We start from the raw sequence: 55,383 nt of genomic DNA on the forward strand, positions 1-55,383 counted from the left end.
ACGAGACCAAGACGCTCTCCTTCCACCACACCCATTCCGGCGAAGACCTCACCGTCACCTTCAAGCGCGACGGCCGCTACGACGACGCGTCGCTGAAGCAGCTCAACCACTTCCTCCGCGACTGGCGCACCCAGGACGAGACGGTCATGGACCGTCACCTGTTCGACATCCTCTGGGAAGTCTATCGCGACGTCGACGGCAAGCAGCCGATCCAGATCATCTCCTCCTACCGCTCCCCCGCCACCAACGCGATGCTCCGCCGCCGTTCGTCCGGTGTGGCGCGCTTCAGCCAGCACATGCTGGGGCATGCGATGGACTTCTACATTCCGGGCGTGCCGCTGGAGCAGATCCGTTTCGCCGGCCTGCGCCTCCAGCGCGGCGGTGTCGGCTTCTATCCGACCTCCGGCTCGCCCTTCGTGCATCTGGACACCGGCAGCATCCGGCACTGGCCGCGCATGACGCATGACCAACTCGCCCGCGTCTTCCCGGACGGAAAGACGGTGCATCTGCCGACCGACGGCACGCCGCTGAAGGGCTATGAGCTCGCCAAGGCCGAGATCGAGCGCCGCGGCAACGGTGACGACGGTGCCAGCAAGCCGAACTTCTTTGCCGCCCTGTTCAAGAGCAAGTCGGCGCCGGCAGCCAGCAGCAACGACGAGGATGACGAGGGCGCACCAGCCCCGGCCGCCAAGCCCGTGGCGCCCACCGTGGTCGCCGCTGCGGCCAAGCCGGCCGATCCGGTGCCGACGCCGCGCGCCAAGCCGCAGGTCGCCGCCACGCTGCAGCTCGCCTCGGCCGATGCGCAGATCGTTGCGCCGCCCAAGCCGAAGCCGGCGCCCGTGGCTGACAAGCCGGCGGCCGGCAAGCCTGAAACCCCGGCCGACATCATCAATGCCCGCGGCTTCTGGGACACTCCGGCGACGCCGCAGCAGGCGACACCGGCGCAGATCGCCGCGCTGAAGGCCCGCCAGGCGCTTGCCGCCGCGACCGATCCGCAGCCCACCGCCAGCGTCTCCAACGCAACTCTTCAGGCGCTGGCTTACGCACCGGCCGCCTCCCCGGTCGATCGCGCCAACGTCGTTGCCGCTTCCGCGCCGATCCCGCGCTCGGCCCGTCCCGCCGCCGCGTCCCGCAGCGGCGCCCAGGCAACCGAGATCAACACGGTGGTCGGCAAGAGCGTCGACGGCATGGTCGCAACCGCGACCCGGCTCTCCGCGGCCAAGGGCGAGAGCATCTGGCTCAAGATCGTGATGCTGTCGCCGAGCGCCAGCCGCGCGATGTCGGTGACGCTGATGGGCGAGCTCGATATGACCGCGCTGCGCGGCTATTTCGTCAAGCCGCAGGCCGTGATCGCCATGGGCTTCACCGACGATCCGATGCAGGGCCTGTCCTGCGACAGCTTCTCGGGCAGCGCCACCGCGAAGCTCGATACGACCTCCTTCGTCGTTCGCACCGCCGCGTTGCGCTGAGGCGGTATTTCCACGAACACAATGTCGTGGCCCGGATGGTGCGCGCGCACTGGGTTTACTTGTCCGTGACGACAGATGAACGGATTCTGCCCAAGCCTGGTGCGCATATGCACTAAGGAGGATTCCCCCACTTCCAACGGGTAATCACCCGGTATCGCTGCGCATTCCAAACGCGCATTATGGCAGTGCGCGAAAAACCCGGAAGGGAGCGTGCGATGTCAGTTCCATGCAAGTCTGAGCTCAGCCTTCTGAACCAGGACGAGCGCGAAGTCATATTGAATACGCACCATCCCGTGGTTGGAGAGATGGGGCGCGATGGACTTGAGGGCCTTCGCGACCGGCTACGGGATCTGCGCGACAGGGAGCGTACATTGTCGCGGCATCGACGCCGCGAAACAAAGGGGACGACCGACCCGCGCGGCAAGAGTTTCTCCGGAACGGCAGAGCACGCAAACCGGCGCCAATCGGTCTTCGCTGCCGCCATCAAGCGCGTCAAGAACGAGCTGAGGCGCATCCGAAAGTTTGAGGCACGACGAGAGCTCGGGGAAGCGGCGCGACGGGCGCTGGCACTTCGTCGGACACGTCAGTTTTCCCGACCGCAGACGACCCCAACTTCGCATGACGGCATGCGGCCCATCCCAAGCCGTCGCCGGATCAAGAAACTTCCACCGGAAAAAATCGGAAGGGTCTCGCAGGCCAACAAGCGGGCGCAGGCGGGACGAGACTCCAAACGCGGACGCGGCAATTGAGACGAGACCGACAATCCTGCCGATAGAGGCTGCGCGCCGGACCGGCGCAACGGCGTGCTCGCCATTTCCAAGACTGTAGTGTCGAAACCCGCAGCTTCTATCTCGCTTTCCTGACCCGCCGATCCAGATGATACGTCAGCGCCAGCGAGAGACAGACGGTGAGCTGCTGCTTCGGAAGCGCGCCGGATACCGGCAACAGCAACGCCCTCGTCTGCCGATACTCGAACTGATCGGGAAAGCGCTCGCGGAACGTATCGACCAGCGTCGTCCTGCAGTTGACGAGAATGGCGGCGCGATCGGAGTCCTTCACGCGCCCGAGCCGGATCGTAGAGCCGCTGCCGGTCTCATCGGTCAGATAAGCGGGTTCGCCCCATTTCAGCGTTTCGGTGAGCGGGCCGACGTCGTCATGCGCCGCAGCGGTCGCAAAGATCAGCGCACGCACCTGAAGCAGCCGCTTGCCGATCGGCGCCGGAAGAGCGTCGAAGGCACGGCTCACCTCGCGCGGTAGCGGCGGCGCAGTCACGGCGTTTCCCTCGATGGACCCACGACACTGGTGTCGTCCTGGCGAAAGCCAGGACCCATACCGCGGAATCTATCGATGAAGCGCGGTACCAATCCCGCACGACGATAATGCAACTGCCGGCCTTCGCAATAACCACGGCCTGTGGCTATGGGTCCTGGCTCTCGCCAGGACGACAGTACAGACCTCAGATCATTCCCAGCGCCTGCATGTAGGTCTCGAGAATGGTCTCGGCCTCGGCGCGCTCGTTGGGATCCTGCTTGCGCATCCGCACGATGGTGCGCAGCGCCTTGACGTCGTAGCCGTTGCCCTTGCTCTCGGCATAGACGTCACGAATGTCGTCGGAGATCGCCTTCTTCTCTTCCTCCAGCCGCTCGATGCGCTCGATGATGGATTTGAGCTGGTCCTTGGCAAATTTCGTCGCGGGCTCGTCGTCGCGAACGGCGGCGGAGGTGGCCATCTTGGTACTCCCAATGAAACTGGCAAAACGAGGTGACGCCGGCATCCGTCACCGCGCGTGCTGCCTGAACCCTTAGGGTTCGTGCCCCCCGCGTTCAAGCAAGCATCGCGCTCGTCCACAGCGCGCCCACACCTTCCTTCAGTGAGACGAAGAAAGCTGTTGTGTGGTGCGACTCAGCGCGCGCCGCGGACTGTCCGCTCAGTGCCCGTGGGGATGGACCTTCTTCATCGCCTCGATCTGCTCGGGCGTGGCCGTGCCCTGGTGCTTCGCCTTCCAGGTCTCATAGGGCATGCCGTAGACGGCCTCCCGGCTCTCGTCCTTGCTCAAGGCGACGCCCTGGGCGTCGGCTGCGTCCTTGAGCCAGTTGGACAGGCAGTTGCGGCAGAAGCCCGCCAGATTCATCAGGTCGATATTCTGGACGTCCGTCCGTTCCCGCAAATGGTCGACCAGGCGCCGGAAAGCGGCCGCTTCGAGTTCCGTTCTGGTTTTGTCGTCGATTGCCATCACTGAATCCCTTGGCTACCCCTGATGTCGTCACCCTTACGGGATCAGGTGGGGTCCTGTCACAGATTTTGCCATATCGCGGCGCAAACGGGCCCCGGGCCGCCTCTCGCGGCAGTTCCCCGGCCCTACGCCAAATCGTCAATCATCTGGTATACGTTCCGCGACAATGATCGCCGAATCTCCCCGTTCCCCGTTTCGCCTGCTCGCCCGGTTGGTCCCGGTGCTGGTGGTTGGCCTGCTGTGCCTCTGGGCCAGCCCGGCCGCCGCCGATTTCCGGCTCTGCAACAACACCTCGAGCCGGGTCGGCATTGCGCTCGGCTACAAGGACGCCGAGGGCTGGACCACAGAGGGTTGGTGGAACATCTCCTCCCGCTCCTGCGAGACCCTGCTGCGGGGAACGCTGGTCGCCCGCTACTATTACATCTACGCGATCGACTATGACCGCGGCGGCGAATGGTCGGGCCAGGCCTTCATGTGCTCGCGCGACAAGGAATTCACCATCCGCGGCACCGAGGATTGCCTGGCGCGCGGCTATGACCGCACCGGCTATTTCGAGGTCGATACCGGCGAGCAGCGCGCCTGGACGGTGCAGCTCACCGATGCCAACGAGCAGCCGTCACAGCCGCGCGTGCCTGGCATGCCCGGCCCGGTTGGCCCGGGTGGCGGCGTTCCGGGTTTGCCCAATGGCCCGCCCGGTGCTACGCCCCCGGGCTCGCCCGGCCTGCCACCGGCCGCAGCTCCCCCTCCGCCTGGGAATAAGCCATGAGGCGTCTTCGCCGTATCAAGATTCTCGCGACCCTTGGACCTGCCTCTTCGGACCTCGCGATGATCCGCCGCCTGTTCGAGGCCGGCGCCGACCTGTTCCGCATCAACATGAGCCACACCCCGCATGACAAGATGCGGGAGCTGGTGGCGACGATCCGCAATGTCGAGAGCAGCTACGGCCGGCCGATCGGCATCCTGGTCGACCTTCAGGGACCGAAGCTCAGGCTCGGCGCCTTCGCCGAAGGCTCGGTCCAGCTCCAGAACGGCCAGACCTTCACGCTCGATTCCGACAAGGCGCCGGGCGATGCCACGCGCGTCAATCTCCCTCATCCGGAGATCCTCGCCGCGCTGCGGCCCGGCCATGCGCTGCTGCTGGATGACGGCAAGGTCCGGCTGATCGCGGAGGAGACCTCGAAAGAGCACGCGGTGACGCGCGTCGTGGTCGGCGGACGGATGTCCGACCGCAAGGGCGTCAGCCTGCCCGACACCGACCTGCCGGTCTCGGCGATGACACCGAAGGACCGCGCCGACCTCGAGGCGGCGCTGGTCACCGGCGTCGACTGGATCGCGCTGTCCTTCGTGCAGCGCGCCGACGACGTGATCGAGGCCAAGAAGATGATCCGCGGCCGCGCCGCGGTCATGGCCAAGATCGAGAAGCCGCAGGCGATCGACCGCCTCGCCGACATCATCGAGGCCTCCGACGCGCTGATGGTGGCGCGCGGCGATCTCGGTGTCGAGCTGCCGCTGGAGCGCGTGCCGAGCCTCCAGAAGCAGATGACGCGCATGGCGCGCCGCGCCGGCAAGCCGGTGGTGATCGCGACCCAGATGCTGGAATCGATGATCCAGTCGCCGGTGCCGACCCGCGCCGAGGTCTCCGACGTCGCCACCGCCGTCTATGAAGGCGCCGACGCCATCATGCTGTCGGCGGAATCGGCGGCCGGCAAATTCCCGGTCGAGGCGGTCTCGACCATGAACCGCATCGGCGAAGAGGTCGAGCGCGACCCGATTTACCGGTCCGTGCTCACCGCGCAGCGCCCCGCGCCGGAATCCACCGCAGGCGACGCCATCGCGGACGCCGCCCGCCAGATCGCCGAGACGCTCGACCTGCCGGCCCTGATCTGCTGGACCAGCTCGGGCTCGACCGCGGTGCGCGTCGCGCGCGAGCGGCCGAAGCCGCCGATCGTGGCGATCACGCCGAACATCGCGGCCGGACGCCGGCTGGCGGTGGTCTGGGGCGTGCATTGCGTGGTGGCGGAAGATGCGCGCGACCAGGACGACATGGTGAGCCGCGCCGGCCAGATCGCGTTCCGCGACGGCTTCGTCCGCGCCGGCCAGCGCGTGATCATCGTCGCCGGCGTGCCGCTCGGCATTCCCGGCACCACCAACATGGTGCGCATCGCCTCCGTCGGCCCCGAGGGCGGCGCGGATATCTAGGTCCGCGGGCGCCCGGCAAGCAAAAACGTCGAAAACAACCCCATGCACAGTAGCCGGCCTGTCCGGCATGCCTGCTCGGTTTTTTCGAAAAGGCGCGCCCGGACAACGGCCTGAGCGCGATCAGGCCCTCCGTCCCGGCCGCGCCGACGATTCAGGCTCCCACCAGCGCTTTCGTGGTCGGGAGCAGCGTCTGCTGCACCACCAGGCCGCGGGCGCGGGCGTCCATGACGCCGACGGCGCGCAGCGCCAGCAGCGTCACGGTCTGCACCGCATCGCGCATCTTGACGGGATCTTCGAGATTGTCAGGCGCGAGCGGCCCGACCAGGGCCTCATGCAGCGCACCGAGCAGCGCGGTGGCGGCCAGCGCGGTGTCCTGCGCCGGCAGGTGACCGGCGCGCACGGCCGCATCGATCCGGCCTGCGATCTCGCCCGCGATCTCGCGCCGGCTGGCAAGCCGGGAGGCGCTGACATCGACATCGACCGGCTCGGCCAGGATGCCCCAGGCCAGCCTGCGCTGCGACAGGGTATGGACCGCCACCGTGGTGACGGCAGCAGCCAGCGCCGAGGACGGACCCGGCGCGGCATCGGCCGCCCGGCGGATCGCCGCGAGCTCGTCGCGGGAGACCTCGGCGATCAATTCGGAGATCAACTCGGCCTTGGAGGGGAAGTAGCGGTAGACCGTGCCGGCCGCGACATTTGCCCGGACCGCGACCGGCGCGATCTGCACCGCCGCCATCCCGCCTTCCGCCGCAGCCTCGCGCGCCGCCGCCAAGATCGCACTGCGCCGGGCCGCAAGGCGCTTAACCACTTGATGCGTCCGCCGATAAACCATGGCGCGCTTCCTGTCCCACACGCCTGCCGCACGCCCTGCGGCCGAACGCTTCGTCACTCAATCGCTGCAAATCGCCCCGCAAGGACTGAACAACTATTCAGGACGAATGACAAGGAGCAAATGAGGATACGGGCGCCACGTAACTCCGAGGCGCACGCGAGCAGGTAGTAAACGCATCCTTGCACCGCGTGGCGGCGGCGAACCGGCCCGGTTTACCCCAACTTAAAAGCGATCATGCTCAGGTGCGGATCTGCTGTTGTGCGTGGTCGTTCAACCCCGAGAGTCCAATGTCGGTTTCCGTTACAAGCAGCGTTCCCGTCCGCGGCGTTGCGCGCTGGCTCGTGCCGCTCTGCATCGGCGCCGGTGTGTACCTGTTCTTCCTCGGCGTCGGCGACATCATGCTGCGGGATTCCGATACGCTGTGGCAGATCAAGATCGGACAGTGGATTCTCGAACATCGTGCGCTGCCCACCACCGACATCTATTCGTTCACGCGCGCCGGTGAGCCCTGGATCTCCAGCTCCTGGCTGTCGCAAGTCCTGTTCGCGCTGGTTTACGAGCCGTCAAACTGGTCGGGCGTGGTTATCCTGACATCGCTCGCAATCGGAGCGACCGCGGCGATCTTCGTTCACCTGCTTGAGCCTTATCTGGAGCCGGCGCGCGCCTTTCTGCTCGTCACCCCGCTCCTCTTCATGTCGATGGGGCATTTCCTCGCGCGCCCGCACATGCTGGCCCTGCCGGTCATGGTGGCCTTTGTCGGCGGGCTGCTGGCGGCCGCCGACCGGCGCACCGCGCCCTCCTGGCTATTGCTGCCCTTGATGGCGCTATGGGCCAATCTTCACGGCGGCTTCGTCATGGGGCTGGCGCTGATCGGGGCCATCGGCCTCGATGCGCTCGCATCCGCCGATCGCAAGGATCGATTTGCGCTGGCGGCGCGCTGGGCCGTGTTCGGGCTTGCTGCGCTGGCCGCAGCCTGCTGCACGCCCTATGGCTGGAACACGCTTCTCGCATCGACGAAGATCCTCAGCCTCGGCAAGCTGCTCTCGATGATCTGGGAATGGATGCCCGCCGACTTCAGCTCGCTCGATCTTTTTGGAGCCAGCCTGCTCGGATTGATCGCCATCGGCTACTACAGCGGGCTGGTGCTGTCCTGGACCCGTATTCTTCTACTGCTCGGCCTGGTCTGGGCGGCCCTCAACCACGTCAGAAATATCGAGGCCTTTGCGTTGTTGACACCGCTGGTGCTGGCGAAGCCGTTCGCCGAGCAATTGGGCGTGACGCGAGCGGTCGCGCTGAGGGCGGCAGACGCCCGGTCCTCCTTTGCAGTGAGCGCAATCGCTGCGCTCGCGATCGTCGCGGCCGGCTGGAGCATCACGCGGTCCTATGCCCCGCCGTACCGGTATGCCTTTATCGGCAATCAGTCCCCCGCGGCCGCGGTCGACGTGCTCGAACGGCGGCACGCGCAGCGGATCTTCAGCACCGCTCCGATCGGCGGCTATCTGATCACCCGCAACATCAAGACCTTCATCGATGGCCGCGCCGAGCTGTATGGCGAGCAGTTCGTGCTCGACTACTTCGACGCTGTCGAGGGCAAGAACGTCGAGACGCTCCTGCGTCTGCTCGATACCTACCGGATCGACGCGACGCTGCTGAACCCCACGGTGCCCGCCTCGAGGATCATGGACCATCTGCCGGGCTGGAAGCGGCTCTATGCGGATGACGTCGCCGTGGTCCACGTCCGCGTCGACACACCGCTCCCCTCCCCGTCACGGTGAGCCACGAACCAAAGCGCGACGAGATTGGAGTGAATCGTCATCGCGTCTTGGCGTGTTGCTAGAGCATGAACTCTCGGGAATACCGCCGCACATTTTAGGCAAACGCGGCCCTGCGGGTCCGGATCACGCTCCAGGCCGCCAGCTCTCGCGGCCTTGCGCGGACGCTTCGCCGCGTTCTTGTGGTGGCTGGCCCCGCACCATGAGGGCCAGACACCCCGCAGCAAGACCTAAACGCGACCACGTCCGTTAACCCTCGGTCCCCGGCTGCAAAGCTCCCCGCACAAAAGAAAAGAGCCTCGTCTCGGACGAGGCTCTTTCAACTCTCAACTTGTCCGGCCTTACTTGAGGCTGGTCGAGATCGAGGTGAACTTGGTGTTCAGCGTGCTGCCGAGGTTGTTGACGACGGTGATGATCGCCAGCGCGATGCCGGCAGCGATCAGGCCGTATTCAATGGCGGTGGCGCCGGATTCATCCTTCACAAAGCGCGCAACGAGGTTCTTCATAGAGTGCTCCCAAAAAGTACACGAGGCTACAACTGGTCTGGTCTCTTCGGCTTCCCAGCGCCGCCCGACCATGGAACCGAACGTAGAGGCAAAGAATTGCGCCGCAGTTAATTCGACTGCGTAAACACTGAGCGGTTTGCGTGTATTCGTCGATGGTAAACCGAAATCTAAAACAACCCGTTAAATCATCCGGACGTGACGCCGACCCGGCCCCGATTTACCCGAAGTTATGACCGCCGTGGTCCACTGCCGCCGAACCGACAAGAACAACAGGACGACGAGGCGGAATGTCCCTTTCCTTTGCCAACAGCATCGCGATGCAGGGCCGCGCGCGAGCCCTGGTGCCGCTGTGCGTCGGTGCCGGCGCCTATCTGTTCTTCCTCTATGTCGGCGACACGCTGCTTCAGGACTCCGACTCGTTCTGGCAGATCAAGGTCGGGCAATGGATCCTCGATCACGGCGCCGTGCCCACCACGGATTTCTATTCCTTCACGCGGACCGGCGCGCCGTGGATTTCGACGTCGTGGCTGTCGCAAGTGCTGCTCGCCTTCTCCCATGCGCAATGGGACTGGGCGGGTCCCGTGATCCTCACCGCGATGGCGACCGCACTCACGGCCGCAATCTTCGTCTATCTGCTCGACGCGCAGATCGAGGCACCGCGGGCAGTGCTGTTTGCGATGCTGGCGCTGCTGCTGTCGTTGCACCACGTCCTGGCGCGCCCGCATATTCTGGCGCTGCCGGTTATGGTGGCGTGGGTCGGCCTGCTGATGGCGGCCGCCGACCGCAGGCGTGCGCCGTCCTGGTATTGGCTGCCGCTGATGGCGCTCTGGGCGAACCTGCATGGCGGCTTCGTGCTCGGCCTGGCGCTGATCGGTCCGATCTCGCTCGAGGCCGTCGAGCATGCCGAGAAGGGACAACGGCTCCGACTGTTCATGCGCTGGGTGCTGTTCGGCATCGGCGCAGTGATCGCGAGCTGCTGCACGCCGTACGGCTGGAAGACGCTGCTGGGCGCGACCAACATCCTCAGCCTCGGCGAGCTGCTGTCGCTGATCTTCGAATGGATGCCGGCGAACTTTGCCACGTTCACCTCGTTCGAAGGCGCGCTGCTCGGCCTGATCGCCTTCGGCTACTATCGCGGCCTGGTGCTCTCGGCGCCGAGGATCTTTTTGATCCTGTTCCTGACCTGGAGCGCGCTGACCCATGTCAGGAGCATCGAGGCCTTTGCCTTCCTGGTGCCGCTGGTGCTGGCGAAGCCGCTCGGCGAGTTGGTCCCGCGCCCGCAGCCGGACGCCACCGGCACCGACCGCTGGCCGGCCCACTATGTCACCGCGCTTGGCGCGCTGATGATCGTGGCCGCAGGCTGGACCTCGACCTCGCTCTACATGGGGCACCACCGCTTCACCTTCACGATGACGCAGACGCCGGTTGCCGCCGTCGACCTGCTCGAGCAGCGCAAGGTCCAGCGCATCTTCAACGCCTATCAGTTCGGCGGCTATCTGATCTCGCGCGATATCCCCGTCTACGTCGACGGCCGCGCCGAGCTCTATGGCGAGAAATTCGTGATGGACTTCTTCAAGGCGACCGAGGGCAAGAAGCCCGAGCTGCTTCCGCGCCTGCTGGATGAGTACAAGATCGACGCGACGCTATTGGTCGCCGATGCGCCCGGCCCCCAGATCCTCGATCAGCTCAAGGGCTGGAAGCGAATCTATGCCGACGACATCGCGGTGATCCATGTGCGGGACGACAGCGCGGCCGCGAAATCGTCGAAGTGAGGACGCGACTCCAGCTTCATCCCGGCAGAATCTTGCATGGAGTCCTCCGGCCATGCGGCCGGAGGTCCAATTGATCCGGTGATTTGCCGCTTTGCCTTACCTGCAGGGATGGCGGTTGCCGTCCAGACCGAGATAGGTGCCCGTCGCCGGATCGAAGGACCGGTAACGCTCGGAGCAAGAACGGGAAGCGGCGCCGTCCGCGCGAGCCATGGCGCTGTCGGCGCCTTGCGCGGGAGCCGCGCCGTCCGGCAACTCGAGGCCCAGCCGGCCCGCCGGCGTCAGCGTGCCATTCAGGTTGCGATTGGGGTTCTCCGCTTCGTACGTGTCCGGATGACTGCTCGCAAAACCGGATTGCGCGTAGGCGGTGGTTGCAGTCAGGGCCGACAACACAGCCACGGCAGCGAGGATTTTAAGTCCAGTCATAGTCGATCTCCATCATTGGCCGGTGCATCGTGCGGCCGGTGCGGCAGGAGGTGGGCCGACATGGTGTGCTGGACAAGCTCGCCGTGATGGCGGACTCGCCACTAGGCGCGATCTGGTCGTTCAAATACGGAAAGCGTCGTTTGTTCGTGGAACGCGAGGGAGGGACGAAAGCCCGCGCCCTGGTTTTTGTCTTGGAACGTGACGCCGCCACTTTGTCATGCGCTAGTGTCCGGTGGACGAACAGGAAGACGTGTCATGATGTTTCGCAAACTCCTCACCGCCCTTCTCGTCATGGTCTCGATCAATGCTGCGCATGCGGCGCCGCAATGGCTGAGCCTGCCGCCGACGCCGACCTTGCCCAAGGCGGCGCAGAGCGGCTTCGCGCCCGTCAACGGCATCAAGGTCTGGTACGCCGTGTTCGGCCGCGGGGAGCCCGTGCTGTTGCTGCATGGCGGCCTCGCCAACGCCAACTACTGGGGTCACCAGGTCCGTGCGCTGCAACGGCGCTATCAGGTCATCGTCATGGAGAGCCGCGGGCACGGGCGCAGCAGCCGCAACCAGGAGCCCTATGGCTACGATGTGATGGCCTCGGACGTGGTCGGGCTGCTCGACCATCTCAAGATCAGGAAGGCCGCGATCGTCGGCTGGAGCGACGGCGCGATCATCGGCCTCGACATCGCGATGAAGCACCCGGAGCGGGTCACCAAGCTGTTCGCTTTCGCGGCCAACTCGGATCCGTCGGGCGTTGCCGATATCGCGTCAAGCGACGTCTTCAACGCCTACATCGCCAGGGCCGGCGAGGAGTACAAGCGTCTCTCGCCGACTCCGACGGAGTACAAGAGCTTCGTCGCGGAGATTACCAAGATGTGGGAGAGCCAGCCGAAATGGACGGCGCCGGATCTCGCGGCGATCAAGGTCCCGACCTGGATCGTGGATGGCGATCACGACGAGGCGATCAAGCGCGAGAACACCGAGTTCATGGCGGCGAACATCCCGGGCGCCGGCCTGCTGATCCAGCCGGAGGTCAGTCACTTCTCGTTTCTGCAGGATCCGGAGCAGTTCAACGACGATGTGCTGCGCTTTCTCGAGCGGCGCGGCGAGAGGGCGGGAGCCGCGGCGAAGTGAAATATCGTAGGGTGGGCAAAGCGAAGCGTGCCCACGACTTCTGTCTCGCTTGCCGATAGGTGGTGGGCACGGCGCGTGCGCGCCTTTGCCCAGCCTACTTCTTCGCCGGGCGGTCCTTCACGGGGATCACGAGCTTGAGGCCGGACCAGACGTCGTCGACGGCGCAGACCTTGATGTCGACGAGGCCGTTCGCGAGCGCGGTCTCGCGCACCAGCGTTTCCGTCACGTCAGTCGCGACGCCCGAGGCCTTCTTCGGCCATGACGCCCAGATCATCCCATCAGGCGCGATCGCCTTGCGGTAGCTGCGCAGCTTGACCGCAAAGCCTTTGGCTTCGGTCGCGAAGACATGCACCATGTCGAGCGGCGCCTTGGCGGTCTTTGCGATCTTCACATCATCGGGCAATTCACCGACGACATCGCGATAGGCCGACGAAAGGCCGTCCACGAAAATACAAAAGCCCGGCTTGATGCCGAGCTTTTGCACTAACGGTTTGCCGGAATAGCCGGCCACGACGCGAGAGGCGTTACGCCTGCGGTTGCGGCTCCAGGCCCGGATCCGGATCGGGCCGCGGGCGCGACTTGCCGGCCGGGGGCACGGCGGAGGCGCGCGGCGTGGTCGGCTCGAGCACGGACTCGCGGTTCGGCTTCTTGCCCTTGAGCAGATCGACGATCTCGTCTCCGGAGAGCGTCTCGAACTCGAGCAGGCCCTTGGCCAGCGCCTCAAGATCACCGTGCTTCTCGGTGAGGATGCGGGTGGCTTCCTTGTAGCCTTCCTCGACCAGGCGCCGGATCTCGGAGTCGATCTTCTGGACGGTCGCCTCAGAAGCGTTCTGCGTGCGCGACACCGACATGCCCAGGAACACCTCGTCCTGGTTCTCGCCGTAGGAGACCGTGCCGAGCTCTTCCGAGAGGCCCCAGCGCGTCACCATCATGCGGGCGAGGCGCGTGGCCTGCTCGATGTCGGAGGCAGCACCCGAGGTCACCTTCTCGCGGCCGAAGATCAGCTCTTCGGCGACGCGGCCGCCCATCATGATGGCGAGGCGCGAGGTCATCTGCTCCAGCGACATCGACAGCTTGTCGCGCTCGGGCAGCTGCATGACCATACCCAGCGCACGGCCGCGCGGGATGATCGTCGCCTTGTGGATCGGATCGGTCGCGGGCACGTTGAGGCCGACGATGGCGTGGCCGCCCTCGTGATAGGCCGTCAAGAGCTTCTCTTCCTCGGTCATGACGAGCGACTTGCGCTCGGCGCCCATCATCACCTTGTCCTTGGCCTCCTCGAACTCGGCCTGAGTCACCATCCGCTTGTTGCGGCGGGCGGCGGTGAGCGCAGCTTCGTTGACGAGGTTCATCAGGTCGGCGCCGGAGAAGCCCGGGGTGCCGCGCGCGATGGTCTTGAGGTTGATATCCGGCGCCAGCGGCACCTTGCGAACGTGAACCTTGAGGATCTGCTCGCGGCCGACGACGTCCGGATTCGGCACCACGACCTGACGGTCGAAGCGGCCGGGACGCAGCAGCGCGGGATCGAGCACATCAGGGCGGTTGGTCGCCGCGATCAGGATCACGCCCTCGTTCGCCTCGAAGCCGTCCATCTCGACCAGCAGCTGGTTCAGCGTCTGCTCGCGCTCGTCATTGCCGCCGCCGAGACCGGCGCCACGGTGACGACCGACGGCGTCGATTTCGTCGATGAAGATGATGCAGGGGGCGTTCTTCTTGGCCTGCTCGAACATGTCGCGGACGCGGCTCGCGCCGACGCCGACGAACATCTCGACGAAGTCAGAACCCGAAATGGTGAAGAACGGCACGTTGGCTTCGCCCGCGACCGCACGCGCGATCAGGGTCTTACCGGTGCCGGGAGGGCCAACCAGCAGCACGCCGCGCGGAATGCGGCCGCCGAGGCGCTGGAACTTGCCGGGGTCGCGCAGGAATTCGACGATCTCCTGCAGGTCCTGCTTGGCTTCGTCCACGCCGGCGACGTCCTCGAAGGTGACGCGGCCATGCGCTTCAGTGAGCATCTTCGCACGCGACTTGCCGAAGCCCATCGCCTTGCCGGCGCCGCCCTGCATCTGCCGCGACAGGAAGATCCACACGCCGATCAGCGCGATGAAGGGCAGCCAGGAGACCAGCAGCGAGACGAACCAGGGCACGTTGTCGCCCGGCGGCTTCGCGGTGATCTGGACCTTGCTGTCATAGAGGCGCTTGACCAGCGTCGGGTCGTTCGGCGCATAGGTCTGGAAGCTGGAGCCGTTGGTGAAGGTGCCGTGGATATCCGGCCCCTGGATCACCACGTCGCGCACATTGCCGCGGTCAACCTCGCTCAGGAGCTGGGAGAAGGCGATGTCCTGCGAGGAGGCGCGCTGACCCGGATTTTGGAAGAGCGTGAACAACGCCAACAGCAGCAAGACAATGATGACCCAGAGGGCGAAATTGCGCAGATTGGCGTTCATCGATCTTCCTTCGTGGTCGCGCGGATCGCGGCCTGAATCCTTGGGCAGTACGAGGAAATCCCCAAGGAATCCTCTCGGTTAGACGCATACAATTTAGGTGCCGCCCCGGTCGCTGCCAAGGGAACGAGATGGGACTATTTATCCCATCTTAGGGCGATTCCCGCTGAAATAATGGCGACCTACCCGGGGTTTTTCCTGCCTGGTTAAGGTGACCTGACGGCGCTGCCTCGAAACAGCCGGTGTCATGATCCGCCTCTATCGCCCTTGCGCCGCCGGGCCGGCGCCGGCGCGATCTGGATACGCCCGCCGGCAAGGCTGATCAAGGCTCCCGCAAGGGTCTGCTTCAGGACCGGCCGGCCATTTGCGGCTGCGCGGGGAGCTGCGGCCATACCAGCAGCGATCGCCTGATCGAGCGCAGCCAGGAGGGTTTCGACCTTGCCGAGTTCCGCCGGCCCCTCGTGCCCGAGCGCGTTGATGGCCCGAAGCAGCATCCGCAGCCGGACCTCCTCCGGTAGGGTGGCGAACGCGCCGGCCTCAAAGCTTCGCATATCCGGCCCATGCGGCGCATCGTCGCGATCCCTCAAGCGAAGGAAGCGCTCGGCCCCGTCCGTCAGCACCTCCACCGCCGCATTGGCGCGCGCCAGCCTGGCTGCGAGCCGCGCCAGACTGCGGGCGTCGCCGCCCTCGGCCGCGAGCTGCGGCAACAGCGCGCGCAGCCGCGGCCGGGTGAAGGCGGTGTCGCGGTTGGTGGGATCATCGGCAAAGCCGATCTTCGCGCGCTTCAGGGTCGCGATCAGCTGCGCCTTCGGGACGTCGAGCAGCGGACGCGCCAGCACGATGCCGTCGCGCTCCGTGAGGCGCGCCATCGCCGACAGCCCGGCAAGTCCGCTGCCGCGGACGAGGCGCATCAACAGCGTCTCGGCCTGGTCGTCGCGGGTGTGGGCGGTCAGCACATGGCTCGCACCGGCGCTGCGCGCGGCCTGCACGAGCAGGCGGTAGCGGGCTTCGCGCGCGGCCGCGGGCAGTCCCGTCTTCGGCTTGGCGCCGCGCCAGCGCAGGGTCCGGTGTGGCAGGCCGAGCTCGGTAGCGAGCCGCTTCACCTCGCGCGCCTCGCGCGCCGCCTCGGCCCGCAGGCCATGATCGACGGTGACGACGGTGAGACGCGGGCCGCGCGCAAGGCTGCGCTGCCAGCGCGCGGCGAGCCACATCAGCGCGATCGAGTCGGGCCCGCCGGACACCGCGAGCACCAGTGCGGGCGCACTTTTCAACTCGGCGAAGAGCTGCTTCGCCTCGCGCGCGGAGATCGGAGAATTGTCGTCGTCTGACATGACACTGCCCAGCAATCGCCAGCGGATGGACCGACTGTTTAGCGCAGCACCATCCGCGTTGTCAGCGATCAACGCTGCGCGGTCAGCACTTCACCCGCTTCTGCTCGCGGTCGACGGCGGCTTTGACGCCGGCGGAGGCGCGCGGGTATTTGCGGCCGACCTCGCCGAAGGCGGCGCAGGCGGCCTCCTTCTCCTTCAGCGCGGCCAGCGACTGGCCGAGCCGCAGCAGCGCATCCGGCGCCTTGGCCGACTTCTCGTATTTGGTGGTGACGGCGAGGAAGGCTTCCGCGGAGTCGCGATATTGCTGGCGCTGGAAGTAGCTCTCGCCGAGCCAGTATTGCGCGTCGCCGAGCAGCGGGTCGCTCGGATATTTCTGCGCGAAGTTCTTCATGGTCTGCTCGGCGAGCGCATAGTCCTTGCGCTGCATGTAGCCGATGCCGAGATCGAACTCGTCGCGCGGCGTCGCCGACGGCGGCAGGGTGGTCAGGCCGGTGCCGGCGGCTGGCGCAGGAGAGCCCTGTTGGACCGGCGGATAGCCGGGCTGGGCTGCCGGCGGCACGCCCTGCTGATAGCGCGGGCTGGTGTTGGCGAGATCGAGCGGCTCGCCGGCGTTGCGCCCTCCGGGCGCTCCGCCAGGGACTCCCGCCGACATCGGCTGCTGGCCGCCGCCGAGCGCGCGCGGCGCGCCGGGCGCGCTCGGATTCTGGCTGGGGTCAAAGGCATCGCCACGGCGGCGCGTGCCGGGGGCACCGGGCGCCGGCTGCTCCTGAACGATCGGCGGGGGAGACGCGATCTGCGGCTGCTCGTAATTCGGCTGGGCGGGTTGCGGCTGCTGCTGGCGATAGGCCGGCGCAGCCTGCGCGGGTGGCACGGCGGCGACACTGGGCTGCACCGGCGCCTGTCCGGGCGCAGCTTGCGCACCGCCTTCGAGAGCCCGCAGGCGCTCTTCGAGCTGGCGGTTGCGGTATTGCAATTCTTCGTTCTGGCCGGTGAGCTGGCGCAGCTGGTTCTCCAGCCGCTCGATCCGCATCTCGGGGTCATCGTCCGACTGCGCGAGGACAGGCGAACACAAGGAGAGCAGCGCGGCGGTCGCCACGGTGCCGGTAAAGACCTTAAATCTGGATGACATCTTGCCCTGACGACGAAAGCGAAATGGCCTGCGACGGAACATTCGACGCGCCACACATTGAAGGGGAGTACGCCAAAAATGTGACTGGCACCACGGGGTTTCTGTCACAGATCGCTGAAACGAAACCGGCGCCCGTGAGGGCGCCGGCATAATCGAATTCTGAAGATGAACGGCGCCTGACTTGAAGCGTCAGGAGCTCGCGTTCAGCACGGTGACGGCGCGGCGGTTCTGCGACCAGCAGGAGATGTCGTTACAGACGGCCACCGGCCGCTCCTTGCCGTAGGAGATCGTGCGCATGCGGTTCGCATCGATGCCGCGCGAGGCGAGGAACGAACGCACCGATTGGGCTCTGCGGGCACCGAGCGCGATGTTGTATTCGCGGGTGCCGCGCTCGTCGGCATGACCTTCGATGGTGAAGGAGTAGCGCGGATAGGTCTGCAGCCACTGCGCCTGCTTCTCCAGGGTCACGATCGCCTGCGGGGTCAGATCGGTCTGGTCGCTTTCGAAGAACACGCGGTCACCCACGTTGACGACGAAGTCCTGCTGGCTGCCCGGCGTCGCCGCGTTGGCCATCGCATCCGCAGCAGAGTTCTTGTTGGCGCAGGCGCCCATCGACAGCGCGACGGCAAGCACCGCGGCCAGCTTCAATCCCTGGAGGATACGCATAGGATGTTTCATTCCGGAGCCTCCACGCTCGCGTTAGTCCACTGCTGTCCGGTCTACAGGGGGTTGGTTAAGCGAACGTTCCGTCAACCTTGATGGGATGTTGCCAGAGCCGGTCAAATGCCCCCCACCGGCGAAAAGCACCCGTCATGGTTAATGGGTTGTAAATGTGGCGCGAGGGTGAAAGCAAGCCGCGTTCACCGGCAAAATCGCTGGCTTTGCTTGAATTTTGGGCCTGAGCCCGGGAAATCCCGGAGCGCCTTCGTCAGGCGGCCCGCCGGGAATCAGGCGTGAGCGGCATCCGGCACCCGCAGCGCCTGCTGCGGCGCCTGGCGCTGCGCGCTACGCCCGAACAGCATCCGCCGCTCGAAGGCGGTGGACCGCATGATCGGATAACGCTCGAACACCTTCTTGCGGAAGGTCGGGAAATCCGCCGCCATCAGTCCGAACGGCTTGGTGAGACCGGGAACCAGCCTCGGCTCGGCAATGGTCTCGTGCAGAAACACCCGCCGGTAGAAGGCCTGATGCTCGGGACGCACGATCGCAAGGCCAAGATCGGCATTGAAATGCTCGCAGGCCATGTAGGCGAGCCGGGTCGTCAGATAGGGCAATTCCGGAACCCGCTTCACCTGGTCGGGATCGGCGACAAACCGGGTGGGATCGATCATGACCTCGCCGCGATCGAGTCGCGGCAGCAGGATCTCGGGAAAGACATCGGCCGAGGTCGACTGCCGCCACTCCGATGTCAGCACGCTGATGCGCACGGAGCTGCAAAGCTCGCCGTGCAGATAGACGCCGAAGGTCCACGCGTTCGGCAATTCGTCATACTGGTCGGTGACGCGCGCGTCCGCGGATTCCTTGACGGCACCTTCGCGCAGATAGGCGCGGTAGCGGAGATTGTAGATCTTCTCCTTCTCCGCGACCGTGTCGGCGAGATGATAATCGACGTCAGTCAGGAGCTCGGCGCCCCGTCCTACAGCCGAAATGATCGCTCTGGCTGAGGACTGCATTCCAACTCCTTACCCACCACCGCTCACCGCATGCGCGCGGGAACAACCTCCACGCGCGTGATGATTTATTAACAGCTTCTTAACAACGAAGCAAAGCAATCGAAGTGTTAGGGTTAATCCCCCCGTAGCACTACGGTGCCGGGCAACAGACTGAAACGACGGGAAATTCTCGGACGCGGACTTAAGCGAAGGAGCGCGAGCCGACGACCTGGAGCAGGGCTTCGTCGCGCCGTCCATGCGAGGCGTTGAGGAGCTGGCGCATCCGCACGGCGGGCACCGGGCGGCTGAACAGATAGCCCTGCGCCTCGGAGACGGTGCCGTCGGCGCTGATCAGCTCGAGCTGCTCGTTGGTCTCGATGCCCTCCACCACGACCGCCATGCCGAGGTCGGCGGACAGCCGCGCCACGCCGCGCAACAGCGTCAGCGGCCGGTCGGTGTCGATGCCTTCGAGGAAGGAGCGGTCGATCTTCACCTTCTGCATCGGGAAATTATGCAGGTAGCTGAGGCTCGAATAGCCGGTGCCGAAATCGTCGAGCGAGATGCGCACGCCGAGCGCATGCAGCTGCGAGAGGATGTCGTGGGTGAGCTGGGTGTTGCGCAGCAGCGAGGACTCGGTGATCTCGATCTCCAGCCGATGCGCCGGCAGGCCCGAGACCTCCAGCGCGTAGCGAATCTCGCTCAGCACGTCGCGCTGGTGGAATTGCTGCGGCGAGAAGTTGACGGCGACGCTGACGCCCTCGGGCCACTTCATGCATTCCATGCAGGCGCGGCGCAGGATCCAGCGGCCGAGATCGACGATCAGGCCCATGTCCTCGGCGACCGGGATGATGTCGACCGGCGAGACCGTGCCGCGCACCGGATGATTCCAGCGCAGCAGCGCCTCGCATGTGGTGATCTTGCCGGACTTGAGATTGACCAGCGGCTGGTAGAACAGCTCGAACTCCTCGTTGGCGAGCGCCTTGCGCAGGTCGAGCTCGAGGATGCGGCGGGCCTCGACGGTCGCCGCCATCTCGTCGCGGAAGAAGCAGAAGGTGCCGCGGCCGTCGGCCTTGGCGCGGTACAGCGCCATGTCGGCGTTCTTGAGCAGCGTATCGGCGCTGATGCCGTCCGGCGAGGTCAGCGCGATGCCGACGCTGGCGCCGATCTCGACCAGATGATTGTCGATGCGGTAGCGCTCGCTCAGCCGCTCGACGATGCGGCGGGCGAGGCTCGCGGCATCCTCGGGCGAGCTGATGTCCTGCTGGAACACGACGAACTCGTCGCCGCCGAAGCGGGCGACGAAATCCTCCGGCCGCAGCATCTCGCGCAGGCGGTTGGCGACCGCACATAGCAGCTGGTCGCCGCAGGGATGACCCAGCGTGTCATTGACCTGCTTGAACTGGTCGAGGTCGACGAACAGCAGCGCCGAGAGCCGTTCGGCATGGTGCGAAATCGCCAGCAGCCGCTCGATTTCGTCGCGGAAGGAGACCCGGTTGGGCAGCGCCGTGAGCTCGTCATAGCGGGCGAGATGGCTGATCCGGGCTTCCGCGTTGGTGCGTTCGGTGATGTCTTCCAGCAGCAGCACGGTGCCGCCGCCGGTCATCGGCTGGAACGTCCAGGCGAGCGAGCGGCCCCGCGCGGGATTGGGATCCGCGGTGGCGATCTCGCGGATTCGCGCGTGCTCGATCTCGGCCAGGATCTGGTTGCCGCTCTCCGCCGAGATGGAGCCTGCGGCGACGCAGGCCGACACGATATCGACGGCGGTGGCGCCGCGCTTGACCAGATCCTCGGGCAAGCTCATCAGCTCGCCGAAACGATGGTTCATCACCGCAAGGCGCCCATCGGCGCGAAACATGCACAGCCCGTGCGGCATGTTGTTGAGCGCGGTATCGAACTGGCTCGCCAGCGCGGATTCGCGGAAGCTAGAGGTCAGCGCCTTGACGAAGATCGCGTGCAGGCTGAGGTTGATGTTCTTCAGGCCGATGAAGAAGAACACGAGCAGGATCGCAAGACCGATGTGGTAGAATCCGCCATGCAGCAGCAGGGCGAGCGACATCGGACCGCAGGCGAGCGCGACGTGCCACTGGATCACCCGGGGCTGGCCGTAATTGCGGGCGGCGCCGCCGGCGGTGTAGCCGATGCCGATGGCGACACAGAGCATGTCGGCGACCGGATCCTCGTTGTTGTAGATGACGACGAAGGCCCATATGCCGAGCACCGCCGCATAGCTGAGCGCGCCGATCCAGTAACGCGGCTCCAGATGCTTGGCCTCTTCGAATGACAGTCCCTGCGTCCGGTTTTCGTATCCGCGCATCTGGAATGCGCGCGCGGTGCCGATGGCGATCAGGAGAAACGCGATCGGCCACAGCCAGACGTCGCCGGTCTTCAGCGCAGTCATCACCGCGGCCACGGCCGCGGAGGCCGAGCCCAGGAAAATCGCCCAGAAATTCTGCACCATAGAGTTGATGAGAGCGGCGTAGAGTATCGGCTCCAGCTCGTCTCGATCGCTCTGCTTCTGGTCGGCCAGTTGCATCGGCTTGTTACGCGTCCTGTTTGGAGCGTACTTTTACTCAGCCCAGGTGAAGCTTTCCTGAGGGAACATCGTTAAAGTCGGGTTGTTTTTCGGCAATAGCGAACCGATTTTCGCTGAAATATCAAGCAACTAGGCAAGCGTTGCCGAGCGCAAGGTGAAGGAAAGCTTGCCGCGCGCGCAGAACCCGAAAAAATCGGCGTGATTTTTCGAAAAGATCGCGCGTCCAAACGCGCGATCTATTGACCAGCCGTCGACGACAACAGCGGCGACCATGCCGGGTCGGAGGCGAAGCCCGGCGTCGGCACCTTCAGCTCGTTGCGGCCGGAAATGTCGACGCTGTACAGCGACGGTCCGCCGCTGCCGCCGGGATCGCGGAAGAACATCAGCACGCGGCCGTTCGGCGAGAAGGTCGGGCCCTCGTTGTGGAAGCCGGAGGTGAGCAACCGCTCGCCGCTGCCGTCCGGCTTCATGACGCCGATCGAGAACTGTCCACCGCCCTGCCTGGTGAAGGCGATGTAGTCGCCGCGCGGCGACCACACCGGCGTCGAATAGGTGGCGTTGGTGTCGTCCTTGGAGAAGGAGATGCGCTGCGCAGCTCCCCCGCCCGCGGCCATGACGTAGATCTGCGACCGGCCACCGCGATCGGACTCGAAGCAGATGCGGGTGCCGTCGGGCGAGTAAGACGGAGACGTGTCGATCGCCGGCGTGTCGGTGAGACGCGTGGTCGAGCGCGAACGCAGATCCATCACGAACAGGTTGGAGTTGCCGCCCTGCTGCAGGCTCATGATGACGCGCTGGCCGTCCGGCGAGAAGCGCGGCGCAAAGGTCATGCCGGGGAAGTTGCCGACGATCTCGCGCTGGCCGGTCTCGATGTTGAAGAGATAGACCTTCGGATCGCCCTGGCCGAACTCCATGTAGGTGATCTCTTGCGAATTCGGCGAGAAGCGCGGCGTCAGCACGAGGTCGGAGCCGCGGGTCAGATAGCGCACATTGGCGCCGTCCTGGTCCATCATGGCGAGCCGCTTGACGCGGCGCTCCTTCGGCCCGGTCTCGTCCACGAAAACCACGCGGCTGTCGAAATAGCCCTTCTCGCCGGTCATCCGCTCGTAGATCTGGTCGGAGATGATATGGGCGATGCGGCGCCAGTATTCCGGCGAGGTGAAGTATTGCTGGCCGGCAAGCTGCTGGCCGGAGACCACGTCCCAGAGGCGGAATTCGGCCTTCAGCCTTCCGTCCGGCTGCCGCGTCATGCGGCCGGTGACCAGCGCCTGGGCGTTGATGGTCTTCCAGTTCTGGAATTGCGGCGCGACGTCGATGTTGCTGATGCGCTCGATGAACGCGGCCTGGTCGATCGGCGCGAACAGGCCAGAGCGCTTCAGATTGTTGGTGATGACCTGGGTGACACCGTTGCCGACGTCGCCGTCCGACGGTGAGCCCGGCAGGAAGTTGGTGATCGCGATCGGGACCGGCTGGAATTCGGTGGGATCGATGCGGAGCCGCGGCTGGCCCTGAGCGAACGCATGTCCGCCCCCAAGCATCGCAAGTCCCGACCCGGTCAGGGTCATGAAGCGGCGGCGGGTGATCGATCGAGCGTCATTCATTGCAAAATTCTTTTGTTCGGATGTCACAACATGTCTTTCAGGCCGAAAGTCATCGGGATGAGCTTCCAGCTCTCGTACTGCTGTTTCGGCATGAACGAATAGACCTGACATTGCACGATGGCGCGCTTGGCGCTCTCGGCCACCGCCTGGGCAATCGACCGCGACGGTCCTCTCACCGCAACCACGATGGGCTCGGACGCCAGCGATCCGTCGATTTTCATGGGAATGTCGATGTCGGCTTCGTATTGATCGGCGTCCTGCCCGTTATAGGTGGGCGTGAAGCAGCGCTTGACCGCGCCCTGGAACGCACCTCGCCAGGTCGCAACGTTGTTGGCGGCAGTCCCGGTCGTCGATCCCAGCGACGCCGACGCATTCAGCGCCGTTCCAGCGAGTTCATGCCGGGTCGCAGCGCGCTTGTCGAGGTCGCGCTGGATCTGCGCGGGATCGAAGCTGCGCTCCTTCGGCTTCGGCTGCTGCTGCGGCTGCACCGCCGCGACCTTCTGCTCCACGGGCTTGGGCGGCGGCTTCTTCGTTTCCAGCTTCTTCTGCAGCTCGGCGATCGGATCTTCCTTGGCCGGATCGGGCTTCTTTTCCTGCGGCTTCGGTTCTTCCTTCGGCTTCGCCTCGGCGACGGGCTTGGGCGGCTCGGGCTTCTTCTCGACCGGTTTCTCGACGGGCTTCGGCGGCGGCTCGGGCGTCGCGTTGGTCTTGATCAGCTCTTTCTTCTCGGTGACCTTCCCGACGGCGTCCTCTTCGGGCTTGGGCTCGGCGATCTTCTCGACCTTGGGCTTCGGCTTGTCCTTCTCGCCGGTCTTCTGCCCCGACATCATCTTCGCGAGCTGATCGGAGGAGATGATGTCGATCGGGAGCGACTCTTCCGGCGCGACGTAGGCCCTGCTGCTAAAGGTGACCAGCCCCCATCCAAGCACGAGGACATGGAGGGCAATCGACGCAACGAGTGTCTTGTCGACGTTCACCTTCACGGCTTACCCCTGGTCCGCTTCCGTGACGAGCGCCAGCTTCTTGAACCCCGCGCCGGACAACAGGCCCATCACCCTGGCCACCGTGCCGTAATCCGCCTTCTTGTCGGCGCGCAGATAGATGCGTTCCTCGAGACCGCCGCGCGCATCCGTGATCGCCTTCAGCTTCGGCACCAGCTCGTTGATCGCGATCTCGGCGTCGTTGATGAACACCTTGCCCTTGATGTCGACCGACATCTGGATCGGCTTCTGATCGTTCTGCTCGAGGCTCTTGGCCTGGGTCTGCGGCAGGTCGAGGGGAACGCCGACGGTGAGCAGCGGCGCCGACACCATGAAGATGATGAGCAGCACCAGCATCACGTCGACCATCGGCGTGACGTTGATCTCGGCCATGACCGGCTTGCGCCGGCTGCGGCGGCCGCCGCCTCCGGACGAACTCGCGACGTTCATGCCCATGGTCTGGTGCCCAAATTGCCCTTCACACTATACATGCCGTCCGTCAGCCCCGCTCGTCGATCTGACGCGACAGAATGGCTGAAAATTCATCGGCGAAGCCTTCGAGCCGCTGGGCCTGCCGGTTCACCTCGGAGGTGAACTTATTGTAGAAAATAGTGGCAGGAATGGCGGCGATAAGGCCGACGGCGGTCGCAAACAGCGCCTCGGCGATACCGGGGGCGACCACCGCCAGGGAGGTATTTTTCGACGCCGCGATCGACTGGAAGCTCGACATGATGCCCCAGACCGTGCCGAACAGGCCGACGAAGGGGCCGGCGGAGCCGACGGTGGCGAGCACCAGCAGCCGGCGCTCCAGGCGCTCGACCTCGCGTGCGATCGAGACGTTCATCACCTTGTCGATGCGCATCTGAAGGCCCGCCACCGAGCGGGCGTGGCTCTCGAACGAGCGCTTCCACTCGCGCATCGCCGCCACGAAGCAGGCCGCCATCGAATGCGTCGGCTTGGCCGAGAGGGTGCGATAGAGCTCCTCGATCGACTCGCCGGACCAGAAGGCCTGCTCGAAACGGTCCATCGAGCGGCGGGTACGGGCAAACAGGAAGATCTTGTCGATGGCGATCGCCCAGACCCAGACCGAGCAGGACAAAAGTCCCAGCATCACCGCTTTCACGATCCAGTGAGCCTGCCAGAACAGCGCGATCAGCGACACGTCCGCGGAAGCGGCAACCGGAAGGGCTGACTGAGCCACGTCGGCCGGATTCATAAGCTGTATCCTCTCAAGGCGATCGTTACCCGATGTTCCGTGGCAGCAAATGACCGCCGGTTCCCCAACTGCCGCGCTAGAACCGGCGCGGCCGGCAAGCCCGCTCAAAGCCTTGTCTTTCTGGGGTGCAGGGGGCTCGTCCAAAGCCGGCCGCCTGCATTCCCTGCCAAGATGTCAAAACTATGGGCCTCGACGACGGCTATGGGCGCGATTGTCCACCCTTACCAGAGCCCGGCGATAGTTAATGCGGGGTTACCGGAGCTGAATTTGGCTGCCGGAAAGGCAGGCGGCACAGACGGTTGGCTGTTTTGCTGCGGGACATGGCGGTACATGGCGGCCGACGGACCGGAGCCAGGTGCCACTGGCGAGGCCGGTTCCCTCCCCCCCAGGCGACCCCAAGGCGGGAGGGAACGCAATGGGACTCGTGGCGCTACGACACTGCGCCAGCGGTCGCCCCTTCTGGAACCTCCTCCCCTGCCCAGCCCGAAATCGCAGAAGGCGTAGCGTGCGCCACAGCTACACCACGTCCACATGCTCCATCTCGCATCTCACGGCGGGCACGAGCTGACAGGCTGAGTTCGCTGACAATAATATGCCGGCATCACCGGCCAGCCCGAGGAGCGTCCCTTGCCAAAACCACAATCCAATGTGCGGTGGATGGCCGCAGCGATCGTATCGGTCAGCCTCGTCACGTTCGGCGCCGTTCGTGCGGCGTCGGTCGCGCCGGTCGCCGCGCAAAACGGCATGGTGGTGTCCGCGCAGCATCTGGCGACCCAGGTAGGTGTCGATGTGCTCAGGCGCGGCGGCAATGCCGTCGATGCCGCCGTGGCCGTCGGTTATGCCCTGGCCGTCGTCTATCCGGCCGCCGGCAATCTCGGTGGTGGCGGCTTCATGACGATCCAGCTCGCCGACGGCCGCAAGACCTTCCTCGATTTCCGCGAGACGGCGCCCAAGGGCGCGACTGCGAACATGTATCTCGACAAGGACGGCAACGTCATCAAGGGCCTTTCGACCAAGGGGCATCTGGCTGTCGGCGTGCCAGGATCCGTCTCGGGGATGGAATATGCGCGCGAAAAGTACGGCACCATGAAGCGCGCCGACCTGCTCGCCCCCGCGATCCAGCTCGCCGAGCAGGGCTTTGCGCTGGACCAGGGCGATATCGACCTGTTGCGTACCGCCACCGCGGATTTTCGAGACGATCCCGCAACGGCCGCCATCTTCCTCAACAACAGTCAGCCGTTCCAGGTGGGTGAGAGGCTGATGCAGCCGGAGCTCGCCAAGACATTGCGCGAGATCAGCAGCAAGGGCACCGACGGTTTCTACAAGGGATGGGTCGGCAGCGCCATCGTGGCATCGAGCCAGGCCGGCAAGGGCCTGCTGACGCAGGACGACCTCGACGGCTACAAGACGCGCGAGCTCGCACCTGTCGAATGCGACTATCGCGGCTATCACGTGATTTCCGCGCCGCCACCGAGTTCGGGCGGCGTCATCATCTGCGAGATCCTGAATATCCTGGAGGGCTATCCTCTGAAGGAGCTGGGCTACCATTCCGCGCAGGCCGTGCACGTGCAGATCGAGGCCATGCGGCATGCTTACGTGGACCGCAACAGCTATCTCGGCGATCCGGATTTCGTGAAGAATCCGCTCGACCGCCTCCTCGACAAGAATTACGCGACCAGGATCCGCGACGTGATCGATCCGAACAAGGCCGGGATATCCAAGGAGATCAAGCCGGGCGTCGCACCGCACGAGGGCAGCAACACAACGCATTATTCAATCGCCGACAAGGACGGCAACGCGGTATCGGTCACGTACACGCTGAACGATTGGTTCGGCGCCAAGGTGACGGCGGCCAAGACCGGCGTGCTGCTGAACGACGAAATGGACGACTTCACCGCCAAGGTCGGGGTGCCGAACCTTTATGGCCTGGTGCAGGGCGAGGCGAATGCCATCGCTCCGGGCAAGCGGCCGCTGTCCTCGATGAGCCCGACCATCGTCACCAAGGACGGCAAGACCGTCATGGTGGTGGGCACGCCCGGCGGCAGCCGCATCATCACGGCCGTGCTGCAGACCATGATCAACGCGATCGATTACGGCATGAACGCACAGGAAGCCGTCGACATGCCGCGCATCCACCAGCAATGGCTGCCGGACCTGACCAATGTCGAGGACTATGCGCTGTCGCCGGACACGCGCAAGATTCTCGAGGTCATGGGCCACAAATTCGGGCCGCCGCAACCAGCGAACCACCTCGCGGTGATCATCGTCGGCGCGCCGTCGCTTAACGGCGAGCAAGTCGGCAACAATCGCTACTACGGGGCGAACGATCCACGCCGCAACAGTGGACTGGCGGACGGGTATTGATCGTCTACGCCACCCCTAAGACGGTCATACGCGGGCACTGACGGGGTAGAAATGGTCGAGGGCCGCCCCCTCACCACTTCTCCTTCGAGGTCCGCACATCGAGCTCGAACGACCAGGCGCGTTCGGGCTGGCGGTAGAGGAACGCGAAGCCATCGACGATGCCTTCGATGTCGATCAGGCTGTCTTCGCGGCTCGCCGCATCGGGAAAGCGCGAAAAGATCTTGTCGCCGGCGATCGCACCGTCGACCACGACATGGCCGACATGGATGCCGTCGCCCGCATATTCCTTGGCCATGGCCTGCGCCAGCGTGCGCAGGCCGGCCTTGGACGCGTTGAAGGCGCCGTAGCCGGCGCGGCCGCGCAGCGAGGCGCTGGCGCCGGTGAAGAGCAGCGTGCCCGCCTTCTTCGGCACCATGCGACGCACCGCCTCGCGGCCGAACAGAAAGCCGCCGAAGCACACGACGCGCCAGGCCTGCTCGAAATAGTCGGCGTCCATCTCGATGATCCTGCCGGGCGTATTGTTGCCGGCGTTGTAGATGGCGAGATCGAGGTCTTCGCCGGCGGCATCAAACAGAGCGACAACGTCGCTCTCGCTGGTCGCGTCCGCGACGATGGGCACGGCCGCTCCGCCCGCCTTGATGATGTCGCCTGCAACCGCCTGCAACGCGGACAGCGTGCGGCCCGCGACGATCACCTTGAGCCCGTCGGCCGCAAAGCGCTTGCAGAGCCGGGCCCCGAGCCCGCGGTCTGGGCCGACACCGATCACGATTGCGGTCTTCATGGGGTGGCTCCGTACAATGATGGGATCAGGCCGCCGAGGCAGGTTCGGGGCAGTTGGTCAGCCGCGCGGGATTGCCGACGGCCGTGCAGCCAGCAGGAACGTCTGACGTCACGAGCGCGTCGGCGCCGATCTTGGCGAAATCGCCGATGCTGATGTCGCCGAGGATGGTCGCACCGCCGCCGATATAGACGCCGCGGCCGATCCGCGGCGAGCGCGTCGGCAGCTCACTGCCGCGGCCGATGCTGACGTTCTGGAGGATGGTGACCTCGTCGCCGATCACGACGTTGGCACCGATCACGATGCCGGTGGCGTGGTCGAGATAGACTGACGATCCGATGCCGGCGGCCGGATGAATGCTGACCTGCAGGGCATTCGACGCCTCGTTCTGGAACAGCAGCGCCGCGTCGCGATGATCGTGGCGCCAGAGCCAGTTCGAGACGCGCCAGGCTTGCAGCGCGACATAGCCCTTGAAATGCAGCAGTGGCGGCAACAGGTCGGCGATGGCGGGATCGTGGATCGCGATCGCCTGCAAGTCACGGCCGGCCACCTCGATCAGATCTGGCGAGCCGCGAAAGGCATCGAAGGAAAAGGCCGAGAAGCGCGCGCGCTCGGCTGCGCTGCCGCCGAGCCGGCGTCCGATCAGATCGGACAAGGCCGCGGCGAAATCATCATGAGCGAGAATGGTGCCGGCAAGCGCCTTGCCGAAGACGGGATCGGCATCCGCCGCGCGCCGCGCCTCGCCGCGGACCCGTTGCCAGAGGCCGTCGCTCGCCATGATCGCAGCTTCCGCCATTGCCGCCTCCGGTGCGCCCTTCGTTTGTGCAGGCGAATATAGGCGGTCCGGATCAAGGCGCCAGTGATGCCGGGGGGACGTAACGCCGCTCGGGGGCGCGGCCCGACCGCGCCCGCTTGCGCAGGCACAGCGCATACAGCCAGCCGCCGCCTGCGACGAGGGCCGGCAGGACGTAAAGCGCGAAATCGCGGAGCAGGATCATGGGGCAAGGTCCGCTGTCGCAAACTTGACGGCGCGCCGCAGCGCGAACGCGGCAAGCTCGTAGAGGGCGCAGCTGAGAAAGATCTTCCAGGCATCGGTGGTCACGAGGTCCTGATAGGACTTGATCTCCGTCGGCCAGTGGTTGAGGAACGCGATCGCGAGCGGCACTGAGACGCCGAATCGATCGAACAGCGCAGACGCGCGCTCGAGAAGCGCGAGCCGCTGTCTGATCTCCTTACGTTCGGCGTTCATCATGGTCGGCCCTGTTGGCGCGCGGCAAGTGCGCTGTCAGGGCTTGGTCGGGCCGGGCGCGAGTCGGGTTCTACCGGTCCTGCACATGTGCGTGATCAACGCCACATAGCGAATGCCGGCCGGGACACAGGCGGAAATGGCAGTCGGGATCGGCCGCGCAGCCGCCATAGACGACGCCGATGTAACCCAGCACCGCGAAGGCGGTCACGCCGAGGAGCAGGCGGGTCCAGAGGTCCATGATGCTGTCGTCCAACATGAGAAGCGCCGCCCGGTGAGACGGGACGCGCAAGTCTTGGTGTCGGATGAGCAGGTCTGGGTTCTGGCGGCTCGTAGCCAAGCAGTGGCTCGGTCTACTCCCTCTCCCCGCAAGCGAGGCGAGGCAAAGCGGCCCCCCAAAAACCAAACCGCCCGCCTGCGGGATGCGCAGGCGGGCGGCTCGGGGCCATCAGGACTTTGGGGGCATGCGCCTGAAGGCTTTGAGAGGTGTCCAGATCAACCCTGCTGCTGGTCGGTCGGCGGCGGGGTCGGACGCGTCTTGTGCTGGGCCATGAACTGGTCGAACTCTTCCTTGTCCTTGGCGTGACGCAGACGGTCGAGGAAGTTCTTGAATTCGACCTGCTCCTCTTCGAGCCGCTGCAGCGTCTCGGTGCGGTATTCGTCGAAGGCGCGGTTGCCGCTCGAGGGCGGGCCGAAGCCAAAGCCGAAGCCGCGGCGCTCCATACGGCCGCGCATGCGGTCCATCTTGTACTGCATCCGCTCCATCTTGTTCTGCCAGCGATCCTGGTGGCTCCAGCAACCCATTTTTCTGCTCCCGAGTGTGAAAAAGAGAAGGGCAAGTCCGATCGGCCACCAGATGATGAAGCCGAGGATGGTCACGGCGATCCAGCCGGGATGCCAAGGCGTGTCGAGCATATGGGGGCGCTCATAGTGTTGGTCCGAGGGGCCGCGCCATCGATTGACATCAGCGGTGTAGGCCATTTCCCATCTCCATGACGGCATCTGCGCCGTTGTGAATGTAAATAACATTTACATAGCTAGACCATCCCGCGATTTTGTCAAGCCGGCCACCCGACAGGCCTGGCGAATTATTTGCGCAATTTTATTTCGGCTTGCCCCAGGGGCCGCCCGGCGGCACGCCAGAACCGGAGGATGCCTCCGGAGGCACCGGCGGCGGCTCGGCGCCTTTGGCGGGCGGACGGCGGTCGGTCGGGAAGCCGAGACCGCGCAGATAGATCAGCACCTCGGCCTCTAACAGCTCGTCCGGCGACATCGGCAGTTTTCGTCGCGCAGCATCGCCGCGCGAGAACAGCGAGGCCACGCCATGCGCCATCGACCAGATGTGCAGCGCCATCATCATCGCCGGCGGCCGCGGCGTGCCGGGCGGTGCAAGTGCCGCAAGGCGCTCCGCGGCGGCGCGAATGATGTTGAAAGCACGCTCGCTCGCGGCCTGGAGCGCCGGGTTGGCATCGACCGGCAGGCCGGACTCGAACATCGCGTTGTAGAACGCCGGCTCCTCGCGGGCGAAGGCAAGATAGGCCCTGCCGACCCGCTCGAACGCCGTGACCGTATCGGGCCGCCCGTCGTCCCAGGCCGCGGTCAAGCGCGCCTCGAACTGCTCGAAGCCGCGCTGGGCGATCGAGGACAACAGTTCGTCACGGTCGCGGAAATGCCGGTAGGGCGCCGCTGCGCTGACGCCGGCCATGCGCGCCGCATCGGCGAAGGTGAAGCCGGCCGCGCCCTTCTCGGCAATCAACCCGAGGGCCGCCTGCAACAGGGCTTCCTTCAGATTGCCGTGGTGATAGCCGCGCTCGGCGCGGCGCGTCTCCTTGCGCCAGCTCATGTGAACGAGCTTTACATGAGCCGGGCGTGAAGGTCACTAGCGCAAGCTGGATTTGGTGAACCCGTATTTCCACTCATTCCGGGGCGGCTCGAAAGAGCCGAACCCGGAATCTCGAGATTCCGGGTTCGCGCGCTCGCGCGCGCCCCGGAATGACGGCGGGGCCCTAACCGCCCGGGATCGGCAGCACCGGCATGATCTCGACGCGCTCGCCGGGGAAGATCGCGAAGTGCGGGTGGTTCTCGAACATCTTCGCGGCCGCTTCATGGGACGCGGCGCGGACCACGGTGAAGGCGCCCATCTCGTTGGCGATGTCGGCGATGCCCTTGTCATCGACCCGCTTGGTCTTGCCGAGCGGACCGCCCATCGCCTGGATCGCGCCTTGATGCTTCTCGGCCCAACCCTTCCAGGCCGCGATGCCCTCCAGCTCCTTCGCCTTGCGCTCGGCGTCTGACATCGCGTTCCATGCAGCCCATTTCGGGCTGGTCTTGCTGCCGAGGAATACGGCGAGATAAGTGTCGGTGCTCATTGGTTCTCTCCTTTGTTGATGACTTTGTTGATGACGGCCGCGAATTCCAATCGCGCCCGCTCTGGCTAGTTCTTCAGACCGTCGAAGCCGGCGGCCGCGGCCTGCACGTCCGGCGGAAAGTCGGCCATCTCCTGCACCTGCCGGATCTCAATGACTTCATTGGCCGCGGCCGGGCACTGCTTCGCCCACGCGATCGCCTCGGCACGCGAGGCGACCTCGATCATCCAGTAGCCGCCCAGCACTTCCTTGGCTTCAGTGAAGGGTCCGTCGGTCACAACGGGCTCGCCGGTCGCAAACGACACGCGCGCGCCCATCGCGGGCGGATGCAAACCGTCGAGCGTGATCAGGACGCCGGCGTCATTCAGCGCCTCGTTGTAGCGCATCATCGCGGCGACGCGCTCGGGATCGAGTTGCACGTCCGGCGGCGCGGTCTCGTAGCCGAGCGGGATCATCAGCATCATGAATCGCATGAGCAGTTCCTTGCTTACCTGGTCCTTCCGGGATGCGCCGCGAGGCGCAGGCCCGGAATCTGTTCATCGACAATCTCTGCGGTCCGATGGATTGCGGCCTCAGCCCTGCGGGCTGCCCCGGAATGACGGGCGAGATGAGCGGGCCGAACCAGCCCGCGCTCCCCTGTAAGACGAATGCCCCGCTATGGAATCGACACCGTGGCGGAAAATTATTCCGGAGGTCATGCCTCGGAAGTTCCTGCCTCAGCGCGGCTGCGGCAGGAACCGGCCGTCCTGGAAGGCGGCGCCGAAATAGACCTCGACGCGGCGGATCCGGCCGCCGGCGAAGCTGAGGAACTCGGTGTTGCGAAAGCTCCTGCCATCGGTCGCCAGGCAGCGATAGGTGACGAAAGCCTCGTCGCCGACGACGAAGATGCGCTCGATCTCGTGGCGCGCGATCCAGCCGGTGTCCCGCCAGCAGCGTTCGAAATAGGTCGCCTTGTCGAGGTCGTCGTCGAACGGGCTGGTGAAGCGGAAGTCGTCGGCGAGCGCCTCGCTCACCCGTTGCCGGTCATTCGCGAGATAGGCGGCGAAGAGGTCTCGGATCAGGCGGGCGTGGTCGTCAGGCATCGATCGGTCTCCTCGGCAGACGTCGCTTAGAAGACGATGCAGCGGCGGCCGCGCCGACATCGCGCCAGGCGTTCCGCCGGCACAACGCAAGAATATGTCGAGTGGTTCTCGTCCGGATCGATGGGCATCGCCAGGGCCTTTCTCGTCGGGACCAAAGCGAAGTAAAAGGGACCGGCCCTCGCGTGGGAACAGCCTTTCGAACACAGGACAGATTAGCAAATGCCGCAGGCCCCGCAAAAAGTCGCCCTCGTCACCGGAGCCGCGCGCGGCATCGGGCTTGCGACCGCGAAGAAGTTCCTTGGCGAGGGCTGGCGCGTGGCGCTGCTCGACATCGAGGGGGAGCTGCTCGGCCGCGCCGTCGCCGAGATCGGCCAAAGCGAGGCGACGCTCGCGCTGACCTGCGATGTCTCCGACGCGGCGGCGGTCGGCGCCGCGATGACGACGATCGAGCGGCGGTTCGGCCGGCTCGACGCGCTCGTCAACAATGCCGGGATCGCCGTGTTCGCGCCGTTGATGGAGACGCCGGATGCCGACTGGCGCCGCGTGCTCGAGGTCAACCTCACCGGCCCGTTCCTCTGCACCAAGGCCGCGGTGCCCTTGATGCGCGACAGCGACGGCGGCGCCATCGTCAACATCACCTCGATCTCGGCGGTGCGTGCCTCGACCTTGCGCTCGGCCTACGGCACCAGCAAGGCGGGGCTCGCGCACCTGACCAAGCAGCTCGCGGTCGAGCTCGCCTCGCTCAACATCCGCGTCAACGCGGTCGCGCCGGGGCCGGTCGACACCGCGATGGCCAAGCAGGTGCACACCAAGGAGATCCGCGCCGACTATCACGACGCCATTCCGCTCAACCGCTACGGCCTCGAGGAGGAACTCGCGGAAGCGATCTATTTCCTGTGCTCGGAACGCGCGAGCTACATCACCGGTCAAATTTTGGCCGTCGATGGCGGCTTCGATGCAGCGGGTATCGGCCTGCCGACGTTGCGCGGCCAGCGCCGCAACGGGTAGGCACAGGATTTGTGGGATGGGCAAGGGCGCGACGCGCCGTGCCCATCACCTTCTCCGGATTTGGGTGCCATTGTTGGGCGCGCGACGCTTTGCCCGCCCGACGACGTCGAATGTGCGGAGAGTACGATGCAACGTGCCGTTTTGGTCAAAGCCCTGATGCTCGCGACCGCCCTGCTCGCCTCCGCACCGGTTGCCGCCGAAATCCGCATCATCCAGTCACCCGGCGGACGGGTCGGGCCGTTCCTCGACCTGTTCGAGAAGGTGCGCGAGAGCGGCGAGCGCGTGGTGATCGACGGTCCCTGCCTGTCCGCCTGCACGCTGGTGCTGAGCATCGTGCCGGGCGAGCGCATCTGTGTCACCAAACGCGCCGTGCTCGGCTTCCATGCCGCGCGTTCGGTCGACCGGCGCGGGCGTTTCTATGCCGAGCCGGAAGCCTCCGACGCGGTGCTCCAAGCCTATCCGGGGCCGGTGCGCGACTGGATCAGCCACCGCGGCGGCCTCACCTCACGGTTGCTGCTGTTGAAGGGGCGCGACCTCGCCGCGATCTATCCGCGCTGCCGGTGAGGACTTGGCGGTCACCAGCCGCGTGACCAGGTTGCGTCCGCCGCTGTCCGACGATTGAGCAGTTTTGCAGAATTTCGACTTTCCGGACGCCGAATCCGCTCAACCGCTTCGCAATGCCTGCACAATTTACGCGGTTCCCAGCCTTTCCCTGCAGTCTATGATGGTCGCGGCTCAGACTGAGGCCGCGGCGGCGTCACGATCTCAGCAGTGGTCACGGACGAGGATGGTCCCGTTTTTTTTCAAGATTGCTCATTTTTAAAAGGGGTCGCACGCTATGCAGCCCATCGATTTTCGCTACCGCCTGTCGGACCGGGGACGGATCGTCCTTGGCCAACTGAGCGCCGAGGAAACCGTCGAATTCGAACTGCTGACGCGGCGCGACCGCGAGGGCCTGATGGACCTGCCGTCCGAACTGCGGCTGCTCGAGCTCTACGTGAAGTATATCGGCTCGGGCGCAGAAGCCGCACTCGCGCCGACGGAACCCGCCCGGCACGACATCGCGCCGCTACGACCGAGGAGACCGCCGCCCTCGCGGACGGCGCGGCCGCGCAACTACGTCGTTTCGATGATTGTGATCGCAAGCGTCAGCTTCACGCTCATCGCATTGCTTGTGAGCTAATGGCGCTCGTGAGCTAGCACGCAAGCGCGCCGGCGAAATTACGCCGGTCATGCGGTCGCCGGGTTCTAGAAGAACCTCTGGATCATCTGCGCCAATTCCATGCTCGCGCAGATAAGCATACCCCAAAGTGCAAAATTGATCTGTAGCGCCGCTGCCATCGGTCGCTCCCCTTGTAAGTACGCCCATCCCAGTTTGTAGAATTTATGAAGGAATGATTAGCGATTTTGACAGGCAGTTCACAGCCTATTATTGCGCCAGTTGTTGTGCGATGCGGTCCCGATCATTTCACGAAGCGGCCCCACTGCTCTCGCAAAGTCATGCGAATCGAGACTCCATATTCCTATCCGGCCATGCCGGCCACTTCGTTTCCCTTAGGTTCCATTTAACCGACGCGATGCAAAATCCCTCACGCGGATTTTGTGTGTCGCGTACCGCACTGAGGGTTCGGCATGATGCGACACGGCTTCGTCTTGCTTACTTTTTGCGCAGCGCTCATGGGCTGCGCGGCGGCGCCGGCGCAGGAGCGTCGTCCGATCGCATGGGACGGCCTCGGACAGAACCCGAACCGGCCACCCGTCACAAAGCGGCGCGCAGCGAACCCCGCACCCACGCAGGAAAATCCCAATCAGGAACGGGAAAGAGTGCTCGGCACCTTGCGCCCCTACTCCGAAGCGTGGTGGGCGGTCCATGACGAAATCGAAGCGGAGAATGACAGGCAGCTCGGCACGAAGCTCGTGATCTGCCCTCGCTGCGTCCAGTCGCCGTCCCCCGGCGAGGACGTGACCGGATCGGTCCGTTGAAACAGCAAACGGCCGATCCGGCTATGACGTGACCGCCTTGGGCGCGCCCCTTACCCGCAACGATCGAGGGAGGGGCGCCGCGTGCCAGGCGGTCGCGCCCGTCACATTCCCTCCGCCGGGCAGTTCACCATCCAGGGGATGCCGAACTTGTCGACGCACATGCCAAACCCCTTGGCCCAGAACGTCTTGCTGAACGGCATGGTGACGGTGCCACCGTAGGCGAGCGCGTTGAACTTGCGCTCGGCGTCCGCGACGTCGGCGATCGTCAGCGAGATCGAGAAGCCCTGCGGCTTCTGGACATGCTCGGGCGGCGCGTCGGAGGCCATCAGCACGCTGCCGCCGGGCAACGACATCCGCGCATGCATGATCGTCTTCTCGCGGCCGGGGGCGGCCGGCATGTCCGGCGGCGCGTCCGAGACGCGCATCATCGCGTCGATCTTGCCGCCAAGAACCTTGGCGTAGAAGTTGAACGCCGCTTCGCAAGTGTCCTGATAGAACAGATATGGATTGAGCATCGCTTCTCTCCTTTTCTTTCCCTGGGCTGTGAGGCTCATTGTTTCTCGGTGAGCTTCTTCAGGCTGACGAGGCCGGCCTCGAAATCCTTGCCGATCATGCTGTCCATGTTGATGAAGACCTGCATCACCTTGGACATGAAGGGCGCCGGACCGTACATCGCCCATGTGACCAGTGTAGCATCGCCTTGCGGCACAAAGGTGAACTCGGCGGTGTTGTGGCCTTCGAAGGGACGCTCGAAATCGAGCTTGATGCGGAGCTTCGACGGCGTGCTCGCCTCGAGGATCTCCATGCGGCCGGCGCCGACGTTGTTGTTCCCGTCCCAGGCATAGGTCGCGCCCTTGCCCCGCGCTGTTCCGCCGAACGTCCGCTTCATGGCGGGATCGCGGTTCTCATAGGGCGACCAGCTGGTCCAGAAGTGGAAGTCGGCGACCACCGGATAGATGGCATCGGCCGGCGCCTTCACGGCGAGCGAACGCTCGACGCGAAAGGTGTCAGGCTTGGTGAGGGCGAAGACGAGGACGCCCGCTAGTCCGACCGCGAGCACGATGGCGATGATGGCAATGGCTTTCAGCATGAATGGCTCCCTGGATACGGGCTAAGGACGAAGGGAGGAGGCTGAGGCCGACAATTCGAAATGAGATTTTTTGGATCGTCATTCCGGGGCGGTCCGCAGGACCGAACCCGGAATCTTGAGATCCCGGGTTCGATGCTTCGCATCGCCCCGGAATGACGGCAAGCCGTCATTTCGCCTTCGCACCCTGCCTGGCGCTCCCGTTGCTGCTCTTCGGCTGGCTGTCCCGGATCAGGCGATCGATGTGCATGCGGATATGGGCGGCTTCCGCCGAAGTGTTGGCGAGCGCGATGGCGCGGTCGAAGGCGATGCGGGCTTCGTCATTGCGGCCGAGCTGCATCAGGAAGGCGCCGCGCACGCCGTGGAAATGGAAGTAGTTGCCAAGCTTTGGTGCCAGCGGCTCGATCAGGTCGAGTGCGGCTTGCGGCCCGCGCACCTTGGACACCGCGACCGCGCGATTGAGCGTCACCACCGGCGATGGCTGCGCCAGTTCCAGCGCGCCATACAGCAGGTCGATCTGGGCCCAGTCGGTCTCCTCCGGCGTCGCCGCACGGGCATGCAACGCGGCGATTGCGGCCTGAATCTGGTAGGGCCCGCTGCGGCGATGGCGCATCGCCTTGTCGATCAGCGCCAGCCCTTCCGCGATCATGGAGCCGTTCCACAGGGAGCGATCCTGGTCCTCCAGCAAGATCAGCGAACCGTCGTCCGCAAACCGCGCGGCGCTGCGCGCATGTTGCAACAGCAGCAACGCCGCCAGCCCCATGATCTCCGGCTCGCTCTGGAACAGCCGCAGGAGCAGCCGCGCCAGCCGGATCGCCTCCTCGCAGAGCGGCTTTCTGATCTCGGCGGTGTCGCCGCTCGCCGAATAACCCTCGTTGAAGATCAGGTAGATCATCGCCGCGACGCCCGCGAGCCGCTCGGAGCGTTCGATCGCGCCGGGCGTTTCGAAAGGCGTTCCGGCCTCCGCGACCTTCGCCTTGGCACGCGTGATGCGCTGCTCCATCGCCGCATCCGAGACCAGGAAAGCGCGCGCGATCTGCTTCACCGTGAGGCCGGAGACGATGCGCAAGGCGAGCGCGATCTGCTGCGTCGCCGGCAATTGCGGATGGCAGCAGATGAACATCAGCCGCAAGATGTCGTCGCGATAATGCGAGCCGTCGAGCCGCTCGGCGAGCGCGCCCTCGGCATCGTCGAGATCGGAGATCGCCTGATCGTCCTCGGGCAGCGGCTGCTGCTTGCGGGTGCGCCGCACCTCGTCGATCGCGACATTGCGGCCGACCATGATCAGCCAGGCCGCGGGATCACGCGGCGGGCCGTTCTGCGGCCAGGTCTTGAGCGCGCGCAGGCAGGCGTTCTGGAAAGCCTCCTCGGCGGTGTCGAGATCGCGGAAATAGCGCAGCAGCGCGCCGACCGCCTGGGGTCGCGCCGAAGTCAGCGCGGTCTCGATCCAGGCGGTATCAGTCTCGCTCACGTCAAATTTCCTCCGGGCCTGAACACGCCGACGGGACGCACCTCATAGGCGCCGCCGGGGTTGGCGGCGCCGAGGTCCCGCGCGACGTCGAGCGCATCGTCGAGGTTCTTGCAGTCGACGATGTAGAAGCCGAGCAACTGCTCCTTGGTCTCGGCATAGGGGCCGTCGAGCACCAGCGGCGGGTCCTCTTTACGCAGCGTCGCCGCCGCGGTGGTCGGCAACAGCCGCGCCACCGGACCGAGCCGGCCTTGGCTCGTGAGCTTCTCCTGCACCACGGCGAGCTTCTTCATCACCGCCTCGTCCTGGTCCTTGCTCCAGGAGCCGACGAAGTCCTCGTCATGATAGCAAAGGATCGCATAAAGCATGGGCAGCACCTTCCCTGACCTCTTGTTGTAAAGACGATCCACTATGCCCCGCCCCGACAGGGCTGCGGAAAAAATTTGCAAGAAAAATCCGGCAGATCGTGCCAAGGAGAGCCCTCAAAATCGGAACACGACGAGGCACTTCGAATGACCAAAGGCACACTGGCCGTCCTGATCAACAGCACGCAGCAGAACTGGCTGCCGGAGCGCTGGAAGGCCCGGTTCAATTCGGTCTGCGGAGGCCGCCGCGTGGTGCTGCTGCCGGATACGGCGCTCGATCCGGCCGAGGTGCATTATGCCGCGGTGTGGAAGCCGGTGCCCGGCGATCTCGGCTCGTTCCCCAATCTGCGCGCGATCTTCAATCTCGGCGCCGGCGTCGATGCCCTGATGGCGGACAAGAGTCTGCCCGACGTGCCGCTGGTTCGCGTCGCCGTGCCCGACCTGACCAATCGCATGACCGAATACGTCGTGCTTCACGTGCTGATGCACCACCGCCAGGAGCTGTATTTGCGGCAGTCGCAGCGCGAGAAGCGCTGGGAGCCGAAATATCAGTGGCCGGCAAGCGCAGTCACGGTCGGCGTCATGGGACTGGGCACGCTGGGTGCGGACGCGGCCGACGTGCTGCGGCGGCTCGGCTTCCGCGTCGCCGGCTGGAGCCGCAGCCCGCGCACGATCGAGGGCGTCGAGTGCTTCCATGGCACCGCCGGAATCGATGCGTTCCTGCGCGCGACCGACATCCTGGTCTCGCTGTTGCCGCTGACACCGGACACGCACGGCATCCTCAACCGCGACGTCTTCACAAAGCTCAACCGCAAGAGCCCGCTCGGCGCCCCCGTGCTGATCAATGCCGGCCGCGGCGGCTTGCAGAACGAAGCCGACATCCTGGCCTGTCTCGACGACGGCACGCTGGGCGCCGCCTCGCTCGACGTCTTCGTGCAGGAGCCGCAGCCGAAAGACAGCCGCTTCTGGACCCATCCCAAGGTGCTGCTGACCCCGCACAACGCCGCGGACACCGACGCGGAAGCGATCTCGGCCTATGTCGCCGAGCAGATCGCACGGTTCGAGGCGGGCGGCGCGCTGGAGAACGTGGTGGACCGGACGCGGGGGTATTAGGGCCGCACGCGGCCGCCCCACCCTCGGCGTCGTCCTGGCGAAAGCCAGGAACCCAATACCCCAGGGAGCAGTCGTGGCGCGAAGTGGCAACCACGAATCTTCGTCAAACTACGTCCGGTGGTTATGGTCCTGGCTTTCGCCAGGACGACATCGGAGTTTTTGGCACGCGCCCACCGTTTCACTCGCCCCCCACAACCACCCCGCTCAGCCGGTATTCCGTTCACCCTCTCTTAGCGAGAAGTTGATAAGCGTTGTTAACCAACGCTCAAAGAACGAGTCGGACATGCGGACGAGCCTCGGCCTCAGGATGCGGATCACGGTTGCGCTGGCGGTGACGGCGGCGGCGACCGCGCTGTTTGCCGTGCTGGGCGCGATGTGGATCATCGCCGGCATCATCGACCGAGCCGACCAGCGCGAACTGCGCAGCCATTACGACGCCCTGCAATCGCGCATCGCCGAGGAATCGCACCGCGCCGCCGCGATGAGCGCCGTGGTGGCCGCGATGCCGGCGACGCAGGAGGCGATGGCGAAGCAGGACCGCGAGGCGCTGGTGCGCCTGTTCGGACCGGTGTTCACTGCGATCAAATCCGACTACGGCGTCGACCAGTTCCAGTTCCACGTGCCGCCGGCGACGTCTTACCTACGCGTGCACCAGCCGGCCAAGTTCGGCGACGACCTCTCCGGCTTCCGCAAGACCGTCGTCGTCGCCAACCAGGACCGCAAGGTCGTGGTCGGGCTCGAAGGCGGCGTGGCCGGGCTCGGCATCCGCGGCGTGGTGCCAATCGCGCAAGGGGCTAAGCATCTCGGCACGGTCGAATTCGGCCTGACCTTCGGCCAGCCTTTCCTCGACGATTTCAAGACCAACCGCCATGTCGACGTCGCCTTCCATCTCGCCGACGGCTCGGGCTTCAAGCTGTTCGGGGGCACGCTGAAGGGCAAGAGCTTCTTCGATACGGCCGATTACGGCCGCGCCGCCGAGGGCGGCTTCACGGTGCGACAAGCCAGGCTCGACACCACGCCGGTCGCCGCGCTGCTCGGACCGATCAGGGACTTTTCCGGCAAGCCGCTCGGCGCGGTCGAGCTTGTGATGGACAATGCCGATTACGAGGCTTCCGCCGATCGCGCCTGGCTGCTGGCGATCGGGATCGCCGCGCTCGGGCTCGTGCTCGCGGCGATCGTCGGCTATCTCATCGCCCGCAGCATCTCGCGCCCGATCCTGTCGATCACGAACGTGATGCGCGAGCTCGCGGACGGACGTCTCGATGTCGCCGTGCCCACCAGCAAGGCGAATGACGAGGTGGGCGCGATGGTGAAGGCGGTCGCGGTGTTCCGCGACAATGCGGTGAATTTTGACAAGCTCCAGGCCGAGCAGCTCGAGGCCAAGGCGCAGTCCGAGGCGGAGAAGCGGCGCGCCTTCGCCGCGCTCGCCGACAATTTCGAGGCCAGCATCCGCGAGGTCGTCACCACGGTGTCCGCGGCCGCGGTCGAGATGGAGCACACCGCGCGCTCGATGTCCGCCATCGTCGAACAGTCGCGCGAGCAGACCCGCACGGTGTCGTCGGCCTCGGCGCTGGCCTCCGAGAACGTGCAGACGGTCGCGGCTGCCGCGGAAGAATTGTCCTCGTCGATGACCGAGATCAGCCGGCGGCTCGCCCACGCGACCGAGGTGGTCGGCAAGGCCGCGAGCGACGGACGGCAATCGAATGCGCGCGTGCAGAGCCTGGCGGATGCCGCGCAGAAAATCGGCGACGTGGTCTCCTTCATCAATGGCATTGCGGGCCAGACCAATCTGCTGGCGCTCAACGCGACGATCGAAGCGGCGCGCGCGGGCGAAGCCGGTCGCGGCTTTGCCGTCGTCGCTTCCGAAGTGAAGGCGCTGGCGACCCAGACCGCGAAGGCAACCGAGGAGATCGGCGCGCAGGTCACCGCGGTACAAGGAGAGACCACCGGCGCGGTCGACGGCATCCAGTCGATCTGCGCGACGATCCAGCAGGTCGACGAAATTTCGGCCGCGATTGCCGCCGCCGTCGGGCAACAGGGCACCGCGACGCAGGAGATCGCGCAGAACGTCCAGCAGGCCGCCGCCCGCACCGGCGAAGTCTCGCAGAACATCTCCGGCGTCACCGCCGGCATCGCAGCGACCGGAACGGCGGCCGAGGAAGTGCTGGGCTCCGCGATCGAGCTGTCGAAGCAGTCGCAACGGCTGCGCGACGAGGTGGATCGGTTCCTGGCGCATATCCGGGCGGCGTAGTCGAGCGCGGGATCGCGCTACATTCTCGCTGTCGTCCCCGCGAAGGCGGGGACCCATAACCCCAGGGAGAAGTTGCAGCGCGAGACTGATAACCCCGAGTCTTCGCCAAACCACTCCCTGTGGCTATGGGTCCCGGATCGGCGCTCCGCTCTAGACAACGCTACGCGTTGTCGGGAGCTGCGCTTGTCCGGGACGACAGCTAGGGTCTGACCCCCACCATCACGTCGATCGCGCCCTTCACGATTGCTTCCAGATCTTTCCGCGAGACACGCGCGCGCGAGCGGATGGCGATCGAGTGTACCGTCGCTGATGCAAGCTGGGCCAGCACGGCCGGGTCGGCGCTCTCCGGCAGTTCGCCCTTCTCCTTGGCGCGGCGGAAGCAATTCGCAAACGCCTTGTCGAGCTCGGCGAGACCGTCGAGCACCATGGCGCGGATGTCGGGATCACCGACCGCTTCGGACGCCGCCGTCACCACCGTGAAGCAGCCGCGCGGGCCCGTTTCGCCGGACAGATAGATGTTCAGCGCGGAGGCGAAGATGCGCTCCAGCCGCTGGCGCAGCGGCATCTCCTCGCGAAAGATCGCGGCCATGGATGCCCGCGCGTCCTCGCGGTAGCGCTGGTAGCTCTTGATATAGAGCTCCCGCTTGTCGCCGAAGGCCCCGTAGAGACTCGGCCGGTTCATGCCTGTGGCCTCGCTGAGATCGTCGAGCGAAGTCGCGGCAAAGCCCTGCCTGCGGAATAGGTCGAGCGCCTTGCCGAGCGCGACATCGGGCTCATAGGCCCGCGGACGGCCGCGGCGCTTAGGTTCGCCGCGGCGCTCGGGCTCATTGGCAGCAGTTGGCGGCTTCGATTTTTGTACCATTTCGCAAATTAATCCTTGACCGCCGATATATTATGCAACACAGTACAAAAATCAATCTGGCCAGGTTGAGCGATACCCGAAAGAGGAACTGCCCAAGGAGGCTACAGATGGATCTCTATTTCTCGCCGCTCGCCTGCTCGATGGCGACCCGCGTCGCGCTGTACGAAGCCGGCGCCGAGGCGAATTACCTCGAAGTCGATCCGCCGACCAAGAGGGTGCTGAAGGACGGCACCGATTTCCGCACCGTCAACCCGATCGGCCTCGTGCCGACGCTGCGCACCGACGAGGGCGTGGTGCTGACCGAGAACGCGGCGATCCTGCAATATGTCGCGGACCGCTTCCCGCAATCCGGCCTCGGCGCGAGCGCGGGCATCGAGCGCACCCGACTGCACCAGTGGCTCTGCTTCATCGGCACCGAACTGCACAAGGGGCTGTTCATTCCCGTGCTCGACCGCAAGGCGCCGCAGGAGACGAAGGCCTACGCGCTGGAGAAGAACCTGTCGCGGCTCGATTATCTCGACAACTACCTTGAGGGACGCGACTTCCTGCTCGACCATTTCAGCGTGGCCGACGCCTATCTCGTCACGGTCATCAACTGGACTATGGCGACGCCGCCGATCGAGCTCGCCAAATGGCCGAACGTGAAGGCCTATTACGAACGCCTGCGCCAGCGGCCGTCGGTGGCGAAGGCGATCGCCGAGGAGTTCGAGTTGTACAAGGCCGAACAGGCGCGGAAGAAGGCGGCGGCGTAAGCTTCGTGAATCAAGACGCCGTCCCGGCTATGTCGCCGGGGCGGCGCAAATCTATCCGTACAGCACCCGCGGCAGGATCGTGACGATCCCGGGCCACAGCGTCAGCAGCAGCACGAAGCCGACCATGATCATGAGATACGGCATCGTGACGCGCGCGATGTAGCCGAGGCCGTCTTCGGTCAGGCCCTGGATCACGAACAGGTTGAAGCCGACCGGCGGGGTGATCTGCGCCATCTCAACGGCGAGCACCAGGAAGATGCCGAACCAGATCTCGTCGAAACCTGCGCCCTTCACGATCGGCAGCACGATCGGCAGCGTCATCACGATCATCGAGAAGCCATCGAGAAAGCAGCCGAGGATCAGGTAGAAGATGATCAGCACCACGATCAGCATGAAGGGCGACAGGCCGAGGCCCTTGACGAAGGCGGCCACCGCCTGAGGAATGCCGAGGAAGGCTGCGGCATTGCCGAGGATCGAGGCGCCGAGCACGATCAGCGCGATCATCGAGCAGGTCACGACCGAGCCGATCAGCACGTCGCGCATCACCTGCTGCGACATCGAGCCTTGCGCCCAGGCCACCAGCCCCGCCCCGAGCACCCCGACGGCGGCGGCCTCCGAGGGCGTGGCGAGCCCGCCATACATCGAGCCGAGCACGCAGGCGATCAGGAACAGCGCCGGCGCGAGATCCTTGAGCGCCGCAAAACGCTCGCCCCACGGCACCTGCGAGAGTTTTGCTTCCGTCTCCGGCACCATCGAGGGCTTGAGGGTCGTGTGCAGCATCACCCAGCCCATGAAGGTCGCCGCCAGCAGCAGGCCGGGCAGCACGCCGGCCGTAAAGAGCTTGAGAATGGAGACGTCGCCGAGCACGCCGTAGATGATCATGATGTTGGACGGCGGGATCAGGAAGCCGAGCGTGCCGGCGCCTGCGAGCGAGCCGATCGCGATGTCGCGCGAATAGCCGCGGCGCAAGAGCTCGTTGAGCGACATGCGGCCGATCACCTGCGTGGTCGCCGCGGACGAGCCGGAGATCGCCGCGAAGATGGTGCAGCCGATCACGTTCACATGCAGCAGCCGGCCCGGCAGCAGACCGGCCCAGGGCGCAAGTCCCTGGAACAGCGAGCGCGACAGGCGGGTGCGGAACAACAATTCGCCCATCAGGATGAACAGCGGCAGCGCCAGCAGCTCCTGCGTGGTCAGAATGTTCCAGGCGTATTGCGGCAGCAGCTTGTCGAGCGGAATCGAGCGGAACATCGCCAGCAGCAGCGTGGCGGTGAGCGCGAGCGTGAGACCGATCCAGACACCGCCTGCCAGCAGCGCGAACAGGATCCCAAACAGGGCGACGACTTCGATGGTCATGCGATCTTGAATCCGGGTGCGGGCAAAACGATCATTCGACGGGCGAGGCCTTCATGCGGTGATCCTCGAGCGGCAGGCCGAGGATGGCCTGGATCGCGCGCGCCAGGAACTGGAGCGTAAGCAGCAGCATGCCGAAGGTGACGACGGCTTCCGGAAACCACAGCGGCGTGTCGCTCGAGGTCGAGACCTGGCCGCGCACATAGGCGCCGTAGGCGAACTTCGCCATCGCGGAGGTCAGGAACGCCATGAAGGCGAAGCCGGCGGCGGCCGAGAGGATTTCGATCGCACGTTGGAACGGTGCGGGGACGTTCTTCAGCAGCAGCACCACGCGGATGTGGCCGCCGACGCGCAGGGTCATGGCGGCGCCGAAGGTGAAGGACGCCGCCATCAGGTAGGAGGAATATTCCCACGCGATCGAGATGGTCGGCGGGAAGAACGGCAGGAAGTTCGAGAGGAAGCGGGTTGCGACCTCGCACAGCATCAACAGCGTCAGCGTCAGCAGACAGCCGCCGCCGATCCAGCCGTCGAGCCGGCCGAGACGGTCGATGCCGTCGAGCAGGATGCGCAGCGGCGCGGGCGCAGCTGCATTGAGACTTTGCGGTGCTGCGGGCGAAACGCTGACCATGGCTTGGCTCAGCGCTTCATTTCAGCGAGATAGGCCCGCACCGGCTTGTCGGCCGCCGGCACACGCTTGAGGAAGGCGTCGAGCTGCGGCGCGGTCTTGGCCCGGATGTCCGTCATCATCGCCTCCGAGACCGGGATCACCTCCATGCCGCCTTCCTTGAGGCGGTTGAGACTGTCGACGTCGGCCTTGAGCGAGTTCGCCCAGAAACCCGGCTCCATCTTGGCGGCGGTATCCGCGACGAGCTTCTGCTGATCCGCGCTGAGCGCCTTCCAAGAGTCGAGATTGACCGTGAGCATCTGCGACGACCAGACGTGGTTGGTCGGGTAGATGTACTTCAGAAACTCCCAGAACTTACCGTCGACGCCCGACACCGCCGAGGTGGAGACGCCCGAGACCGCCCCCGACGCCAGCGCGGGGATCGTCTCGCCCCAGGGGATCATCACCGGCGCCATGCCGACCACCGCCAGCATGTCGACGGCGTTCTTGTCGGGCACGCGGATCTTGATGTTCTTCAGGCCATCGAGGTCGGCGACCTTGACCTTGAGATGCAGGTACTGCGTCGGCCACGGCACGATGTAGAGGATCTTCTGATTGTTGCGCGCGGCGACCTTCTCGTATTCGGGCCGCACATATTTGTGCAGCACCTTGAGCTCGTCCATAGAGCTGCACAGGAAGGGGATGCTCTCGACGCCCATGAAGGGCTCATCGCCGACCTGCTGGATGTTGAGAACGTCGGCGAGCGGCACGAGGCCATCGCGCACGGCGCGCAAGTGCTCGGGGCCCTTGAAGCCGAGCTGGCCGCCGGCCTTCACGGTGATCGCGACCGAGCCGCCGGTCTGCTTCTTCACCTCCTCGGCAAACGCCATCGCGTTCTGGGTGTGGAAATTGCCGTCGGGCCAGACCGTCGACATGTCCCAGCTTGTCGTTGCGGCCCGCGCGCGGGTCGAGATGTGGCCGGCGGCGAGCAGCGTCGCTGCGCCCGCAGTGAAGTTCCGTCGCGTGATCATTGAGCCCCTCCGTTCACGACGCCTGACGCGTCACCGCGTGTACCCATAAACCGCAACCGCGTTGTCCGCAGACACGAGGCCGCTTTCGATGTCGTCGTTGACGGCCGCGCGCGGCCGCTCAGCCGGATCGCCGATGCCGGCGCCGCCGGGCGTCAGCACCACCAGCCGATCGTCCGGCGGCACCTGCTGAAAGCCCTTGCCACGCAGCTTCTTGCCGGATTTCAGGCCGACATAGCCGACCTCGCCGTTCCGGCCGCCGTCGCGGCCGCGCGGCGGATGATCGATACGATCGAACGCTGCCAGAATGTCGAACGGCGCGTCGACGCCGCTGCCGACCTCGATGATCTGGCCGAGGCCGCCGCGGGTGCGCCCTGCTCCGCCGGAATCCGGGCGCAGCTCCTTGCGCCAGAAGATCAGCGGCGTCTGTGTTTCCGCGATCTCGACCGGCGTGCCGCGCACGCCGCTGGGATAGGCGGTGGCCGACAGCCCGTCCTTGCCGAAGCGCGCACCGGTGCCGCCATTACTGGTGACCGCCATCGAGAACCCGTAATTGCCGCCGACGCCCGAACGGGTCTGTCCGCGCACATTGAGATTCCACAGGCATGAGGTGCCTTCCGCCGGTACGCGCTCGGGAATGATCTGGCGCAGGCAGCCGAACACGACGTCGGGCAGCATCTGGCCGATGATGTGGCGCGAGGCGACCGGCGCAGGCTTCGGCGCATTGAGGATCGCGCCAGGGGGAGCCGACACCGTCAACGGCGAGAGCGAGCCGGCATTGTTCGGGATCTGCGAGGCGACGACGCAGCCGAGGCCGAACACGGTGTAGGCCGTGGTGTAGGACAGAGGCACATTGATGCCGAACTTCGAGGCGGCCGAGGTGCCGTCGAAATCGACGTGAATGCCCGCGTCCGAGATCGTCAGCGTTGCGGCCAGCGTCACCGACGCGTCATAGCCGTCGACGACCATGGTGTTGCGCCAGCTTCCCTTCGGCAGCTTGGCGATCTCGGCCAGCACGGCCTCGCGCGAGCGGTCGCAGATGTAGTCGCCGAGCTCGTCCAGCGTGTCGATGCCGAACTCGGTCATCATCTCGACCAGGCGCTCGCAGCCGACGTCGTTGCAGCCGGCGAGCGAATAGGTGTCGCCCTCGGTGTCGATCGGCAGCCGCGTGTTGGTGCGGATCATCGCCATCAGCGTCTCGTTGACGACGCCCTGGTCGATCAGCTTCAGCATGGGGATGTAGAGCCCCTCCATGAACACGTCGGTGGCATCGGGCCCGAAGCCGATGCCGCCGATGTCCATGAGATGGCTGGTGCAGGAGAACAGCGCGACCGGCTTGCCGTCCTTGAAGCAGGGCGTGGTGACGACGAAGTCGTTGAGGTGGCCGGTGCCCATCCAGGGATCGTTGGTGATGTAGGCGTCGCCCTCCTTCATCGTCTCGATCGGGAAGCGGTCGATGAAGTGCTTGACCGATTCCGCCATCGAGTTGACGTGACCGGGCGTGCCGGTGACCGCCTGCGCCAGCATCCGCCCCTTGAGGTCGAACACGCCGGCGGAGAGATCGCCGCATTCGCGCACGATCGGGCTGAACGCGGTGCGGAGCAGCACCTGCGCCTGCTCCTCGACCACGGCGATCAGCCGGTGCCACATGATCTGAAGGTCGATCAGGCTCGCGCCATTTGCCTTGCTCATGATCAAGCTGCCTTCCGTTCCATGACGATGCTGCCGGCACCGTCGATATGGGCGTCAAAACTGTTGGAGACGAAGGTCGAGGTCTCATCCTCCGCGATCACCGCGGGGCCGGCAATCGTCGCCCCCGGCGCCATGTCCTCGCGGCGATAGAGCGGGATCTCGATCACCTCTCCGGCCCGGCCGTCGAAGAATTTCCGGCTGCCGGACGCCTTGCCCGCAGGCATGCGTGCGACGGAAGCGACGACGGACGGATTGCGCGCATCGGTGGTCGCGAGCACCGACCAGCTCAGGACCTCGATCGCAGCGCCCGGAATCGACCGCTCGAACATGGAGGAATAATCCGCCTCGAACTTCTGGCGCAGGCCGGCGAGATCGGCTGAATTCAGCGGCCGGTTCGGCAGCTCGACGCTGATCTCGTGGCCCTGGCCGACATAGCGCATGAAGGCCGCGCGGCGTTCGCGCACCGGCGCACCGGCAGCACCAGGCTCGACCAGCGCACGCGCCTCGGTCGCCATCTCCTGCAAGAGGTCGGAGACCGCTTTGGTGTCGAAATCGTCGAGCCGGACGTGACGGCTGCGCACCAGTTCGTAAGCGATGGGCGCCGCCAAAAATCCGACCGCCGAGCCGACGCCGGCGTTCGACGGCACGATCACCCGGGAGACACCAATCTTCTCGGCGACACGCGCCGCATGCAGCGGCGCGGCACCGCCGAAGGCGATCAACGTATGCTGGCCGACCACGGCGCCACGCTCGACCGCGTGTACGCGTGCCGCGCTCGCCATGTTCTCGCAGACGACCTCGTGCACGGCATAGGCCGCGGTTTCCGCCGACAGGCCCAGCGGCTCGCCGACGCTGCGGAGCAGCGCTTGCTTCGAGAGCTCCGGGTCGAGCTTGATCGTGCCCCCCGCGAAGGCGTCGGGATCGATCATGCCAAGAGCGACGTCCGCATCGGTTACGGCCGGGCGCTGGCCGCCGCGGCCGTAGCAGGCGGGGCCCGGCTCCGACGACGCGCTCTCGGGGCCAACGGTGACGCGCTTCATCGCGTCGACATGGGCGATCGAGCCGCCGCCGGCGCCGATCTCGACCATCTCGATCACGGGAATGCGAACCGGCAGGCCGGAGCCTTTCAGGAAGCGCGCGGCGCGATCGACCTCGAACACGCGCGAGGTCTCGGGCTGGTATTTCTCGATCAGGCAGATCTTGGCCGTGGTGCCGCCCATGTCGAACGAGAGCACCTTGCTCTCGCCGAGACGCGCCGCGATCTGCGCCGCGAAGATCGCGCCGCCGGCGGGACCGGATTCGACGAGGCGCACCGGATAGCGCCGCGCCGTCTCGATCGAGGTGACGCCGCCGCCGGACGTGACGAGATAGATGGCGCCGCGGAACTGCTCGACCTGCAGGGCATCGGCCATGCGGGCGAGATAGCCGTCGATCAGCGGTTGCACATAGGCGTTCGCGACCGCGGTAGACGTGCGCTCATATTCGCGGATCTCCGGACACACCGCCGATGACACCGTCACGGAAACGCCGGGCATCTCCTCGCTGAGGATCGCGGCTGCGCGGCGCTCATGCTCGGGATTGGCGTAGGAGTGCAGGAAGGCGATTGCGACGCTCTCGACCTTCAATTCACGCAATTTTGGCGCGAGTGCGCGCACCGACGCCTCGTCGAGCGGGAGGCGGATGGCGCCGTGCGCGTCGATGCGCTCGGGCACGGTGAAGCGCAGACTGCGCGGCGCCAGCGGCCTCGGCTTGTCGATGGTGAGGTCGTATTGGTCGTAGCGGCTCTCGGTGCCGATATCGAGCACGTCGCGAAAGCCGTCGGTCGCGATCAGCGCCGTCTTGGCGCCGCGGCGCTCGATGATGGCGTTGGTCGCGAGCGTGGTGCCGTGAATGAAGACGTCGATGTCGCTGATATGCGCGCGGGCATCGGCGAGAATGAGACGCATCCCGTCCAGCACCGCCTGTTCGGGCCGCTGCGGCGTCGTCAGCACCTTGCGCGTCTTGCGCACCTCGCCCATGTCCAGAACGATGTCGGTGAACGTGCCACCGATATCGACGGCAAGCCGCACCTCGGCTCCCTCATGCATTCCAAAATTCTCCGGCTGATCGTCAAGACTGGGGACAAAAACGCAGCAATTTCCGTGCCATCAGGCATGCCGGCAACGCCGCGCCCGGCTATTCTGCTTGGCACCCATGCAATAGGCAAGGCGTGTTCGCCCCGCACGCGATCAGAGCAGGAATGCAAGCGCCGCTTCGCAGCGCTCCTCGACCTTGAGCGTCAGGAGATCGTCGGCGCGGGTGCGCCCGAGATTGACCGCGGCGATCGGGATCTGCCGCTGCGCGGCAGCCTGCACGAAGCGGAAACCGGAATAGACCATCAGCGAGGAGCCGACGATCAGCATCGCGTCAGCCTGCGACAGATGGTCCTGCGCGGTGGCGACGACGTCGCGCGGCACGTTCTCGCCGAAGAACACGACGTCGGGCTTGAGGATGCCGCCGCAGGCTTCGCAGGCGAGCACCTTGAACGACGAAAAATCCGCGTGCTCCAGATCGGCATCGCCATCAGGCGCATCCGCGGCATCGAGCGCGAGCCATTCTGCGTTGGCGCGGCCAAGCGTATCCTGGAATTCGCTCCGCGGCGTCTTCGCCCCGCAACCCATGCAGCGGACCAGATCGAGCCGACCATGCAGGTCGATCACCTGCCGGTGGCCGGCGGATTGATGCAGCCGGTCGACATTCTGGGTCAGCAGCATCCCGCACCGCCCGTTCGCCTCGAGCCGGGCCAGCGCATGGTGCGCATCGTTCGGCCTCGCCTGACCGAACCGCCGCCAGCCGATCAGGCTGCGTGCCCAATAGCGCCGGCGCGTGTGCTCCTCCGACATGAAGGCCTGGAAATTGACCGGCTGGGTCCGCTTCCAGTTGCCATGGCTGTCGCGATAATCGGGAATGCCCGAATTGGTGCTGCAGCCGGCGCCGGTCAGCACGAACAGACGTTGGTGCCGGGCGACGAAATCCTGGAGCGGTTGGTTTGCCAGCGGAGCATTTGACATGGCGCAGATGTAGTCCGCGCCGCGACATTTTGCCAGATCACTCCCGGACCGGCGGATCGAAGCCGGCGACGGGTTGATCCGCGCCGGAGAAATGCCGGCGGCGAATGCTCGCGCACCCGTTTGTTCTGCCCCGAACACATCACCCGTCAGATCCTGCTGGGATCGGTGTCATGCCTGTGCTTGTGAAGAAACCGGGCTATCTGCCCACGGAGCGCCGCCGTGTCCAACAATGTTCCGACCGATCCGGCGGTGTCGAAGATCTCCCGCTGAAGCGTCGTCGGCAGGGAATTCCATTGCATGATGACGGCCGCGCCGAGACACCGCAAGACACGCTCTTCCTCCGCCGCCAGGGCTGCGCCGCGCAGTCGCTCCGTCCCCCCGGCGTTCACGGCATCCACGTATTGGTCCGCGAGGACCTGCTCGTTGTCCGCGCGCGATGCAAGGCTGTCCTGCAGTTTTTCGAATTTGCGGGTATCATCCTTGCCGGGCGAACTCCTGGCCAGTTCGCCATACGCGGCCGCTCTTGCACGATACTGTAGAAATTTGAACATGCCGCCTCCTTTCGTTGAAAGTCTCGGCGTATTTCAGCCTGCCGGCTAGGCCGGCATCGGGACACTCAGAGAAGCCAATGGAGCGTCGAACGTGTACGCGAAGCCCCTCTCCGCGTAGGTCAATTGCACGTCGCCCTGGAGTTCGCGACCCAGCGTCTCGATCAATCGCGTTCCGAAGCTGCGCTTTGCGCGTGACTGGATCACCGGACCATTCTTCTCGATCCAGGTCAGGCGCAAGCGTTGCGTCTGCGGATCGATCGTCCAGTGGAGATCGACGCACCCCTTTGGAGCGGAAAAGGCTCCATACTTCGTGGCGTTCGTGCAAAGCTCATTGAGCGTCATCGCGACCGCGACCACGGCACCCGAATTGATCCGGAGATCGGGCCCCGAAATCGAGAACTTCGATTCAGCAGGATCGTCGAAAGCTTCGACGGCGCTGCGGACGACCGCCCCGAGGTCGGCGCTCGACCAGCTCGCCCGCACGAGGAGATCGTGCGCCCGGCCAAGCGCAAGCAGCCGCCCCGCGATAGCCTGCTGTGCGTGCGCCAAGCCTTGCTCGCCGCGCAAGCTCTGGGAGACAATGGCCGAGACGGTCGCGAGCGTGTTCTTGATGCGGTGGTGCAGCTCTTCAAGGATCAGCTTTTGCAGCTTCTCGGACGTCTCTCGCTCCCTGGCGTCGATGCCCGCCCTGGCAAGCAGGCCCCTTGTGTTGATCTCGGCCTGGGCAAGGAGAAGCCGCAGGCTGACATTCTCTGCCGCCAGAGCATCCTCATGCGATTCTCCGCCGCCGAGGTGCTGGCCCGTGCGGAGATCGATCTCGAGCATTGGCGGCTGTGTCACGAGGGTTGCTGCCGGACCTGGTTTCAGTGGAACGCTCCGTCACGAAGGCGGGATTTCAGCGGCGTCGTGATCTTGCTTGGGTGCCTTCGTTGTCGAGAAATACGCGAGGATTTCAGCGGCATTTCCGAGAATCGCGGCCCTGCGCATTGCCGCCGTACGTTTGTCACCCGACGGCATCTCGCGAGCTCGACGGAGGGCGTCGATCGCCCTCGAGTTCAACTCGCAACCCACCGACGGCTGAATTGAATCCGATGAGGTGCTTGCCTGATCCGACGGCGAAGGCGCGCCGAAACCGACTACCATTGAATCAGCATCGAAACGGCGATCACCAGCACGAAGAAGATGGGCAGCAAGACCGGAGGTACGAGCCACTCGCGAAGGGTGAATCCGGGGGAAACCGACATATTGACCGCCTCTTGGTCGCGGCGGGAGCGCAATGCTCTCAGTCACCGATAACGGCCGAGGGGCGAGCGGTGATCGACGGGATATAGTCACCTTTCGCCGAATAGCGAGGTTTGCGACGAACTATTTGTCGCGAGCAGCATCGAACCGGGTTGTATCCTTGTCGCCAGATCATCATTTGAAAGAGGCGCAACCGGTTCGCTCTTGTCAGGTCTCGACGAAACGTCCGTGTACCTGACGTACGCAAGCCGAGCGTCGGCCACCCAGCGTGCCCCCGGCTCAAACGGCGTGAAGGCGCACGGCACCTGCAACCTGATCGGCCCGAACCATGATTGATTTTCCAAATCACAGTCGCTCATATGACCGGACACGCCATGCCGTGCGGTTCTGGGGACACGACAGCGCCATCGAGGCCTCGTTCTTCATCGATGAAGGCGCGTTGATGCGGATTCAACCGGGCGTCCATGCGACCGAATCGGGACTCCTGAACGCGTTCGATTGCAATCGCGACTTGATATGTGCCACCGCGGCCAGGAAGTATGTGCGCGGCAGCAGAGGCTCCTACGACCTGCTCGCAGGAGATTTCTGAAGCGATCGGCACGAGGGTGAAGAGTTCGTGGCTTCGTCCGTGAGCCCACGTTTCTAGCTTGCCCAGTTCTCGCGAAACTCGGGGAACATGGTCAGGCCCCCGCAGGCATAGATCGTCTGCCCGGTGATGTAGCTCGCATCGTCTGAAGCAAGGAAGGCGAACACGGCGGCGATCTCTTCCGGCGTGCCGACGCGGCCGAGCGGAATATGGCTGGTGACGACGCCGCGCTTTTCCGGGTCGCCCGTCCAGGTCGCGTTGATCGGCGTGTCGATCGCGCCCGGACCTACCGCATTGACACGGATGCCGTGCTTCGCGAATTCGAGCGCCAGCGTGCGCGTGAGGTTGGCCAGGCCGCCCTTGCTGATCGAATAAGCGAGATAGCCGGGCTTCGGAATGATCTGGTGGACGCTGGAGCAATTGATGATGCTGCCGCCTCCGCCGCGCGCGACGAAATGCGCCAGCGCCTTCTGCGCGCAGAGCACGGCACCGTTGAGATTGACGTCGATGATGCGGCGATAGATTTCGACGTCGAGCGCATCGCTCGGCGATTCCCGCTGGAAGCCGGCATTGTTGACGAGACAGTCGAGGCGCTTCCAGCGCGCCAGGATGGTCTCGAACATCGCGGCGATGTCCTGCTCGCTGCCGATGTCAGCCTGGACGATGACATGATCGAGCCTGCCGTGGCCACGGTCGCCCGATGCCGTCCGCGCGAGCGCGAGCGTCTCTTCGGCCTTCCCAGGGTGATCGAAATAGTTGATGGCGACGGTCGCGCCTTCCTGGGCGAGCCGGACGGCAACGGCACGGCCGATGCCTTGCGAGGCGCCGGTCACCAGCGCGTATTGGCCAACGAGGCGCGAGGGAAAGGGGATCGAGCGGTCGGTCTGTGGCATGAGCTTTCTCCGGAGTGCCTCATCATCGACGGAAACGACGTTTTGTTCCATCACACCAGCGCAGCCCTGGGATTCATTCCGCGTGTTGCGCGAGGGAAGAGGTGAGGATCTGATAGAGGATGATGGCGCCGAAGGTCGCGGTTCCGATCCCGCCGATCGTGAACGCGCCGAATTTGAGCGTGAGGTCGCCCGCGCCCGCGGTCAGCGCCACGGCGACGGTAATCAGGTTCGCGGGATTGGCGAAGTCGACCTTGTTCTCGACCCAGATCCGCCCGGCCATCGCCGCGATCAATCCGAACAGCACGATCGAGAGGCCGCCGATGACGGGACCCGGGATCGACAGGATCAGCGCGCCGAATTTCGGCGAGAAGCCGAGCAGGATCGACACCGTGGCCGCCAAGGCAAACAGCAGCGTCGAATAGACCTTCGTCGCCGCCATGAC

Annotated in this window: 58 protein-coding genes (2 of these 58 cut by a window edge); 16 read left to right on the top strand and 42 right to left on the bottom strand. The window is 65.3% G+C overall.

What is annotated here, in order from left to right:
- Positions 1-1,469: the 3' portion of a DUF882 domain-containing protein gene (locus EI171_RS40635; protein ID WP_161536544.1), read on the top strand. Its footprint begins 148 nt before the window's first position; only the last 1,469 of its 1,617 coding nucleotides appear in the window; its start codon lies off the left edge, out of view; it ends in the stop codon at positions 1,467-1,469.
- 215 nt (positions 1,470-1,684) lie between these two features.
- Positions 1,685-2,218, top strand: coding sequence for a hypothetical protein (locus tag EI171_RS40640; RefSeq protein WP_161536545.1), 534 nt, complete (start codon positions 1,685-1,687; stop codon positions 2,216-2,218).
- Positions 2,219-2,315: 97 nt separating this feature from the next.
- Here the strand turns inward: EI171_RS40640 and EI171_RS40645 are convergent, their stop codons facing one another.
- From EI171_RS40645 to EI171_RS40655, 3 genes are all read right to left on the bottom strand, one after another.
- Positions 2,316-2,741, bottom strand: coding sequence for a hypothetical protein (locus EI171_RS40645; protein WP_011089870.1), 426 nt, complete (start codon positions 2,739-2,741; stop codon positions 2,316-2,318).
- 184 nt (positions 2,742-2,925) lie between these two features.
- Positions 2,926-3,198, bottom strand: a complete 273-nt coding sequence (locus tag EI171_RS40650; RefSeq protein ID WP_008136868.1) for a DUF2312 domain-containing protein — start codon at positions 3,196-3,198, stop codon at positions 2,926-2,928.
- A 198-nt stretch (positions 3,199-3,396) separates the two neighbouring features.
- Positions 3,397-3,702, bottom strand: coding sequence for a DUF1244 domain-containing protein (locus tag EI171_RS40655; RefSeq protein ID WP_028173016.1), 306 nt, complete (start codon positions 3,700-3,702; stop codon positions 3,397-3,399).
- Positions 3,703-3,868: 166 nt separating this feature from the next.
- Between EI171_RS40655 and EI171_RS40660 the strand changes: the two genes are divergently transcribed.
- Both EI171_RS40660 and pyk read left to right on the top strand, forming a co-directional pair.
- A complete protein-coding gene (locus tag EI171_RS40660; protein ID WP_161536546.1) occupies positions 3,869-4,468 on the top strand; it encodes a DUF1036 domain-containing protein in 600 nt (199 codons plus the stop codon).
- The gene (gene pyk / locus EI171_RS40665) at positions 4,465-5,901 is read left to right on the top strand and encodes a pyruvate kinase (RefSeq protein WP_011089873.1); all 1,437 of its coding nucleotides are present in this window, start codon (positions 4,465-4,467) and stop codon (positions 5,899-5,901) included. Before EI171_RS40660 ends, pyk begins: the two co-directional genes overlap by 4 nt.
- Positions 5,902-6,052: 151 nt before the next feature.
- Here pyk and EI171_RS40670 read toward each other — a convergent pair whose 3' ends face one another.
- Complete coding sequence (locus EI171_RS40670; RefSeq protein ID WP_008136878.1) at positions 6,053-6,733, bottom strand: TetR/AcrR family transcriptional regulator; 681 nt, start codon at positions 6,731-6,733, stop codon at positions 6,053-6,055.
- Positions 6,734-7,020: 287 nt separating this feature from the next.
- Here EI171_RS40670 and EI171_RS40675 point away from each other — a divergent pair, with 287 nt between their 5' ends.
- Complete coding sequence (locus EI171_RS40675) at positions 7,021-8,508, top strand: hypothetical protein (RefSeq protein WP_202633072.1); 1,488 nt, start codon at positions 7,021-7,023, stop codon at positions 8,506-8,508.
- 338 nt (positions 8,509-8,846) lie between these two features.
- Here EI171_RS40675 and EI171_RS40680 read toward each other — a convergent pair whose 3' ends face one another.
- Positions 8,847-9,011: a Flp family type IVb pilin gene (locus tag EI171_RS40680; protein ID WP_028173014.1), complete on the bottom strand. Its 165-nt coding sequence runs from the start codon at positions 9,009-9,011 to the stop codon at positions 8,847-8,849.
- 287 nt (positions 9,012-9,298) lie between these two features.
- On the opposite strand from EI171_RS40680, the gene EI171_RS40685 reads away from it, so the two are divergent.
- Positions 9,299-10,783 (top strand): hypothetical protein, encoded by a 1,485-nt coding sequence (locus EI171_RS40685; RefSeq protein ID WP_161536548.1) that lies wholly within the window; start codon positions 9,299-9,301, stop codon positions 10,781-10,783.
- Between the two features lie 96 nt (positions 10,784-10,879).
- Here the strand turns inward: EI171_RS40685 and EI171_RS40690 are convergent, their stop codons facing one another.
- Complete coding sequence (locus tag EI171_RS40690; protein WP_028173012.1) at positions 10,880-11,206, bottom strand: BA14K family protein; 327 nt, start codon at positions 11,204-11,206, stop codon at positions 10,880-10,882.
- 255 nt (positions 11,207-11,461) lie between these two features.
- Here EI171_RS40690 and EI171_RS40695 point away from each other — a divergent pair, with 255 nt between their 5' ends.
- On the top strand, positions 11,462-12,331 hold the full coding sequence (locus EI171_RS40695; protein ID WP_161536549.1) for an alpha/beta fold hydrolase: 870 nt from the start codon (positions 11,462-11,464) through the stop codon (positions 12,329-12,331).
- 94 nt (positions 12,332-12,425) lie between these two features.
- Here the strand turns inward: EI171_RS40695 and EI171_RS40700 are convergent, their stop codons facing one another.
- The 11 genes from EI171_RS40700 to tolQ all read right to left on the bottom strand — a co-directional run bounded on the left by EI171_RS40700 (position 12,426) and on the right by tolQ (position 25,217).
- Positions 12,426-12,815 (bottom strand): DUF3052 domain-containing protein, encoded by a 390-nt coding sequence (locus EI171_RS40700; protein WP_231166636.1) that lies wholly within the window; start codon positions 12,813-12,815, stop codon positions 12,426-12,428.
- A 40-nt stretch (positions 12,816-12,855) separates the two neighbouring features.
- A complete protein-coding gene (gene ftsH, locus EI171_RS40705; protein WP_011089881.1) occupies positions 12,856-14,778 on the bottom strand; it encodes an ATP-dependent zinc metalloprotease FtsH in 1,923 nt (640 codons plus the stop codon).
- A 242-nt stretch (positions 14,779-15,020) separates the two neighbouring features.
- Positions 15,021-16,106 carry a tRNA lysidine(34) synthetase TilS gene (gene tilS, locus EI171_RS40710; protein ID WP_161536550.1) on the bottom strand — a complete coding sequence of 362 codons (1,086 nt, stop codon included), beginning with the start codon at positions 16,104-16,106 and terminating at the stop codon, positions 15,021-15,023.
- Between the two features lie 82 nt (positions 16,107-16,188).
- Positions 16,189-17,235 carry a tol-pal system protein YbgF gene (gene ybgF / locus EI171_RS40715; protein ID WP_028173009.1) on the bottom strand — a complete coding sequence of 349 codons (1,047 nt, stop codon included), beginning with the start codon at positions 17,233-17,235 and terminating at the stop codon, positions 16,189-16,191.
- A 189-nt stretch (positions 17,236-17,424) separates the two neighbouring features.
- Positions 17,425-17,913, bottom strand: a complete 489-nt coding sequence (gene pal, locus EI171_RS40720) for a peptidoglycan-associated lipoprotein Pal (protein WP_011089884.1) — start codon at positions 17,911-17,913, stop codon at positions 17,425-17,427.
- Positions 17,914-18,182: 269 nt separating this feature from the next.
- Positions 18,183-18,908 carry a hypothetical protein gene (locus tag EI171_RS40725; RefSeq protein WP_161536551.1) on the bottom strand — a complete coding sequence of 242 codons (726 nt, stop codon included), beginning with the start codon at positions 18,906-18,908 and terminating at the stop codon, positions 18,183-18,185.
- Positions 18,909-19,089: 181 nt separating this feature from the next.
- Positions 19,090-21,420, bottom strand: a complete 2,331-nt coding sequence (locus EI171_RS40730) for a bifunctional diguanylate cyclase/phosphodiesterase (protein WP_028173007.1) — start codon at positions 21,418-21,420, stop codon at positions 19,090-19,092.
- Between the two features lie 236 nt (positions 21,421-21,656).
- Entirely contained in the window at positions 21,657-23,021 is a 1,365-nt protein-coding gene (tolB, locus tag EI171_RS40735) for a Tol-Pal system beta propeller repeat protein TolB (RefSeq protein WP_028173006.1), read from the bottom strand.
- Positions 23,022-23,044: 23 nt separating this feature from the next.
- Positions 23,045-24,004 carry a cell envelope integrity protein TolA gene (locus EI171_RS40740; RefSeq protein ID WP_011089888.1) on the bottom strand — a complete coding sequence of 320 codons (960 nt, stop codon included), beginning with the start codon at positions 24,002-24,004 and terminating at the stop codon, positions 23,045-23,047.
- Positions 24,005-24,007: 3 nt separating this feature from the next.
- Positions 24,008-24,457, bottom strand: coding sequence for a protein TolR (gene tolR / locus EI171_RS40745; protein ID WP_028173005.1), 450 nt, complete (start codon positions 24,455-24,457; stop codon positions 24,008-24,010).
- 43 nt (positions 24,458-24,500) lie between these two features.
- Positions 24,501-25,217, bottom strand: a complete 717-nt coding sequence (gene tolQ, locus EI171_RS40750; protein ID WP_018641591.1) for a protein TolQ — start codon at positions 25,215-25,217, stop codon at positions 24,501-24,503.
- Positions 25,218-25,874: 657 nt separating this feature from the next.
- On the opposite strand from tolQ, the gene ggt reads away from it, so the two are divergent.
- Complete coding sequence (gene ggt, locus EI171_RS40755) at positions 25,875-27,581, top strand: gamma-glutamyltransferase (protein WP_161536552.1); 1,707 nt, start codon at positions 25,875-25,877, stop codon at positions 27,579-27,581.
- Positions 27,582-27,651: 70 nt separating this feature from the next.
- Here the strand turns inward: ggt and EI171_RS40760 are convergent, their stop codons facing one another.
- The 10 genes from EI171_RS40760 to EI171_RS40795 form a co-directional block, all read right to left on the bottom strand.
- On the bottom strand, positions 27,652-28,362 hold the full coding sequence (locus EI171_RS40760; protein WP_161536553.1) for an SDR family NAD(P)-dependent oxidoreductase: 711 nt from the start codon (positions 28,360-28,362) through the stop codon (positions 27,652-27,654).
- Between the two features lie 25 nt (positions 28,363-28,387).
- Positions 28,388-29,155: a serine acetyltransferase gene (locus EI171_RS40765; protein WP_161536554.1), complete on the bottom strand. Its 768-nt coding sequence runs from the start codon at positions 29,153-29,155 to the stop codon at positions 28,388-28,390.
- A gap of 52 nt (positions 29,156-29,207) precedes the next feature.
- Complete coding sequence (locus EI171_RS45155; RefSeq protein WP_167771257.1) at positions 29,208-29,357, bottom strand: hypothetical protein; 150 nt, start codon at positions 29,355-29,357, stop codon at positions 29,208-29,210.
- Entirely contained in the window at positions 29,354-29,608 is a 255-nt protein-coding gene (locus EI171_RS40770) for a hypothetical protein (RefSeq protein ID WP_231166635.1), read from the bottom strand. The genes EI171_RS45155 and EI171_RS40770 overlap by 4 nt, the downstream gene beginning before the upstream one ends.
- A 70-nt stretch (positions 29,609-29,678) precedes the next feature.
- Positions 29,679-29,864: a hypothetical protein gene (locus EI171_RS45160; RefSeq protein WP_011089894.1), complete on the bottom strand. Its 186-nt coding sequence runs from the start codon at positions 29,862-29,864 to the stop codon at positions 29,679-29,681.
- 236 nt (positions 29,865-30,100) lie between these two features.
- Positions 30,101-30,586 (bottom strand): DUF2852 domain-containing protein, encoded by a 486-nt coding sequence (locus tag EI171_RS40775; protein WP_028173002.1) that lies wholly within the window; start codon positions 30,584-30,586, stop codon positions 30,101-30,103.
- A 121-nt stretch (positions 30,587-30,707) separates the two neighbouring features.
- A complete protein-coding gene (locus tag EI171_RS40780) occupies positions 30,708-31,448 on the bottom strand; it encodes a TetR/AcrR family transcriptional regulator (RefSeq protein ID WP_011089896.1) in 741 nt (246 codons plus the stop codon).
- Positions 31,449-31,611: 163 nt separating this feature from the next.
- On the bottom strand, positions 31,612-31,974 hold the full coding sequence (locus EI171_RS40785; protein ID WP_011089897.1) for a hypothetical protein: 363 nt from the start codon (positions 31,972-31,974) through the stop codon (positions 31,612-31,614).
- Positions 31,975-32,039: 65 nt separating this feature from the next.
- Positions 32,040-32,444, bottom strand: coding sequence for a YciI family protein (locus tag EI171_RS40790; protein WP_161536555.1), 405 nt, complete (start codon positions 32,442-32,444; stop codon positions 32,040-32,042).
- Between the two features lie 243 nt (positions 32,445-32,687).
- A complete protein-coding gene (locus tag EI171_RS40795) occupies positions 32,688-33,053 on the bottom strand; it encodes a nuclear transport factor 2 family protein (RefSeq protein WP_028173001.1) in 366 nt (121 codons plus the stop codon).
- A gap of 219 nt (positions 33,054-33,272) precedes the next feature.
- Here EI171_RS40795 and EI171_RS40800 point away from each other — a divergent pair, with 219 nt between their 5' ends.
- The 4 genes from EI171_RS40800 to EI171_RS40815 all read left to right on the top strand — a co-directional run bounded on the left by EI171_RS40800 (position 33,273) and on the right by EI171_RS40815 (position 36,044).
- Positions 33,273-34,061, top strand: a complete 789-nt coding sequence (locus tag EI171_RS40800) for an SDR family NAD(P)-dependent oxidoreductase (protein WP_161536556.1) — start codon at positions 33,273-33,275, stop codon at positions 34,059-34,061.
- A gap of 126 nt (positions 34,062-34,187) precedes the next feature.
- Positions 34,188-34,625: a hypothetical protein gene (locus EI171_RS40805; RefSeq protein ID WP_011089901.1), complete on the top strand. Its 438-nt coding sequence runs from the start codon at positions 34,188-34,190 to the stop codon at positions 34,623-34,625.
- Positions 34,626-34,899: 274 nt separating this feature from the next.
- Entirely contained in the window at positions 34,900-35,244 is a 345-nt protein-coding gene (locus EI171_RS40810; RefSeq protein ID WP_028172999.1) for a hypothetical protein, read from the top strand.
- A gap of 449 nt (positions 35,245-35,693) precedes the next feature.
- On the top strand, positions 35,694-36,044 hold the full coding sequence (locus EI171_RS40815; RefSeq protein ID WP_028172998.1) for a hypothetical protein: 351 nt from the start codon (positions 35,694-35,696) through the stop codon (positions 36,042-36,044).
- Positions 36,045-36,145: 101 nt separating this feature from the next.
- Here the strand turns inward: EI171_RS40815 and EI171_RS40820 are convergent, their stop codons facing one another.
- The 4 genes from EI171_RS40820 to EI171_RS40835 form a co-directional block, all read right to left on the bottom strand.
- Positions 36,146-36,559, bottom strand: coding sequence for a VOC family protein (locus EI171_RS40820; protein ID WP_161536557.1), 414 nt, complete (start codon positions 36,557-36,559; stop codon positions 36,146-36,148).
- A 35-nt stretch (positions 36,560-36,594) separates the two neighbouring features.
- Complete coding sequence (kdpF, locus tag EI171_RS40825) at positions 36,595-37,134, bottom strand: K(+)-transporting ATPase subunit F (RefSeq protein ID WP_161536558.1); 540 nt, start codon at positions 37,132-37,134, stop codon at positions 36,595-36,597.
- A gap of 166 nt (positions 37,135-37,300) precedes the next feature.
- Positions 37,301-38,602 (bottom strand): RNA polymerase sigma factor, encoded by a 1,302-nt coding sequence (locus EI171_RS40830; RefSeq protein WP_161536559.1) that lies wholly within the window; start codon positions 38,600-38,602, stop codon positions 37,301-37,303.
- A complete protein-coding gene (locus EI171_RS40835; RefSeq protein WP_011089906.1) occupies positions 38,599-38,967 on the bottom strand; it encodes a YciI family protein in 369 nt (122 codons plus the stop codon). The genes EI171_RS40830 and EI171_RS40835 overlap by 4 nt, the downstream gene beginning before the upstream one ends.
- A gap of 144 nt (positions 38,968-39,111) precedes the next feature.
- Here EI171_RS40835 and EI171_RS40840 point away from each other — a divergent pair, with 144 nt between their 5' ends.
- Together EI171_RS40840 and EI171_RS40845 are read left to right on the top strand one after the other, a co-directional pair.
- The gene (locus EI171_RS40840; protein ID WP_161536560.1) at positions 39,112-40,077 is read left to right on the top strand and encodes a glyoxylate/hydroxypyruvate reductase A; all 966 of its coding nucleotides are present in this window, start codon (positions 39,112-39,114) and stop codon (positions 40,075-40,077) included.
- 283 nt (positions 40,078-40,360) lie between these two features.
- Entirely contained in the window at positions 40,361-42,328 is a 1,968-nt protein-coding gene (locus tag EI171_RS40845; protein WP_028172994.1) for a methyl-accepting chemotaxis protein, read from the top strand.
- A 199-nt stretch (positions 42,329-42,527) separates the two neighbouring features.
- Here EI171_RS40845 and EI171_RS40850 read toward each other — a convergent pair whose 3' ends face one another.
- Complete coding sequence (locus EI171_RS40850; RefSeq protein ID WP_028172993.1) at positions 42,528-43,190, bottom strand: TetR/AcrR family transcriptional regulator; 663 nt, start codon at positions 43,188-43,190, stop codon at positions 42,528-42,530.
- 107 nt (positions 43,191-43,297) lie between these two features.
- Here EI171_RS40850 and EI171_RS40855 point away from each other — a divergent pair, with 107 nt between their 5' ends.
- Positions 43,298-43,942 carry a glutathione binding-like protein gene (locus EI171_RS40855; protein ID WP_011089910.1) on the top strand — a complete coding sequence of 215 codons (645 nt, stop codon included), beginning with the start codon at positions 43,298-43,300 and terminating at the stop codon, positions 43,940-43,942.
- A gap of 51 nt (positions 43,943-43,993) precedes the next feature.
- On the opposite strand, the gene EI171_RS40860 is transcribed toward EI171_RS40855, so the two are convergent.
- From EI171_RS40860 to EI171_RS40895, 8 genes are all read right to left on the bottom strand, one after another.
- Positions 43,994-45,298 (bottom strand): TRAP transporter large permease, encoded by a 1,305-nt coding sequence (locus tag EI171_RS40860; RefSeq protein WP_011089911.1) that lies wholly within the window; start codon positions 45,296-45,298, stop codon positions 43,994-43,996.
- Positions 45,299-45,329: 31 nt separating this feature from the next.
- Positions 45,330-45,923 (bottom strand): TRAP transporter small permease subunit, encoded by a 594-nt coding sequence (locus EI171_RS40865; protein ID WP_028172992.1) that lies wholly within the window; start codon positions 45,921-45,923, stop codon positions 45,330-45,332.
- Between the two features lie 8 nt (positions 45,924-45,931).
- Entirely contained in the window at positions 45,932-46,930 is a 999-nt protein-coding gene (locus EI171_RS40870; protein ID WP_161536561.1) for a TRAP transporter substrate-binding protein, read from the bottom strand.
- A 30-nt stretch (positions 46,931-46,960) separates the two neighbouring features.
- Entirely contained in the window at positions 46,961-48,619 is a 1,659-nt protein-coding gene (locus EI171_RS40875) for a hydantoinase B/oxoprolinase family protein (protein WP_161536562.1), read from the bottom strand.
- A gap of 2 nt (positions 48,620-48,621) precedes the next feature.
- Positions 48,622-50,706, bottom strand: coding sequence for a hydantoinase/oxoprolinase family protein (locus EI171_RS40880; RefSeq protein WP_161536563.1), 2,085 nt, complete (start codon positions 50,704-50,706; stop codon positions 48,622-48,624).
- Between the two features lie 141 nt (positions 50,707-50,847).
- The gene (locus EI171_RS40885) at positions 50,848-51,669 is read right to left on the bottom strand and encodes an NAD-dependent protein deacetylase (RefSeq protein ID WP_161536564.1); all 822 of its coding nucleotides are present in this window, start codon (positions 51,667-51,669) and stop codon (positions 50,848-50,850) included.
- Positions 51,670-51,815: 146 nt separating this feature from the next.
- Positions 51,816-52,220 (bottom strand): hypothetical protein, encoded by a 405-nt coding sequence (locus EI171_RS40890; RefSeq protein ID WP_161536565.1) that lies wholly within the window; start codon positions 52,218-52,220, stop codon positions 51,816-51,818.
- 45 nt (positions 52,221-52,265) lie between these two features.
- Entirely contained in the window at positions 52,266-53,045 is a 780-nt protein-coding gene (locus EI171_RS40895) for a sensor histidine kinase (protein ID WP_060910231.1), read from the bottom strand.
- Positions 53,046-53,790: 745 nt separating this feature from the next.
- Here EI171_RS40895 and EI171_RS40900 point away from each other — a divergent pair.
- Positions 53,791-54,051 (top strand): DUF1488 domain-containing protein, encoded by a 261-nt coding sequence (locus EI171_RS40900; RefSeq protein WP_161536566.1) that lies wholly within the window; start codon positions 53,791-53,793, stop codon positions 54,049-54,051.
- 53 nt (positions 54,052-54,104) lie between these two features.
- Here EI171_RS40900 and EI171_RS40905 read toward each other — a convergent pair whose 3' ends face one another.
- Together EI171_RS40905 and EI171_RS40910 are read right to left on the bottom strand one after the other, a co-directional pair.
- Positions 54,105-54,941, bottom strand: coding sequence for an SDR family oxidoreductase (locus tag EI171_RS40905; RefSeq protein WP_161536567.1), 837 nt, complete (start codon positions 54,939-54,941; stop codon positions 54,105-54,107).
- 73 nt (positions 54,942-55,014) lie between these two features.
- Positions 55,015-55,383 carry the final stretch of a solute carrier family 23 protein gene (locus EI171_RS40910; protein ID WP_161536568.1) on the bottom strand. 951 nt of this gene lie beyond the right edge of the window, so only the last 369 of its 1,320 coding nucleotides appear in the window; its start codon lies off the right edge, out of view; the stop codon is at positions 55,015-55,017.

The sequence above is a fragment of the Bradyrhizobium sp. LCT2 genome, assembly GCF_009931255.1.
GTDB lineage: Bacteria > Pseudomonadota > Alphaproteobacteria > Rhizobiales > Xanthobacteraceae > Bradyrhizobium > Bradyrhizobium diazoefficiens.

Excerpts from the sequence above, each read along its gene's own strand:
- EI171_RS40640 (WP_161536545.1), top strand. The coding sequence starts at position 1,685 with ATGTCAGTTCCATGCAAGTCTGAGCTCAGCCTTCTGAACCAGGACGAG.
- EI171_RS40650 (WP_008136868.1), bottom strand. The coding sequence starts at position 3,198 with ATGGCCACCTCCGCCGCCGTTCGCGACGACGAGCCCGCGACGAAATTT.
- EI171_RS40655 (WP_028173016.1), bottom strand. The coding sequence starts at position 3,702 with ATGGCAATCGACGACAAAACCAGAACGGAACTCGAAGCGGCCGCTTTC.
- EI171_RS40660 (WP_161536546.1), top strand. The coding sequence starts at position 3,869 with ATGATCGCCGAATCTCCCCGTTCCCCGTTTCGCCTGCTCGCCCGGTTG.
- pyk (WP_011089873.1), top strand. The coding sequence starts at position 4,465 with ATGAGGCGTCTTCGCCGTATCAAGATTCTCGCGACCCTTGGACCTGCC.
- EI171_RS40670 (WP_008136878.1), bottom strand. The coding sequence starts at position 6,733 with ATGGTTTATCGGCGGACGCATCAAGTGGTTAAGCGCCTTGCGGCCCGG.
- EI171_RS40675 (WP_202633072.1), top strand. The coding sequence starts at position 7,021 with ATGTCGGTTTCCGTTACAAGCAGCGTTCCCGTCCGCGGCGTTGCGCGC.
- EI171_RS40680 (WP_028173014.1), bottom strand. The coding sequence starts at position 9,011 with ATGAAGAACCTCGTTGCGCGCTTTGTGAAGGATGAATCCGGCGCCACC.
- EI171_RS40685 (WP_161536548.1), top strand. The coding sequence starts at position 9,299 with ATGTCCCTTTCCTTTGCCAACAGCATCGCGATGCAGGGCCGCGCGCGA.
- EI171_RS40690 (WP_028173012.1), bottom strand. The coding sequence starts at position 11,206 with ATGACTGGACTTAAAATCCTCGCTGCCGTGGCTGTGTTGTCGGCCCTG.
- EI171_RS40695 (WP_161536549.1), top strand. The coding sequence starts at position 11,462 with ATGATGTTTCGCAAACTCCTCACCGCCCTTCTCGTCATGGTCTCGATC.
- ftsH (WP_011089881.1), bottom strand. The coding sequence starts at position 14,778 with ATGAACGCCAATCTGCGCAATTTCGCCCTCTGGGTCATCATTGTCTTG.
- tilS (WP_161536550.1), bottom strand. The coding sequence starts at position 16,106 with ATGTCAGACGACGACAATTCTCCGATCTCCGCGCGCGAGGCGAAGCAG.
- ybgF (WP_028173009.1), bottom strand. The coding sequence starts at position 17,235 with ATGTCATCCAGATTTAAGGTCTTTACCGGCACCGTGGCGACCGCCGCG.
- pal (WP_011089884.1), bottom strand. The coding sequence starts at position 17,913 with ATGAAACATCCTATGCGTATCCTCCAGGGATTGAAGCTGGCCGCGGTG.
- EI171_RS40725 (WP_161536551.1), bottom strand. The coding sequence starts at position 18,908 with ATGCAGTCCTCAGCCAGAGCGATCATTTCGGCTGTAGGACGGGGCGCC.
- EI171_RS40730 (WP_028173007.1), bottom strand. The coding sequence starts at position 21,420 with ATGCAACTGGCCGACCAGAAGCAGAGCGATCGAGACGAGCTGGAGCCG.
- tolB (WP_028173006.1), bottom strand. The coding sequence starts at position 23,021 with ATGAATGACGCTCGATCGATCACCCGCCGCCGCTTCATGACCCTGACC.
- tolR (WP_028173005.1), bottom strand. The coding sequence starts at position 24,457 with ATGGGCATGAACGTCGCGAGTTCGTCCGGAGGCGGCGGCCGCCGCAGC.
- tolQ (WP_018641591.1), bottom strand. The coding sequence starts at position 25,217 with ATGAATCCGGCCGACGTGGCTCAGTCAGCCCTTCCGGTTGCCGCTTCC.
- ggt (WP_161536552.1), top strand. The coding sequence starts at position 25,875 with ATGGCCGCAGCGATCGTATCGGTCAGCCTCGTCACGTTCGGCGCCGTT.
- EI171_RS40760 (WP_161536553.1), bottom strand. The coding sequence starts at position 28,362 with ATGAAGACCGCAATCGTGATCGGTGTCGGCCCAGACCGCGGGCTCGGG.
- EI171_RS40765 (WP_161536554.1), bottom strand. The coding sequence starts at position 29,155 with ATGGCGGAAGCTGCGATCATGGCGAGCGACGGCCTCTGGCAACGGGTC.
- EI171_RS45155 (WP_167771257.1), bottom strand. The coding sequence starts at position 29,357 with ATGATCCTGCTCCGCGATTTCGCGCTTTACGTCCTGCCGGCCCTCGTC.
- EI171_RS40770 (WP_231166635.1), bottom strand. The coding sequence starts at position 29,608 with ATGAACGCCGAACGTAAGGAGATCAGACAGCGGCTCGCGCTTCTCGAG.
- EI171_RS45160 (WP_011089894.1), bottom strand. The coding sequence starts at position 29,864 with ATGTTGGACGACAGCATCATGGACCTCTGGACCCGCCTGCTCCTCGGC.
- EI171_RS40775 (WP_028173002.1), bottom strand. The coding sequence starts at position 30,586 with ATGGCCTACACCGCTGATGTCAATCGATGGCGCGGCCCCTCGGACCAA.
- EI171_RS40780 (WP_011089896.1), bottom strand. The coding sequence starts at position 31,448 with ATGAGCTGGCGCAAGGAGACGCGCCGCGCCGAGCGCGGCTATCACCAC.
- EI171_RS40785 (WP_011089897.1), bottom strand. The coding sequence starts at position 31,974 with ATGAGCACCGACACTTATCTCGCCGTATTCCTCGGCAGCAAGACCAGC.
- EI171_RS40790 (WP_161536555.1), bottom strand. The coding sequence starts at position 32,444 with ATGCGATTCATGATGCTGATGATCCCGCTCGGCTACGAGACCGCGCCG.
- EI171_RS40795 (WP_028173001.1), bottom strand. The coding sequence starts at position 33,053 with ATGCCTGACGACCACGCCCGCCTGATCCGAGACCTCTTCGCCGCCTAT.
- EI171_RS40800 (WP_161536556.1), top strand. The coding sequence starts at position 33,273 with ATGCCGCAGGCCCCGCAAAAAGTCGCCCTCGTCACCGGAGCCGCGCGC.
- EI171_RS40805 (WP_011089901.1), top strand. The coding sequence starts at position 34,188 with ATGCAACGTGCCGTTTTGGTCAAAGCCCTGATGCTCGCGACCGCCCTG.
- EI171_RS40810 (WP_028172999.1), top strand. The coding sequence starts at position 34,900 with ATGCAGCCCATCGATTTTCGCTACCGCCTGTCGGACCGGGGACGGATC.
- EI171_RS40815 (WP_028172998.1), top strand. The coding sequence starts at position 35,694 with ATGATGCGACACGGCTTCGTCTTGCTTACTTTTTGCGCAGCGCTCATG.
- EI171_RS40820 (WP_161536557.1), bottom strand. The coding sequence starts at position 36,559 with ATGCTCAATCCATATCTGTTCTATCAGGACACTTGCGAAGCGGCGTTC.
- kdpF (WP_161536558.1), bottom strand. The coding sequence starts at position 37,134 with ATGCTGAAAGCCATTGCCATCATCGCCATCGTGCTCGCGGTCGGACTA.
- EI171_RS40835 (WP_011089906.1), bottom strand. The coding sequence starts at position 38,967 with ATGCTTTATGCGATCCTTTGCTATCATGACGAGGACTTCGTCGGCTCC.
- EI171_RS40840 (WP_161536560.1), top strand. The coding sequence starts at position 39,112 with ATGACCAAAGGCACACTGGCCGTCCTGATCAACAGCACGCAGCAGAAC.
- EI171_RS40845 (WP_028172994.1), top strand. The coding sequence starts at position 40,361 with ATGCGGACGAGCCTCGGCCTCAGGATGCGGATCACGGTTGCGCTGGCG.
- EI171_RS40850 (WP_028172993.1), bottom strand. The coding sequence starts at position 43,190 with ATGGTACAAAAATCGAAGCCGCCAACTGCTGCCAATGAGCCCGAGCGC.
- EI171_RS40855 (WP_011089910.1), top strand. The coding sequence starts at position 43,298 with ATGGATCTCTATTTCTCGCCGCTCGCCTGCTCGATGGCGACCCGCGTC.
- EI171_RS40860 (WP_011089911.1), bottom strand. The coding sequence starts at position 45,298 with ATGACCATCGAAGTCGTCGCCCTGTTTGGGATCCTGTTCGCGCTGCTG.
- EI171_RS40865 (WP_028172992.1), bottom strand. The coding sequence starts at position 45,923 with ATGGTCAGCGTTTCGCCCGCAGCACCGCAAAGTCTCAATGCAGCTGCG.
- EI171_RS40870 (WP_161536561.1), bottom strand. The coding sequence starts at position 46,930 with ATGATCACGCGACGGAACTTCACTGCGGGCGCAGCGACGCTGCTCGCC.
- EI171_RS40875 (WP_161536562.1), bottom strand. The coding sequence starts at position 48,619 with ATGAGCAAGGCAAATGGCGCGAGCCTGATCGACCTTCAGATCATGTGG.
- EI171_RS40880 (WP_161536563.1), bottom strand. The coding sequence starts at position 50,706 with ATGCATGAGGGAGCCGAGGTGCGGCTTGCCGTCGATATCGGTGGCACG.
- EI171_RS40885 (WP_161536564.1), bottom strand. The coding sequence starts at position 51,669 with ATGTCAAATGCTCCGCTGGCAAACCAACCGCTCCAGGATTTCGTCGCC.
- EI171_RS40890 (WP_161536565.1), bottom strand. The coding sequence starts at position 52,220 with ATGTTCAAATTTCTACAGTATCGTGCAAGAGCGGCCGCGTATGGCGAA.
- EI171_RS40895 (WP_060910231.1), bottom strand. The coding sequence starts at position 53,045 with ATGCTCGAGATCGATCTCCGCACGGGCCAGCACCTCGGCGGCGGAGAA.
- EI171_RS40900 (WP_161536566.1), top strand. The coding sequence starts at position 53,791 with ATGATTGATTTTCCAAATCACAGTCGCTCATATGACCGGACACGCCAT.
- EI171_RS40905 (WP_161536567.1), bottom strand. The coding sequence starts at position 54,941 with ATGCCACAGACCGACCGCTCGATCCCCTTTCCCTCGCGCCTCGTTGGC.